The sequence below is a fragment of the Inconstantimicrobium porci genome, assembly GCF_009696465.1.
Lineage (GTDB): Bacteria > Bacillota > Clostridia > Clostridiales > Clostridiaceae > Inconstantimicrobium > Inconstantimicrobium porci.
Window position 1 is genome coordinate 1 of the sequence record NZ_VULX01000024.1, and the last position, 41,469, is coordinate 41,469.

Annotated in this window: 35 protein-coding genes, 2 pseudogenes and 1 other annotated feature; of the genes and pseudogenes, 8 read left to right on the forward strand and 29 right to left on the reverse strand. The window is 31.5% G+C overall.

The window, feature by feature from the left end; genetic code table 11:
- Positions 1-421 (reverse strand): helix-turn-helix domain-containing protein (locus FYJ33_RS12490; RefSeq protein WP_154532055.1); only part of this gene is annotated, 421 nt, incomplete at its 3' end.
- Between the two features lie 85 nt (positions 422-506).
- Positions 507-740 carry a hypothetical protein gene (locus tag FYJ33_RS12495; RefSeq protein ID WP_154532056.1) on the reverse strand — a complete coding sequence of 78 codons (234 nt, stop codon included), beginning with the start codon at positions 738-740 and terminating at the stop codon, positions 507-509.
- Positions 741-977: 237 nt separating this feature from the next.
- Here FYJ33_RS12495 and FYJ33_RS12500 point away from each other — a divergent pair, with 237 nt between their 5' ends.
- Both FYJ33_RS12500 and alr read left to right on the forward strand, forming a co-directional pair.
- Positions 978-1,355 carry a desulfoferrodoxin gene (locus FYJ33_RS12500; protein ID WP_154532057.1) on the forward strand — a complete coding sequence of 126 codons (378 nt, stop codon included), beginning with the start codon at positions 978-980 and terminating at the stop codon, positions 1,353-1,355.
- A gap of 101 nt (positions 1,356-1,456) precedes the next feature.
- Positions 1,457-2,626 carry an alanine racemase gene (gene alr, locus FYJ33_RS12505; protein WP_154532058.1) on the forward strand — a complete coding sequence of 390 codons (1,170 nt, stop codon included), beginning with the start codon at positions 1,457-1,459 and terminating at the stop codon, positions 2,624-2,626.
- A gap of 87 nt (positions 2,627-2,713) precedes the next feature.
- Here alr and FYJ33_RS12510 read toward each other — a convergent pair whose 3' ends face one another.
- The 4 genes from FYJ33_RS12510 to FYJ33_RS12525 are packed head-to-tail and all read right to left on the reverse strand — an operon-like array spanning position 2,714 to position 6,329.
- Positions 2,714-3,649: a siderophore ABC transporter substrate-binding protein gene (locus FYJ33_RS12510; RefSeq protein ID WP_154532059.1), complete on the reverse strand. Its 936-nt coding sequence runs from the start codon at positions 3,647-3,649 to the stop codon at positions 2,714-2,716.
- Between the two features lie 23 nt (positions 3,650-3,672).
- Positions 3,673-4,428, reverse strand: a complete 756-nt coding sequence (locus tag FYJ33_RS12515; protein ID WP_154532060.1) for an iron ABC transporter ATP-binding protein — start codon at positions 4,426-4,428, stop codon at positions 3,673-3,675.
- Positions 4,412-5,374 carry an iron chelate uptake ABC transporter family permease subunit gene (locus FYJ33_RS12520; RefSeq protein ID WP_154532061.1) on the reverse strand — a complete coding sequence of 321 codons (963 nt, stop codon included), beginning with the start codon at positions 5,372-5,374 and terminating at the stop codon, positions 4,412-4,414. Before FYJ33_RS12520 ends, FYJ33_RS12515 begins: the two co-directional genes overlap by 17 nt.
- Positions 5,364-6,329, reverse strand: coding sequence for an ABC transporter permease (locus FYJ33_RS12525; protein ID WP_154532062.1), 966 nt, complete (start codon positions 6,327-6,329; stop codon positions 5,364-5,366). The genes FYJ33_RS12520 and FYJ33_RS12525 overlap by 11 nt, the downstream gene beginning before the upstream one ends.
- Before the next feature lie 145 nt (positions 6,330-6,474).
- Here FYJ33_RS12525 and FYJ33_RS12530 point away from each other — a divergent pair, with 145 nt between their 5' ends.
- A complete protein-coding gene (locus FYJ33_RS12530; RefSeq protein WP_154532063.1) occupies positions 6,475-6,819 on the forward strand; it encodes a helix-turn-helix domain-containing protein in 345 nt (114 codons plus the stop codon).
- A gap of 75 nt (positions 6,820-6,894) precedes the next feature.
- On the opposite strand, the gene FYJ33_RS12535 is transcribed toward FYJ33_RS12530, so the two are convergent.
- The 5 genes from FYJ33_RS12535 to FYJ33_RS12555 form a co-directional block, all read right to left on the reverse strand.
- Entirely contained in the window at positions 6,895-8,679 is a 1,785-nt protein-coding gene (locus FYJ33_RS12535) for an alpha-amylase family glycosyl hydrolase (RefSeq protein ID WP_154532064.1), read from the reverse strand.
- Between the two features lie 428 nt (positions 8,680-9,107).
- Positions 9,108-11,087, reverse strand: coding sequence for a type I pullulanase (gene pulA / locus FYJ33_RS12540; RefSeq protein ID WP_154532065.1), 1,980 nt, complete (start codon positions 11,085-11,087; stop codon positions 9,108-9,110).
- A gap of 27 nt (positions 11,088-11,114) precedes the next feature.
- Complete coding sequence (locus FYJ33_RS12545) at positions 11,115-13,136, reverse strand: amylo-alpha-1,6-glucosidase (RefSeq protein ID WP_154532066.1); 2,022 nt, start codon at positions 13,134-13,136, stop codon at positions 11,115-11,117.
- Positions 13,137-13,287: 151 nt separating this feature from the next.
- Positions 13,288-14,775, reverse strand: a complete 1,488-nt coding sequence (gene malQ, locus FYJ33_RS12550; protein ID WP_154532067.1) for a 4-alpha-glucanotransferase — start codon at positions 14,773-14,775, stop codon at positions 13,288-13,290.
- A gap of 36 nt (positions 14,776-14,811) precedes the next feature.
- Entirely contained in the window at positions 14,812-15,825 is a 1,014-nt protein-coding gene (locus tag FYJ33_RS12555) for a LacI family DNA-binding transcriptional regulator (RefSeq protein ID WP_154532068.1), read from the reverse strand.
- Between the two features lie 1,015 nt (positions 15,826-16,840).
- Here FYJ33_RS12555 and FYJ33_RS12560 point away from each other — a divergent pair.
- Positions 16,841-17,560, forward strand: coding sequence for an HAD family hydrolase (locus FYJ33_RS12560; protein WP_154532069.1), 720 nt, complete (start codon positions 16,841-16,843; stop codon positions 17,558-17,560).
- 56 nt (positions 17,561-17,616) lie between these two features.
- On the opposite strand, the gene FYJ33_RS16885 is transcribed toward FYJ33_RS12560, so the two are convergent.
- The 14 genes from FYJ33_RS16885 to FYJ33_RS12630 form a co-directional block, all read right to left on the reverse strand.
- A complete protein-coding gene (locus FYJ33_RS16885) occupies positions 17,617-22,284 on the reverse strand; it encodes a S8 family serine peptidase (protein ID WP_154532070.1) in 4,668 nt (1,555 codons plus the stop codon).
- Positions 22,285-22,645: 361 nt separating this feature from the next.
- Complete coding sequence (locus FYJ33_RS12570; RefSeq protein WP_328598700.1) at positions 22,646-22,786, reverse strand: LPXTG cell wall anchor domain-containing protein; 141 nt, start codon at positions 22,784-22,786, stop codon at positions 22,646-22,648.
- Between the two features lie 20 nt (positions 22,787-22,806).
- On the reverse strand, positions 22,807-24,168 hold the full coding sequence (locus FYJ33_RS12575; RefSeq protein ID WP_154532072.1) for a hypothetical protein: 1,362 nt from the start codon (positions 24,166-24,168) through the stop codon (positions 22,807-22,809).
- Positions 24,114-25,175 carry an Fn3-like domain-containing protein gene (locus tag FYJ33_RS12580; RefSeq protein WP_154532073.1) on the reverse strand — a complete coding sequence of 354 codons (1,062 nt, stop codon included), beginning with the start codon at positions 25,173-25,175 and terminating at the stop codon, positions 24,114-24,116. Before FYJ33_RS12580 ends, FYJ33_RS12575 begins: the two co-directional genes overlap by 55 nt.
- Positions 25,172-25,393 carry a hypothetical protein gene (locus tag FYJ33_RS12585; protein WP_154532074.1) on the reverse strand — a complete coding sequence of 74 codons (222 nt, stop codon included), beginning with the start codon at positions 25,391-25,393 and terminating at the stop codon, positions 25,172-25,174. Before FYJ33_RS12585 ends, FYJ33_RS12580 begins: the two co-directional genes overlap by 4 nt.
- On the reverse strand, positions 25,380-25,535 hold the full coding sequence (locus FYJ33_RS12590) for a hypothetical protein (protein WP_154532075.1): 156 nt from the start codon (positions 25,533-25,535) through the stop codon (positions 25,380-25,382). The genes FYJ33_RS12585 and FYJ33_RS12590 overlap by 14 nt, the downstream gene beginning before the upstream one ends.
- A 241-nt stretch (positions 25,536-25,776) precedes the next feature.
- Entirely contained in the window at positions 25,777-26,943 is a 1,167-nt protein-coding gene (locus FYJ33_RS12595; protein ID WP_154532076.1) for an aminotransferase class I/II-fold pyridoxal phosphate-dependent enzyme, read from the reverse strand.
- On the reverse strand, positions 26,943-27,422 hold the full coding sequence (locus tag FYJ33_RS12600; protein WP_154532077.1) for an Lrp/AsnC family transcriptional regulator: 480 nt from the start codon (positions 27,420-27,422) through the stop codon (positions 26,943-26,945). Before FYJ33_RS12600 ends, FYJ33_RS12595 begins: the two co-directional genes overlap by 1 nt.
- Before the next feature lie 57 nt (positions 27,423-27,479).
- Positions 27,480-27,741 (reverse strand) — a binding site (T-box leader).
- 183 nt (positions 27,742-27,924) lie between these two features.
- Entirely contained in the window at positions 27,925-28,080 is a 156-nt protein-coding gene (locus tag FYJ33_RS12605) for a zinc-ribbon domain-containing protein (protein WP_154532078.1), read from the reverse strand.
- 115 nt (positions 28,081-28,195) lie between these two features.
- A complete protein-coding gene (locus tag FYJ33_RS12610; protein WP_154532079.1) occupies positions 28,196-29,860 on the reverse strand; it encodes a ribonuclease J in 1,665 nt (554 codons plus the stop codon).
- 153 nt (positions 29,861-30,013) lie between these two features.
- A complete protein-coding gene (locus FYJ33_RS12615) occupies positions 30,014-30,631 on the reverse strand; it encodes a YczE/YyaS/YitT family protein (RefSeq protein ID WP_154532080.1) in 618 nt (205 codons plus the stop codon).
- A gap of 222 nt (positions 30,632-30,853) precedes the next feature.
- Complete coding sequence (locus tag FYJ33_RS12620; RefSeq protein ID WP_328598701.1) at positions 30,854-31,177, reverse strand: aldose epimerase family protein; 324 nt, start codon at positions 31,175-31,177, stop codon at positions 30,854-30,856.
- A complete protein-coding gene (locus tag FYJ33_RS12625) occupies positions 31,168-31,422 on the reverse strand; it encodes an aldose epimerase family protein (RefSeq protein WP_154532082.1) in 255 nt (84 codons plus the stop codon). The genes FYJ33_RS12620 and FYJ33_RS12625 overlap by 10 nt, the downstream gene beginning before the upstream one ends.
- The gene (locus tag FYJ33_RS12630) at positions 31,407-31,628 is read right to left on the reverse strand and encodes a hypothetical protein (protein WP_154532083.1); all 222 of its coding nucleotides are present in this window, start codon (positions 31,626-31,628) and stop codon (positions 31,407-31,409) included. Before FYJ33_RS12630 ends, FYJ33_RS12625 begins: the two co-directional genes overlap by 16 nt.
- Before the next feature lie 186 nt (positions 31,629-31,814).
- Here FYJ33_RS12630 and FYJ33_RS12635 point away from each other — a divergent pair, with 186 nt between their 5' ends.
- Together FYJ33_RS12635 and FYJ33_RS12640 are read left to right on the forward strand one after the other, a co-directional pair.
- A complete protein-coding gene (locus FYJ33_RS12635) occupies positions 31,815-32,486 on the forward strand; it encodes a helix-turn-helix domain-containing protein (protein ID WP_154532084.1) in 672 nt (223 codons plus the stop codon).
- 109 nt (positions 32,487-32,595) lie between these two features.
- Positions 32,596-33,453 carry a DegV family protein gene (locus FYJ33_RS12640; protein WP_154532085.1) on the forward strand — a complete coding sequence of 286 codons (858 nt, stop codon included), beginning with the start codon at positions 32,596-32,598 and terminating at the stop codon, positions 33,451-33,453.
- Between the two features lie 82 nt (positions 33,454-33,535).
- Here the strand turns inward: FYJ33_RS12640 and FYJ33_RS12645 are convergent, their stop codons facing one another.
- Positions 33,536-34,972: a catalase gene (locus tag FYJ33_RS12645; protein ID WP_154532086.1), complete on the reverse strand. Its 1,437-nt coding sequence runs from the start codon at positions 34,970-34,972 to the stop codon at positions 33,536-33,538.
- 74 nt (positions 34,973-35,046) lie between these two features.
- Positions 35,047-37,200 carry a YhgE/Pip domain-containing protein gene (locus FYJ33_RS12650; RefSeq protein ID WP_154532087.1) on the reverse strand — a complete coding sequence of 718 codons (2,154 nt, stop codon included), beginning with the start codon at positions 37,198-37,200 and terminating at the stop codon, positions 35,047-35,049.
- A 137-nt stretch (positions 37,201-37,337) separates the two neighbouring features.
- Between FYJ33_RS12650 and FYJ33_RS12655 the strand changes: the two genes are divergently transcribed.
- A complete protein-coding gene (locus FYJ33_RS12655; protein WP_154532088.1) occupies positions 37,338-37,925 on the forward strand; it encodes a DNA-3-methyladenine glycosylase in 588 nt (195 codons plus the stop codon).
- Positions 37,926-37,943: 18 nt separating this feature from the next.
- Here FYJ33_RS12655 and FYJ33_RS12660 read toward each other — a convergent pair whose 3' ends face one another.
- Both FYJ33_RS12660 and FYJ33_RS12665 read right to left on the reverse strand, forming a co-directional pair.
- Positions 37,944-38,705 (reverse strand): serpin family protein, encoded by a 762-nt coding sequence (locus FYJ33_RS12660; protein WP_328598702.1) that lies wholly within the window; start codon positions 38,703-38,705, stop codon positions 37,944-37,946.
- A gap of 116 nt (positions 38,706-38,821) precedes the next feature.
- A pseudogene (locus FYJ33_RS12665) lies at positions 38,822-40,586 on the reverse strand (GH36-type glycosyl hydrolase domain-containing protein); the annotation flags it as partial.
- Between the two features lie 220 nt (positions 40,587-40,806).
- On the opposite strand from FYJ33_RS12665, the pseudogene FYJ33_RS12670 reads away from it, so the two are divergent.
- Positions 40,807-41,343, forward strand: a pseudogene (locus FYJ33_RS12670) (patatin-like phospholipase family protein); the annotation flags it as partial.
- Positions 41,344-41,469: the final 126 nt, after the last annotated feature.

Below are 41,469 nucleotides of genomic sequence, written 5' to 3' on the forward strand. Positions count from 1 at the left end.
CGATATAGTTATATAACGTCTTAGTACATACTATCTCTGAACGCTTGAATTTACCTGTTGATAGAGCACTTCCGACACATGCGTCTGGAGACCATGAGTTAGTCTTAATTTGATTTACAGTATACTTAATAAACTCATCACATTGTAGGTGTTTGAATGTGCGACAAGAGTTACGACGATTCTTTGTATAGACTGCTTCACCAGTATCTGCAAGGTACATTTCAACATGTTTTCCTTGCTTGATTTGAGTAGTAGTTCCACGACGGATTTCATTGATAATAGTATTGATTGGTCTTTGCAATTCTTTGGCAATTTTATATGCAGAGCAACCGTCTGCAAGGCGTATTTCTATAGTCATGCGCTCTTTGAAATTCAAGTGTTTATTTTTACGTGATTCTGTGTTATGATTTGGGTAATTCATAGTGATTATCCTCCTTGTTATTTTGGTTTCGCAACTTAATTATAACACGGGTAATCACTATGGATTTTTTATTGGTTCAATTTCATTATACAATTAGTCTTTTATTTTTTCTTTCAAAATTATTAATAATTTTTTCTAGTGCCTGTGCCTTTGTATCATTTCCACACCAGCTTGTTGCTATTGAAATTTCAACTACATCATTATTTTGTGATACAATTTTCTGACTTTCTCTTTTTCTACTCATATTATTTGTTAATATAATAGCTACAATGCATAAATTTATAATTATCCAATATAAATAATACTTTTTTTTAGACAAAATACTTTCCCCCTAATCATTTTGCTAAAACGTTTTCCGAAACTGATATAACTATTACCCCACAATTTATATTATACATTTTTAATATTTTTTACAATATATGTAAAACCAACGTATCAAAACGTCAATTAGAATTTTATGAAATTTAAATAGCTATAGAATAATATAATGTTTTTCATAAATAATAATATATGACAGTTAATTACTGTTAATTCATAATAATGGAGTGAAACACAAATGAAAAGTAATGAAATTTATTTCTGTCCTAAAACTGGTATTACTGTTGAAATAATATCTGGTGGAAACGGTACATTATCTTGTAACGGAGAACCAATGCAACTCATGACAGAAAATACTGTTGATGCTGCAAAAGAAAAACATATTCCTGTTGTACAGAAAACATCTGACGGCATAAAAGTAAATGTGGGAGCAGTAACTCATCCAATGGAAGATAAGCATTATATTGGCTGGATTGAAGTTGTAACAAAGAATGGCGAAACATTAAGAAAAGATTTAAAACCTTCTGATTCACCTGAAGCTGAATTTAAATTTGATGGTGAAGCAGATAAAATAAGAGGATACTGTAATCTACACGGCTTATGGAAGACACTATAATCCACTAATGCAGTAATTTTATACTATAGTGGTCCTTTATTCTATATCACCGATTTTATATACTTGTATTAGTAATTAATACAAATAGAGGACTGATTCTAATGCAAAATGAAATAAATCTTTTACACCCTTTATGGGCTGAAATTAATTTAGATAATCTTGACCACAACATGAAGCAAATAAAAAAAAGAATTGGCAGCAGCAATATTATAGGAATTGTTAAATGTAATTCTTATGGCCATGGTTCTATAGAAGTTTCAAAGGAATTTATAAACCTTGGCATTAAGAACCTAGCTGTAGCAAACGTAGTAGAAGCTGTTGAGCTTAGAAGAGGCGGCATAGACTGCGACATAATGGTATTGGGAGTTTCCCTTGACTATACAATAAATACAATCATAAAATATAATATTCAACCTGCAGTGTCATCTCTTGATTTTGCACAAAAGCTAAATAAAGAAGCAGAAAAAAATAATACAGTCTGTGAGATACACATTGCTATTGATACCGGTATGGGGAGAATTGGCTTTAGAAAGAATCAAAAAAGCCTTGATGATATCAGAAAAATATGCAGCATGAGCAATCTTAAAATAGTAAGCATGTTTTCACATTTTTCTACTGCTGACTGTAAAGATAAATCATATACTAAATTTCAACTTGATATTTATAACTGGTTTTACGATAACCTTAAAGACTGTAAGCATCTGCTAGGCGCAAAGAATATTTCAAATAGTGCTGCAATAATGGATCTGCCAGATACACATTATGATTTTGTACGTCCTGGAATAATCCAATATGGATACTATCCATCAGATGAAGTTAATAAAGATGTACTTGATTTAAAGCCAGTACTTACATGGAAATCAAAAATAGTTCACATAAAGACTATGGAAGCAAATAACTTCATTGGTTATGGAAAGAACTTTGAAACTAAAATGGTGAGCAGGATAGCTACAATACCAGTAGGTTACGGTGACGGATATCCTAAAGCTTTGTCAAATAAAGGTTATGTAATTATAAATGGAAAGCTAGCTCCAATAACAGGCAATGTATGCATGGATCAGATTATGGTTGATATCACTGATATTGATGACGTTAATGTAAATGATGAAGTCATCCTTTTAGGACGTGATAAAGATGTGAAGTTTGATGCAGATGATTTTGCATCACTTATAGGAACAATCAATTATGAGCCATTATGCCTTATTGGAAGAAGAGTAACAAGAGTCTATATAAAGAATAATGAAGTGTCAAATATTCAATACATGGACTAAAAAAATACACCTCCAAATGATAGATAATTAGTCTAACATTTGGGGTGCACTTTATAAGTCTTCTGATTCCTTATTTAATATTTAAAATTATAAACAGTTATTAATTTCTGTAATCATTGATTTTAGTGAAGTTACTCCACCCATTACTGTATACCAGTTTTCTGCATTTAAATATACAATATTGTTGTTCTGATATGCTTTAGTTTTCTTCATTAGTTCATTTTCAAATAATTTATCTGCTGAAACATCTCCACCTGCAACTGCCGCTCTGTCTATCACAAAAAGATAATCCGGATCTTTTTCTACTATATATTCAAATGATGCTTTCTGACCATGAGTTGAATCTTCTATATTGCTGTCAACAGCAGGAATACCAAAACTCTGATGTATGATTCCAAATCTTGAGCCTTTGCCATATACACTGAATGAATTACTGTTAGCTAATGCTATAAGTCCATTTTTCTCTGTAGCAATAGCTTTTAACTTTAATTCCTCTATTGATTTTTCTATATCTTCAATTTCTTTTTCAGCCACATCCTTCTTATCAAAAATATCAGCATACATTCTTAAATTCTTAATAATTGAAGTAATCTGATCATTATTATCTATTTCCACATATAAAGTCGGAGCAATTTTTGAAAATTCATCATATAAATTTGCCTGTCTTCCTGATATTATTATAAGATCAGGCTTAAGAGCGCTTAATTTCTCAAAATCAGGTTCTTTAAGGCCTCCTAGATCCTTGTATTTATCGTCTTTGTACTTGCTTAAAGATGATGGTATTGACTGTTTTGGAAGGCCAGATGCTTCAATTCCAAGTACTTCAAGTGAATCCAGCGCACCATAATCAAAAACCGCAATATTGGAAGGATTTTTATTTACCTTTGTCTCTCCATATTTGTGCGCTATAGTAATAACATTGTCAGATGATTTATCTGTATCCTTATTTAAATATTTCACACCAAATACACCAGCTGCTATAATCAGCAGTATTGCTATTGTTATTGTCATTTTCTTTTTCATTGTAATTTACCTCTTTTCTTTCGTTAAAAATATATGCAGATTTTTCTTCCATCTACATTTTTCACATCAATATTCATATCATATATTTCTTCAAGTGATTCTTTATTGACTATTTCATCAGTATTGCCATACTTTACAACTTTGCCGTCCTTAAGTGCTGCTATATAATCTGAGTAGCATGATGCAAAGTTTATATCATGTATTACAATTACAACAGTCTTAGAAAGATCATTACAAAGTTTTCTTAAAATTTTCATGATTTCCACTGAATGCTTCATATCAAGATTATTTAGTGGTTCATCCAGAAATACATAATCTGTATTCTGTGCTATTACCATGGCTATATATGCTCTCTGCCTCTGTCCTCCGCTTAATTCATCAATGTATTTATCTTCTATATCCTTAAGCTGCATATAATTTATAGCTTCGTCAATATACTTATCATCCTCCTCTGTAAGATTCCCCTTTGAATATGGAAATCTTCCAAAACTCACCAGCTCCCTGATTGTAAGCTTAAGAGAAATATTATTAGACTGCTTCAAAATTGAAATCTTCTTTGCAAGATCATCTTTTTTCCACTCTTCTATTGCTCTTCCTTCAATAAGAACACTGCCACTGTCCATTTTCATAAGCCTGGACATTATTGATAAAACTGTACTCTTACCAGCTCCATTAGGTCCTATAAATGAAGTTATTTTTCCTTCTGGTATTTCTATGGAAACATTATCAACTACTTTTTTCTGTCCATATTTTTTTGAAATATTATTTAACTGTATCATTGCTTCTGCTCTCCTTTAGTAAAAGATAAATAAAATAAATTCCGCCAATAAAATTGATAATAACGTCTATAGTTACTTTGAAGTTCATTACTCTTTCCACTATAAACTGTCCGCCTACAAGAGCTATTACAGCTATAAATGCAGATGATGTTATAAGATAGCTGTGTTTATAAGACTTAATAAATTCTCTTGAAATGCTTACAACCATCAACCCTAAAAATGTAATCGGACCTACAAGTGCTGTTGATACAGATAATAATATAGCAATAACTACAAGCACCTTCTTAACTACAAGCTCATAATCCACACCTAAATTTATAGCTTCTTCTCTGCCTAAAGCCATAACATCAAATATGTTAATATATTCTGATGCATATACAATTGAAATAGCAACAAGTATTAATGAAATCAAAAGTATATCAGCATTTATATTATTAAAACTCGCAAACATCTTATCCTGTACCATCTGGAACTCATTTGGATCTATCACAGTCTGCATAAACGATGACAAACTTCCAAAGAAAGTTTTAAACACCATACCTATTAGAAGAAGATATAGTATATTTAGATTTTTCTTTCCAATCATCAGCTTGTACAATAGCTGCATCACTAAAATCATAAATATAAGTGAAATAATGAAATTAAGGTTATTATTTCTTGATAATGAACTGCTTGAACCAAGGAAAAATATAATAAGAGTCTGCAGGAAAATATATATTGAGTCCATTCCCATTACCCCTGGAGTCAGAATTCTATTATTAGTTATAGTCTGAAATACCATAGATGAAAAGCTTATTGACACTCCAGTTAAAATAATAGCTATAAGTTTAGGTATTCTTTTACTAAGAACATATTTATAATTGCTGTCAAGCCCTACCGTTAGAAATAAAATACATATTATTAACGATACTGCTCCCAATAGCACAATTTTTTTCTTATTTTTCATTTTTCCTCCTCCTTAATATGAGATAAAGAAATACTGCACTCCCTATAGTCCCTGCTGTTGTACCTATTGGAATCTCATACGGATAAATTATCAGTCTTCCTGCAATATCACAGATTAACAAAAATATCGGCCCAGCAATTATTGTGTACCATAAATTTGCTCTCAGATTATCACCATTATAAATACTTACTATATTAGGAACAATAAGTCCTAAGAATGGTATAGAGCCAATTGTTATTACAACAACTGATATCATAAGTGATACTATCACAAGTCCTATATTCATAACCTGCCGATGATTAAGTCCAAGATTTGTTGCAAAATCTTCCCCCATACCAACTATAGTAAACTTATTAGCATAAATAAATGCAATAACAAACACAGGTATTCCTATATAAAGAAGTTCATATCTTCCTTTCATGATCAAAGAGAAATCACCCTGCATCCATGAAGATACATTCTGTATAAGGTCATTTCTATATGTCAGAAATGTAGTTATTGAATCAATAATTCCACCAATCATCATTCCTACAAGTGGAATAAAAACTGCATCCTTAAACTTAATTCGCCCTATGACTTTTATAAAAACGAAAGTCCCAAAAAGCGAGAATAGAAAAGCAATACTCATTTTTGTGAAAAGTCCTGCTCCTGAAAACATGATTATAGCTACTGCTATCCCAAGCTTGGTAAATTCAACTGTTCCTGCTGTTGTTGGAGAAACAAATTTATTTCTCGATATCTGCTGCATTATTATTCCACTAACAGACATTCCAGCACCAGTTATTATAATGCTTAATAGCCTAGGCAGTCTGCTTATCATTATTATTGTGCTTTCATTATTATGTAAACTGAAAACATCTTTTATCGATATTCCCTTCACACCAATAAACAATGAACTTATTGACAACATAATAAATATTATTATTAAAAGTAAGTTTATCTTTTTCTTCTTCATAAGCTCCCCCGAATTTATAATTTGACATCCTTATATAAAATTGTATATAATAACCTCACACTAATTGATAATGATTTTCAATAACATTATATATTGAATTATTATTAATATCTTTAAAAATATTTAGGTTTTATAGGAGGTCTTTATGAACGAAATTAATTCACACATAAATGAAGCAATATCATACATAACACAAAATTATTATGAAAATATAACTTTAGAATCAATGGCAAACAAGCTTTATTTAAATAAATGCTATTTCTGTACTCTATTTAAAGAACAGACAGCAAAAAGTTTCTCAAATTACTTAAACGAAGTAAGAATAAATAAAAGTAAAGAGCTTCTTATTTATAAGAAGCTCTCAATATTAGAGATTGCCCATGCTGTTGGCTACAACAACCAGACCTACTTTAATTCGCTTTTTAAAAAATATACAAATATTACACCACTGCAATATAGAAAAGAGAAACTCATGAGCATTGGCTCATGAGTTTAATCCTGAATTCTAAATTTTAAACTTTAAATTCTAAATTGTTTCCTATAATACATGATTTCAAGTATTATCTTATTTTGCCTCTTCTAATAGAATAACTCCATTTTCATTGGCTTTAAATTTAACTTTGCCGCTTCTAACCTTCGCTGTCTCTCCAGTATAGGCATCTCTTACTTCAGTACCATCTGCAAACACTGATGATACATTTACTTCAGTCTTATTTTTTGCTCCAATTACGCAGATTACCTTATCTTTGATTCCATCTTTATCATATGTCCTACTAAATGTGTATGGTGAATCTGATATCTTTTTGTGTTCACCAGCACCAACTGAAATATGAGCTCTTCTAAATCTACCAAGTATCTGCCAGTGCTTTAATACTTTTTGATTAATTGAATTCCAGTTCATGTCTCCTCTTAACGCTTGATCTTTATATGGACATTCTTCAAAAGCAAGTGGTCTTGCAGTTTCATCACCATAGTAAATCTGTGCAGCTCCTGGAACAAGCATTAGTTCAGTTCCGCCTTCTATAAGATTATCTCTGTCAAACAAAACAGTATCATGTGAAGATATATAACTTAATGCATTAAATTTATCACTATGCATCTTCTCTGCATAACTGCTGTAAATCGAATCAAGGTTATCTAAGTTACCTGCCATGCCCTGAAAATCGAAATTAATAAGTGAATCAAAGCCATTATCGTATTCATCTGTTCTGCCGACTTTATGATCCCATATCTCTCCAGTCATCCAGAAATCTTTGTCATCAATCTTCTTAGTAGGATTCTTTTCCTTCCATTCCTTAAGTGCTGCTGTACACTGTACTTTTAGTTCCTTCCACACACTTAAATCAACATGTTTTGCTGTATCGCATCTAAATGCATCTATTCCATATTCTCTTACCCAATCGCTGATTTCTTTTATAATGTAGTTAGATACTGTTCTCTTTTCTCCAGTCTTCTTAAAGTAATCATCAAGTGATTTTTCTTCCTTTTCAAGTCGTCCTTCCTTCTGCCACTTTGTTTTCCATAAAGGCGGAATACCTGGGTCATTAGTAGTTTCTGTCTTAAAATCAGGAAGACCTGACAGACATATAGTCTTATCGTCTCCACTTTCTTCACCTTCATATCCGGCAAATCTCTGTGAAGCTCTCACCCATGCTGGTGACCACCATTTTCCCCATGATGCTGCATCGCTTTTGTCCATATAACTAAAGTAAGTATCATTTGTAACATTAGATGGATCTCCATAGTAAAAATCTTTCCAGCCATCTTTAAGCTTACCAAATCCGTATTCATCCATATCCTTTAAAGTTGGATAACCAGCATGATTAACTACTATATCCATAACAACTCTTATACCATGCTTGTGAGCTGTATCTACAAATTCCTTAAACTCTTCTTTTGTTCCTACATTACCATCAATATTGCTGTAGTCAAGAACATAGTAGCCATGATATGAGTAAAATCTAAATCCCTGTCCTGCATAATATCCATGAATCTGTTCAAATGGCGAAGTAATCCATATAGCATTAACACCTAACTCGTTAAAATAACCTTCATTTATTTTTTTAGTTATACCTTTAATATCACCACCATGATAAGTTGATGGCTGTTTCTTGTAATCTGCATTTTCCTTGCCAGATGCATCAAGCTCTCTGCCGTATGAATGGTTATTTTCTTTATTTCCATCAAAGAATCGGTCTGTAAGTGCAAAGTACACAGTTGCATTGTCCCATGAAAATGGTACTTTAGTATTTGTATCATTTTTATAGTCTTTTGGTGCACAGCCAAACATAAGTGTGCAGACCATTACAACTGCAATACAAAATGATAGAACTTTATTTCTTTTTTTCACAATAATCCCCCCAAATTTATTTGAGCACTCACGGAAACTCCATAAATCCCATGCTTACTCTTTTTACAATTTTATTTTAATAAAATTATCGCTATCTATCTTGTAAAAATGCGACATCATTTAATGCTGTTCTTTTTGCCTGTGGACTTGTCACTATAGAGAATATTCTAACTTATACCCAATAAAATATAGAACTTCATTTCATCTGCTCATCAAATAAGAATTCTTTACCAATGTAAAAGGTATGGAGTATAATGTATAATTTCGGATTAAACAATACAGAGGTTTGGCGATATCCTCCATTAATATAGAAATTTATGATGCTACGCTCATGAATTTCAACCTGAATTATACATTATACATTAATTCATTGAATATCATTTTACTTAATAGTTCATTTAATATACTTGAAATAATGTGAATAAAGTTTATTTACTAAGTACATAGCAGCAGTGTGCAGGTACTTTTATTTCGTTGCTGTCTATGTGGACAAGTTCTTCACATCCGCTCTTGTCTCCATTAACAATTAATGACCAGTCTGCTTCTTCAACATTAACTTTTATTTCAAACTCGTTTGCATTATATATTATAAGTACCTTATTGTATATGTCATCAATATTGAAATTATTGATTATATAAGCAACAACATTGTTGTTTTGAAAGTTTATACCTTTCTTTAAAAATACAAGATTCTTTCTTATATCGTCAGCGCTATTCATATGGAATAGTTTATGAGTTTTTCTTAATTTGATTAATCCCTTATAATAATCAACCATATCTTTGTTTTCATTCATTCTTTCCCAGTCCAGGCTGTTCACATAATCTGATGAATTGTAGCTGTTCTCGACAATATTACCACTTTCATCTTTTTTAGTTCTCATGAATTCCTCTCCAGACTGAAAGAATGGTATTCCCTGGCACGTAAATATAATTGCAGCAGAAAGCTTATTTAATTTTGCAATTTCTTCTAAGGACTTCCCCTCATTTGTTAGTAATAGCTTATCAAATAAAGTATTATTATCATGTGCTGATGTATAATTTATTACCTGGTAAGGTTCATTAGCCCATGGACCGTCGCTGTAAATTACATTCGAATAATTTATGTCTTCATGCTGTACTGATGCAGTAACAGCAAACTTTATAGTATCCTCAAGATTTTCTTTTCCACTAATAAAACCTTTTTCATACTTATTAAATACATGTCCTTTAATTCCATCCCTGATGTCATCACTAAAGGAACCTATCTGCATATTTCCAAACTTAGTTGTATTACTCTTGAAGCATCCATAATCATATGCTAAAGTACTGCTGCCACCATTCCATCCTTCACCATACAGTATTATTGACTTGTCAATTTTATCAAGTTCACATCTAACTTCTTTTAATGTATCTATATCTAATACCCCCATTAAATCAAATCTAAAGCCATCTATGTGGTATTCTTTTGCCCAGTAAACTAGCGAATCAACAATAAACTTTCTAACCATTTTTCTCTCAGAAGCAATTTCATTACCACATGCTGAACCATTAGAAAAACTTCCATCCTGATTCTGTCTATAGTAATAATTAGGTACAGCTAAATTCAAATTTGAGTCTTTTGACTTATAGGTATGGTTGTATACAACATCCATCACAACTCTTATTCCTGATTCATGTAATTTAAGCACCATCTCTTTAACTTCTTTTATTCTTTTTTCTGCCCTAAAAGGATCTGAAGAATATGAACCTTCTGGTACATTAAAATTCTGTGGATCATATCCCCAATTGTATTGTTTCTTTTCTGGTTCAGACTCATCTACTGTTATATAATCTTCAATTGGCAGAAGATGCACATGTGTAATTCCTAGACTTATAACATAATCAAGTCCTGTTTTTATATCAGTACCTGGTATTCTTGTATTTCTTTCAGCAACTCCGCTGTACTTTCCTTTATACTTATCCTTTACCCCTGAATTCTCATTGATTGAAAAATCCCTTACATGTATTTCATATATTACTGAATCAGTAGCATCCTTTAGTACTGGTTTAACGTCATCCTTCCAGCCTTCAGGATTTGTTGCTTCCAAATCAACTACCATAGCCCTTTTACCATTTACTCCTACAGCTTTCGCATAAGGATCAACTACTTCACTTTCAACATCATCGTTTGTAACAAGGTAGTTATAATAAATTCCGCTGAGGTCACCTTTAATTGTAACATGCCATATACCATCATCTTCTTCAAACCTCATAGAAACTGTCTTTTGAATATTGCTTTCAAAATCAAGACCGTCCCTGTTATATAACGCTAGTTTTACATCCTGCGCTAATGGAGCCCATAAAATAAATCTTGTTTCTTCCTTTGAATATAAAGCTCCAAGTTTACCATCATAATTGTCTAGTTTTCCATAAATCTCATTTAAATTCATCTAAATTCCCCTTTCATATTATTCTCCTTAGTTTTTACTGCTGTAATTATAAACATCATTTACGTAACATCTTAGTACTTCAGCAACACTCCATGCCTGTGAATAACATCCCCTGCTAGTACATGAATAATCGCCATCAAATATTTCAGCAATTCCATTTATACAACCATCATTAAGATGATCTTCAAATACTTCGCACATCTCTCTTGCCTTTTCTACTGCTACTTTACTATGATTATTAACTTTACAATATGCAGTAATAAATGGTCCTATTAAAAATCCCCATGTTGTTCCCATGTGATATGCTCTGTCTCTGTCAAAAAGCTTACCTATATATGACTTTTTAAATCTGCTATCCATAAATGATAGCGATCTAAGTCCATATGTTGAATACAAATGCTTAGATACCACATCTACTACACTTTTTTCTTTTTCTTTATCAAGAATTGAGAATGGCAGTGATACAGCCCATATCTGATTAGGTCTAATAGAATCATCATTTTCATCAACTACGTCGAATAAACATTGTTTTTTTTCGTTCCAATATTTCTTATTAAAAGATTCTTTTACCTTCTTGCTTAATTTTACATATTTATTACCATTTTGTCCAAATTTCTCACTTAATTCAGCCATTATTTTTAGTGCATTATACCAAAGAGCATTTATCTCAACAGGCTTGCCATGTCTTGGTGTTACTACGTAATCTCCAACCCTTACATCCATCCATGTTACCTGGTCAAGACCATCACCTGCATGTATAAGTCCATCCTCATCCATTCCAATTGAAAAATCAGTTCCATTCGAATATGCCTCAAATATTTCAATCAGCTTTGGATAAATATTTTCTTTTATGAATTTGTAATCTTCTTCTTTGCCTGTATACTGAAGATATTTATATGCAGCTTGGAAGTACCACAATGACGCATCAACTGTATTGTATCCTGGTTCTGTATTCTTATCTGGAAATACATTTGGTACAAGACCATTTTTTATATACTTGGCAAATGACATAAGTATTTCTCTGGCATCCTGAAATCTCTTTGTCACAAGAACCAGTCCTTCAAATGAAATCATTGTATCTCTGCCCCAGTCAGTAAACCATGGAAAACCTGCAAGCACTGTCTTAAGTCCTGTACTTTTCCTAGCTACTACAAAATGATCTGCTGCTTTTACAAGATTATCAGCAAAACTGTCATTGTATCCTGCATTCTTTACTATTCTTTCTGCTCTGTCTTTATATTCCTGCAATATTTCAAATCCACTCTTATCATCAAGTCCATCAACTGTGCATTTTACATAGAATCTTTTATGCTCATTTGGTTTTAAGTCAACACGTACTTCATATGGTGTAAAATGATTATCTACTCCAAGGAATCCAGTTCTGTTATCTATCATATAATAATTATTTTCTTCTATAATATAGTTCGGTGTTGCCATGTTTACAGGAAAAAGTGATCTATCAATAAATTCGCCATCTGACATCATAAAATCAATGTTTACGTCTTGATTTTTTTCAGGTACAAGTCTAAGTGTCTTCTCACTCTTTGAGACATTGAATCTCAAATCAGCCTTTTCTGTAACATCCCCTGCTGGACGATAATTAAATAAAGGAACTATAGTAAGTTCTGCTTCATCAGACCCATTTGTAATGTCATAACATATAGCTACAGTGTTTTTACCATACTCTACAGCTATACTTTTCTTTAATTTTATGTTTTCAACTTCATATATATATTGTGGAACAGAATCAAATATAAATCTTTGCAAATACCTCTGTCCATTTTTTTCATAATTTATGTACTGCTGTGATGTAAGATCATACTCTCTGTTACCAACCCTTATTTGCTCCTGAGTTCTGGCTAATACAAAATACCTGTTTACTGGCGGATTTAAAGATGCAATTAAATATCCATGAAAAGACATGGCTGCTCCACCAGGCACTGTATTATTCGCATATCCTCCAATACCATTTCCAATCATCCATGATAATTCATTACCCTGCTCTATTGTTTTCCATTGTCCTCTTCCAAACTTATATATACCCTCCATAATTAATTCACCCCTTATTAACATTAAAAATCAAAGTAATAAATGCCCAACACTCTATAATCTGCACTATAGGACATTAAATATTTGTCTAATTAACAAAAGCATTCCTAATCTAGCATATTCCTTGAGCATTGAGCATTTTAGTTATATTTTATTTGCATCTTCCATAAGTTTTTGTAAGATGATAAATTCTGTTTGCTAGTCTATCAGTAAGAACGTCATCTTTCATTCTCCACTGCCAGTTTCCTCCTAATGTAGAAGGTGTATTCATTCTAGCTTCATTGTTAAGATTTAAAAAGTCTTGCATTAATGCTATAGAAGTTTTCCCTATGCTTGACCAAACAGTTCTAATAAATCCCCAGTTATAACCTTCTTTTTTTGTTAAACTGCAGTATTTTTTTGCATACTTTGCTGCTTCACGATTTACTGGATTTTCAAGCCATCCTCTTACAGTTTCATTATCATGAGTTCCTGTATAAACTATGCAGTTACTTTCTTCATAGTTATGAGGAAGATCAGGTGAATCTGATGAACCAAATCCAAACTGAAGTACTTTCATACCTGGAAACCCTGTACATTTTCTAAACTCTCTGACCTCATCTGTCATAAAGCCAAGGTCTTCAGCTATAACATTAATTTCGCCAAGTTCTTTCTTTATGGTATCAAATAGTTTATTTGCAGGGCCTTTAACCCATTTTCCATTTTTAGCAGTATCATCACCTGCTGGAATTGACCAATAAGATTCAAAGCCTCTGAAATGATCAATTCTTAATACATCATATAATTTAAGACTTTCTCTTACTCTTGAAACCCACCATTCATAATTAGTATCCTCTAGATACTCCCAATCATAAATTGGATTTCCCCATAACTGCCCATCATCTGAAAATGCATCAGGAGGACATCCTGCAACCCTTATTGTATCTAATGTCTTCTTATCAAAAAGAAATGCATCAGGATTCGCCCAACAATCTGCACTATCTTCGGCAACATAAATTGGGATATCACCAATAATCTCAATTCCCTGATCATTTACATATTTTTTAAGCTTATTCCATTGTTTAAAGAAGTGATACTGAAGGAAGCACCAATATTCTATTTCATCACTAAGCTGATCCTTGTAACGTTTAACTGCTTCCGGTTCTCTTCTCTTAATGTCATCGTCCCATTCCTTCCAGCTCTTAAGTTCAAAAGTCCCCTTTATGGCCATATACAATGCGTAATCATCAAGCCAGAATGACTGTTCCTGTTTAAAAGCTTTAAGCTCGTCTACATTTTTTTCTTTACCATTTTCGTAAGCTTTTCTTAAAACTTTCATCTTTTCAGTGAAAATAAGGCTATAATCTATTTTTTCCTTATTATCACCCCAGAAAATTTCTTCATAATCTTTCTTACTTAACAATCCTTCTTCGGCAAGTATATCAAAGTCTATGAAATATGGATTTCCTGCAAATGCTGAAAATGATTGATATGGTGAATCACCATAACTAGTCTGACCAAGTGGAAGTATCTGCCAATACTTCTGACCAGCCTTCTTTAAAAAATCTGCAAATTCATATGCTTCTTTTCCGAATGTACCTATTCCATAATTCCCCGGTAATGAAGCTATATGCATTAAAATACCACTACCCCTATTCATAATATACACCTCTACTTTTATTGTTTTGAAAAATACTTAAAGTATTTTATTACAAGATTCTCTTTTAATTAATTTAGTATCTAATAATATATGTTCATTTTCTGTTTCATTTTTTATGAGGCTTAATAATAATTTTGCACTTGTTTCTGCCATAAGCTTTCTTGGCTGCTTAACTGTTGTAATCGCTGGAGTATAAAACTTACTGTAATCAAGGCCATCAAAACCTACTAATGATATATCTTTTCCCAGTTTAAGATTACTATCAACTACAGCTCTTGCACATCCAACAGCCATAATGTCTGATAATGCAAATATAGCAGTAACATCATTATCTTCCTGTAATAACTTTTTTGTAACCTCGTAAGACTTTTCACTTTCATATTCTCCTACGAGAATATACTCTTCTTTTAAGTTAATGTTATGTTCAGCAAGAGCCTTTTTATATCCATTAAATCTCCACCATGTAGCTCCCATATCATCATCCTTTCCTAGAATGATAGCTATATTTTTATGACCTAATTCTATAAGATAACTAGTAGCTTCATATGCTGCTTTCACATTATCAATACCTACAGAAGAATAAGTTTTCTTACCAAGCTTTGAAACTGTATTAACAGATGTTAAAACTACAGGTATATTTAATGATGAGAAACTTTCATCTGTTAAATCTATAAAATTTCCACCTAAGCATATTACTCCTCGAAGCTTCTTTTCATTTGAAAATGATATTATATTATCAACATCTTGATATATTTTATAATCGCCTTGTTCATATAACATTGAATATCCTGCCGAAGCAATAATACTACCAATAATATTAATCATTTCATAGAAAAATGGATTATAAATACCTTTTACTAATAGTCCAATATAGTTTGTATTCGCTTTTTTCAATACTCTTGCACTATTATTCGGTATGTAATTATATTCTTCTATAATTTTTAGCACCTTTTCTCTAGTACTGACTTTAACATCGGGATGATTATTTATCACCCTTGATACTGTACTAACGCCAACACCAGCTATATCAGCTATATCTCTAATATTCATCCTATTCACCATCGATTTTTTGGAATTTTACCGGTATCGTTACCATTATAATTCATATAGCAATTATTTTAATATTTATATATTATATTGTATTACTATCTTAATTATTATATATAATCTTCCTTAAACTACATAAAATTCGAAAAGACACTTTGTTAATTAATCCTTTTATTCTAAAAATTGCAATAGATATAAGAGCTAGAGCTATATATCCATATGTCAGAAGATTTTTCTGCTGTATGTTTAACAGCACATTTCCACGTTTTAGCCTTAATATCTTGACTTTCCCCCTCATATAACTCAACTATTCTTTAAACTTACAGAATGGAAACTCTCCCCTGAATTCTAAATTACTCTTGAGCAATTCCAGTCTTGACTTGGCTAAATATGTTCTTCAGACAATTATCTAGTGTAAATTTTATTGAGTTAATAGCTTTAATTTTTTTCTTGCTAGAGTCAACATAACTTGTACTCGTTTTACCTTAACTTAATTGTAATATAGTTCAATTGTATCAAGTGCTAATTTAGTGTATACTTCTTGCATCAACTAATCCGTTTAACACTTCACTAAATAGTCCTACACCCTAGAATACTCTTAAACTATCATATGAATAATTTTGTTCTGTTCAACATACTTAAAATCCCCCTCGTTAATTTTAATTAACTATTTTAATAATGGTACAAAAAGCTAATGTATTTTTCGGAACCGTTCCCAAAAAAGTCACAAACATTTTTGTTAACCTTTACAAACTTTATTATATTACTTAAATTTTTTAAGTTCAATAGTTTAGAAGAAAAATTTCATTTTTACGAGATTATTTGTATTATATTACAAAACTAATATTACGTTATATTTATATACATGTCTTGTATTGCAAAATATTATTTTTTATTTTAGAATAATTCTGTTAAACTCACGACTGCTCTTTTAAAATAACTATAGCAAAATAGATACACAGATACTTTTTTAGTTATTATCATATAAACTTTATTTTAATTTGAGAGGGATTATACAATGTATAAAAATTATATTTTTGATCTTTATGGAACATTAGTAGATATACATACTGATGAATCAACAGACTTTCTTTGGACAAATCTGGCTTTATTTTTCAACTTCAAAGGTGCTGATTATACTGCTACTACCTTAGAGAAGATGTATATTAAAAAAACTACTGCAGCTAAGAACAAAATAACAAATACTAAATATCCAGACTTTCCTATTGAAAATATTTTTGAAGAACTTTATACCGATAAGAATGTTATCGTTTCCAAAGACACCATAAAAGATACAGCACAATTTTTTAGAACTCTTTCTATAAAATACGTAAAATTATACCCTAAAACTATTGAACTGTTAAAAGAATTAAAATCCAAGGGCAAAAATGTCTATCTTTTATCTAATGCGCAAAGGATTTTTACATTTTACGAAATGATGATGCTTGATATCACAAAATATTTTGATGATATTTTTATATCAAGTGATTATAATGTATGTAAACCGGACAAGCAGTTTTTTAATGTTCTCATAAATAAATTACATGTTAATACTGAGGAATCAGTTATGATTGGTAATGATTATATCTGTGATATTGAAGGTGCATGCAGTGTGAACATGGATTCAATTTATATAGATTCAAATCTATCTCCATATATAGATGGTGAATTAAAAAGCACTTATTCTATAATGTCAGGTAATCTATATGACGGAATGAAGAAATTAAATCTTCTTTAACAAAAAAACAGGCACAGAACTCTTTCTGTACCTGTTTTTTATATTAATCTATTTAATTATAGTCTTCTCTTTCTTTTTGTAAATACAACAGCAACACCTGCTACAATCATAATTAATGCTACGATTGTAATGCTTAAAGCATTTACAATTGAACCTGTCTTTGGCATTTTAGAAGTAGAAACTGTTGTAGGTGCACTTACATTCTTTGTATCATTTGTTTTGCCTGCAATAGTTACCTTGCCATTTCCTGTATTATCATCGTTTGTTGTTACTATACCTGAGCCAGCTTTACCTTGATTATTTCCTGGTTTTTTACTTGGATCTGGTTTCTGATTTGCTGGCTTTGGCATCTCAACTGTAAATACTACTGTTTTCTCAGTCTTATTTCCTGCTAAATCTACTGCTGTTACTTTTAATTCATGTTTTCCATCTGTATTAATAACACTTCCATCATAAGCTTTTCCATCCAATGTAACTGTAAGTTCACTAGTTTTTTCATTAGCCTTAACTACAGCTTTTACTTCATTTTCATACTTGAATCCATCCTGAACACCTTCAACTGTTATTTCTGGTGCTGTTTTATCTAAAGTAAATTCTGCTTCATATTTAGTTTCATTTCCTGCTTTATCTACTGCTTTTACTACTAGTTTATGAACTCCGTCAGTAGAAACTACAGCCTTATCATATTCTTTTCCATCTAATGTCATTTCTGTAACTGTAGCGCCTTGTTCAACAGTAATAACTGGTGTTACATCTTTGTTATAAAGCTTACCATTTTCAACACCTTCAACCTTAATTATTGGTGCAGTCTTATCTATTGTAAACTTGAATGTCTGACTTCCAACTGGAGATTTCTCACCTTTTAAAGCTGAATTAACAACAAGGGTATAATCTCCCTGCTCTGTTATTGCCTGTCCTTTAGTATAAGGAGCTCCATTTAATGTCATAGTAACATCATATTCCTTTTCATTATACTCTACAACAGGTGTAACATCTTTGTTATATAATCCGCCATCAGCAACTGCACTGATTTTTACACCTAGACCCGGATTAATTTTAACTGTATATTTCTGTTCAACTTTATTGTCTAACTCATCAATAGCCTTTAATGATACTATATCACCGTCATTAACTGTAAGTTCTTTTGTAAATTCCTTTTCATTATATTGTGGTCCAAACTTACCTTCATTAAATGATGACAAAATTTGTTGTTCATTAATATAGAATTTATATCCAAAAACATTATCTGATACTTTTCCTTTTAATGTTACCTTATGAGAAGCTGCATTTATTACCCCATTACTTACTAAAGCACTATCTAAAGTTATTACTGGAGCTGTAGTATCACAAAATACTTTAAGTCCATAATTCATTAATTCTTTTCCATTCTTATCAGCTGCATATACTGGAATAGTATTTACGCCTTCATTTAAAGTTACATTTACTGAGAATGTCTTATTATCATTAATTTTAACATCTTTATTTGCTATTCTTAAAACTTGAACATTATTAGTTACTCTTCCTTCAAATGTAACATTTTTTTCAGTATATTCTTGTGAAGGCTGAACATTGCTGAATAATACTGGAGTTTTATCAACCTTTGTTGATACTGTAAATGATTCATCTGATATATTTTCCGCATTATCTAGTGCTGCTATTTCTATTTCATTATCATTATCTTCATCTAAAGTCACATCGGCAGTATAATGTACATTATCAGTTGTTTTAGTCTTAACAGTTTTTCCATTTACTGAAGCAAGATAAGCTTGTAACCCTGAAGTTGCTTCATCTATTGTAAATGTAAGCTTATAAGATGTTGAATTAGTCTGCTGAGCAGATGTTAAAGTTATTTTTGGTGCTGTAGCATCAACTTTAACTGGTACAACTGTATCCTGCTCTTTTCCATCAGTCATAACCTTTGATTTAATCTTCATATAATACTGTCCATCTTTAACTGGTTCTTTCTTTCCGTTTTCAGCATTGTATGCTGTACCATCCCAAGATAAGTTATTTTTTATTGCTGGTGATGTAGACTTAGAAAGTAATTGCTTTCTTACATTATCTACTTTAGCAACATTTTCAGCGATTACCTTATTATCTTTATCTAAAATGTCTACGCTCATATTCTTTGCGTTTCTCCACATATATAATTCAGGCACTAATTTATCATTTTTACCATCATTATTTGGTGATATAGCTATTTTATTAGGATTTATTTTTACTCCATTTTCGTCTCTTCCATCAAAACCAGCATAATTATATGATCCGTTATATGGAACTACTGCAATTGATGGTATAAGATAATCATTGCTTTCTTTTTCCCATGTCATAGGGCTTATAATTTTTTCAGCTGACCAGTCACCATAGAATCCCATATAAGGCACAACTAATGACGGAGCGCTTGTTTCATTCTTAAATTGAATATAACCTTCTGCATAGTTGCCCTTCTTAGTTTTGCTATCAATCTTTAATGTAGCCTTAACAGTAACATTACTCTTAGCTGGAACTGTTACCTTGTCTTTATCAAATGTCACTTTTGCTCCATTCAATACAGTATCGCAATTCATTACACTTACAGACATACCGTCTTCTGGTACCTTTGAAGTAAGAACTCCACCTGGAGTCTTCATAGAATAAGTTTGATCTTTATCTCCATAATTTTTAAGAGTTATATTAAATTCTGTTTTTTCTCCAACTTCTTTTAATGAAACTGTTGCCTGTCCATCATCAGCAGTTGCAAGTACTGTATTATTTATTGCATCTTCTGCTTGAACAAGACCAGCTCCTTGTCTTCTTGGAGAATATGGAACAGTTCCATCTGAACCTTCTTTATCATAAAGAATCTTAGCTGTATTAATAAGTGAATTCTTTACATAACTAACAAGATCTTTTCCTGTAAGTCCAAGATTTTTTTCTTTGACAGCTTGTACAGCTAATGCTGTTACACCTGTTGTATGAGGTGCAGCCATTGATGTACCACTCATGCTTGCATATCTATTATCATTTACTGTTGAAAATATATTTCCACCAGGAGCTGTTACTTCAGGTGCAAACTGAAGATCTGGAGCAGGTCCCCATGATGTAAAATCAGACATTTGCTGAGAAGCAACATTTGCTGTAACAACAGTCTTGCCATTAAATTCAATAGTAGCTTTTTTATCAGATAAAAGCGCTTCACCATCACTCTGTGCTATGAATAAAGCAGGTATTTCCAATGATGCGTTTGATGCCATATTTATATAGCTATTACCTTGATTATTATAAACAATAACAGCTGCAGCCCCTGCTGCTTGTGCATTATCCTGTTTTACTGTAAAATTTAACTTACCTCTCTGTATTAGAGCAACCTTTCCTTTTAAATCTTTACCAGCAAAATCAGAAACATCTCCATAACCACAGTTAACTATCTCAAGTTTCTGACCAGCAGAGAATTTATCCCTAGGATCCACAGAACTCTGTGTATACCCAAAGTTCTTTATTTTACCATTTACAGTTGCTGTAAGTGCATTAAGATGTACATTAGTATTTTCAGAACTTGCAACCTCAATAGCCTCTGTTGCAAGTCCAGGAGAACCTACTGTAGCAGTATCTTTCTGATTATCAAGAACATATGGGTTTGTTGAGTATGATTCATTACCTGCTGAAACTACGCAAATAACTCCTGCATCCGCAGCTTCTTTAATTGCTTTTTGCTCTGGATCGTCACTATCAACAAAACCTGCTGTAGAACCAAGACTCATATTGATGACATCTGCCTTAAGTTCAACTGACTTTTCTATTGCAGCCACAATATCATCAGAAAAAGCACCCGAATTATTCGGATCATTAGAGAAAACCTTCATAGCTAAAAGCTGTGCTTCTGGTGCTACCCCTTGTATTGCTTCTCCATTATTAACCTCTTCCTGACTACCATCAGCAGCAACAATACCTGCAACATGCATACCATGCATACTTCCTGATTTATCAATAACTTGATTATTTTTATCAGCAAAATTGTATCCATATGGTACTTTATTAGTGAAATACTTACCACCATCATTATAAGTATTCTCTTTTATCTTTAACTTTGAACTATCAGCTGGTGCTTTCATATCTTTATGTGTATAATCGATACCAGTATCAATTATTGCTGCAACAAGACCTTCACCTTTATACTTTTTATTCTTCCAAACATCCTTAACTTGTGTTAAATCTTTTGCTGTTGTCATAGTTGGATAGAATACTCTTGCTTCAGTAACATTTTCAACACCTTTTAATTTCTTTATCTTTTCTATATCTTTTCTCTTAACATTGATAGAGAAACCATTAATCAGGTTTCCATAAGTATTCTTAACCTTATTATTAGCAATTTTCTCTACCTGTTGTTTAATACTAGCTTGTCCAGCTATTGTGCTGTTAATCATTGACTTTGTAGCCTTTGATGCATCTCCAGCTTTTTCTGATGCTGAATCTGCATTTAATTCGACAATTACTCTTACAGTTTCCTCTGGGTTATTGCTGGTACGTTTATTTTCCTCATCAATTTTAACCTTCTTATGTCCTGCAAGAGTATCCCCTACTTTCATTTCAGCATTTTTCTTCTGTAAAAGCTTTGATTTTAAATCAGATACTAATTTTTGCTCATTTGCACTTGCCTGATATGGTTTAGTAACTGATGCAGTTAAAGAAGATGCAAAAACAACACTAACCAATGCAGACGTAGCCTTACATAATTTTGACTTCATAATAGTCCCCCTTATTTTGTTATATATTATAGACACTAAAAGTGTTCTATTCCCCCAAATAAAAACAAACAAAAATAATTGAATAAAATGTAATTTTTGTTAATCTATTCAATAATATCATATAAATACTATATTATTATTTTTTAAAATAGTCAATGTATTTTATGGATTTTTACGAATAAATTTATCTTTATTTTAACTTATTAAAATAATGAAGATTGTTTTAATGCCATTTTATTATTCTATCAGCCTTAAATGTTCAACATAAAAATATGCGCATAAAAAAGACTGTATATAGCAAAATATGCTACATACAGTCTTATATGAACTATATAGAGGAATAATAATATTAATTAAAGTACTACTTACTCGCCTTTTTCTTTTTATCATTAATTATAGCTACTCCTGCTACAATTAACATAATTGATGCTAATAGTATACTTGTAGCATTAACCATAGATCCTGTCTTAGGAATATTAGCATTTGCTACTTTATTATTAATTCCATTAGTATTATTAACATTTACAGGTTTTTTGAATTATCACTGATTGATGATGAAGTATTACCTGTACCAGGTTTACTCTGGTTATTTCCAGGGTTAGGTTTATCCTGACTGTTTCCAGGATTCTTATTAGGATCTTCTGGCTTAGGTGCACTTATATTGAATACTACTATCTTCTCACTAATATTACCAGCTAAATCAACAGCTGTAACCTCTAATACATGCTTACCTACTATAATAATAGCGCTTCCATCATAAGCTTTTCCATCAAGAGTAATTGAAGTTACTACTGCTCCTTCTTCTACCTCAATCTTTGGAAGTACATCCTTATTATATGCTTTTCCATTTTCCATACCATTAATTTTAACTACAGGCGCAGTTTTATCAATTGTAAATTTATATTCCTGAATACCTTGAGGTTTATCTTCTCCCTTTAGTACTGATTTTACTGCTAAAGTATAACTTCCTTCTGCTGTTATAGTTTGTCCATTCTCATATGGCTGTCCATTAACTGTTATAGTCACATCATATAAGTCAGCATTATATTTTACGTTTGGTGTAACATCTTTATTATAATATCCACCATCTGTTACATTGTCTACACTTACACCAAGGCTTGGATTAATCTTTACAGTATATTTATTAACAGTTTCATTTCCGAATAAATCTACAGCTTTAAGTGTTATTATATCACCATCATTTACATTTAATTCTTTCGTGAACTCTTTAGTATTAACTTTAGGTCCAAACTTAGCATCATTTTCATATTTTATAACTTCTTCTCCATTAATTCTGAATTCATATCCTTGGAAGTTATCACTTACAGTTCCCTTAAGCTCTAGTTTATGTGAAGAAGCATTTATAACTCCACCATTGACTAAAGGAGATGTTAATGTTATTACTGGCGCTGTTACATCACAGAATATCTTAACTCCATAATTAGCAAGCTCATTACCATCTTTATCTGCTGCATATACAGTGACTATATTTACACCTTCATTTAATTTTACATCTGCTTCAAATGATCTATCATCTTTAATTTCAACATCATTTCCTGTAATTTTAAGAGTCTTAGTTTTAGCAGATACTCTTCCTGTTACCTTAATATCCTTCTTTGAATAATTTGTATTTGTTGCGAAGTTATCAAAATCAAGTATATCTACAGACATACTCTTTGCACTTCTGAATAAATATAATGATGGTATTAATTCATCATAATACCCATCTCCATTAGGGGATATTGCTATTTTATCCTTATTAATTTTTGCATATCCATATTTATCTATTCCATCAACTCCAGCTAAAGCAGAATTTTGACCTTCAATCTTTACTGAGGCATATGATGGGATAACATAATTGTCACTTTCCTTTTCCCAAACCATTGGACTACAATCTTTTCTTTAGACCAGCTTCCATAGTAGCTCATAAATGGTACAACTAGAGATGGATCTTCACCTTTATTTTTAAATTTAATATATCCTTCTGCATAATTTTCTTTTTCTGCATTATCGTCTATATTTAATGTGACTGTTACCTTCTTGGAACCCTTAGCTGGTACTGTAACTTCCTTTTCATTAAACTTAAGATTAGCACCTTTTAAGATTTTATCATAACTCATACCTATATCAATAATACTCTTTGGAACATATGAAGTAAGGACTTCTCCCGGATTTTGAAGTTCATATGTTTCAGCCTTATCGCCATAATTATTAAGAGTAATATCAAATGTTGTATTTTGTCCAATTTCTTTTAATGACACTGTAGCTTGTCCATCGTTTGCTAATGCAAGTACATTATTTTTTATTGCATCTTCAACCTGAATAAGTCCAGAACCTTGTCTTCTAGGTGAATATGGAAGTTTTCCATTTGTTTTTTCCTTATCATACATAATTTTAGTAGTATTTATAAGAGAATTTTTAGCGTATCTCACAAGATCCTTTCCTGAAAGACCTAGCTTTTTATCTTTTGAAGCTTGTACAACAAGTGCAGCAGCGCCTGTTGTATGAGGTGCAGCCATTGAAGTACCACTCATATTCTGATAGCCATTATTGTTAGCTGTTGAATATATATTTCCACCTGGTGCAGTTACTTCTGGTGCAAAATCAAGACTAGGAGTTGGTCCCCATGAAGTATAGTCTGACATCTTCTCTGCATTAGGGTTCGGAGTTGCAGCTACCCTATGTCCAAATTCTATAGTTGGATTTTTAGCATGTAAAAGAGCTTCTCCATCAGTTTTTCCTATAAATAAAGCTGGAATCTTAAGAGTACTATCTGATGCCATATGCATATATGAATCCTGATATGGATGATATACTACAGCGGCAACAGCACCTGCTTTTTGAGCGTTATTCTGCATATCTCTAAATGGAAGCTTTAATGGATTAATCAATGCAACTTTTCCTTTAACATCTTTACCTTTAAAGTCTTCTTTCCTACATCATAATCCTTTTTCTTAATTTTAAGCTTTGACTTATCACTAGGCGCTTTAAAATCTTTATGTGTATAATCTACACCTGTATCTATAACTGCAGCAACAAGCCCTTCCCCTTTATACTTAAGATTTTTCCATACATTTGTAATTTGGGTAAGTTCTTTAGCTGTTGTCATTTGAAAGTAACTCTTCTTTAAGATTCAATTGAGTCTTTTTCTCTTTTGCTTTCCCCTCATAAGGCTTTACTGATGATATTAATGTTGAAGCAAGTGCTACACTAACAGCTACAGATAAAGCTCTGCACATTTTGTTTTTCATATATAACCCCCTAAAAAATTTATTTATATAGACACATAAAGTGTTCTATCCCCCAATACAATCATTCCCAATACAATTAACTGTAGTAAAGTTTTTTACTCTTACATATAAATATAGTATTTGTTATCTATAATATCAATTATTGTAAAAATTTCATTTCATTTTTTATTTATTTTTTTATTTTTGTATATATACGACAAAAAAGTGTGTATTCATATAGAAATACACACTTCTTTAAGAATTAAATATCCGTATTAACAAACCTCTCTATTCTTTTTAATGCTTCAAGTATATTCTCCATAGACGAAGCGTAACAAGCTCTAATATATCCTTCTCCGCATTTTCCAAATGCATTACCAGGTATTGCAAGAACTCTTTCTTGTTTTAAGAGTTTTTCACAGAATTCATCCGAACTTAATCCAGTCTTTTTTATACAAGGAAAAACGTAAAATGCACCCAAAGGTTCAAAACAGTCAAAACCTATTTTTCTAAATCCATCAACAAGTACTCTTCTTCTACGATTATACTCTTTAACCATTTCTTCCACATCACTGTCTGAATTTCTCATGGCTTCTATAGCTGCATACTGAGCAGTTGTAGGTGAACACATTATCGTATACTGATGTATCTTTTTCATCTGACTTATAAGCTTTTCATTACCACAGGCATATCCCAATCTCCAGCCAGTCATTGCATATGCTTTTGAAAATCCATTAATTACAATAGTCTTGTCCTTTATTTCAGGAAAACTTGCTATTGATACATGTCTTTCTCCATATGATAGTTCTGCATAAATCTCATCCGATATAACAATAATATTTTTGTCCTTCAACACATCTACTATAGGTCTCAGTTCATCTCTAGTCATAATTGCTCCTGTTGGATTATTAGGAAATGGAATTATCACCACTTTAGTCTTATCAGTTATTACTTCTTCAAGAGCTTTTGCTGTAAGCTTGAAATTATCTTCTTCTTTTAAATTTATGACCTTTGCAGTAGCTCCTGCAAATGCAGCACATCCCTGATATGCAACGAAACTTGGTTCTGGAACTATAACCTCATCACCAGGACCAGCAACTGCTCTTATTGCTAAATCAATTCCTTCACTACCACCAACTGTTACAAGAATTTGATTATCTGGATTGTACTGAAGGTTTAATCTTCTATTCAGATACTTTGCAATCTCGTGACGCAGTTCTAAAAACCCTGCATTTGACGAATAGTGTGTATGTCCCTGTTCAAGAGAATATATACCAGCCTCTCTTACATTCCAAGGTGTAACAAAATCAGGCTCTCCAACACCAAGTGAGATGACATCATCCATCTCATTTACAAGATCAAAATACTTTCTAATTCCAGATGGTTTTATTTTCTTTACTTTATCTAAAATTAAATCTTCCACATTCATTATATAAATACAGCCTCCCTGTCATCAATCTGTGGAGCTTTAAATATTGTTCCATGATCTTTATATTTCTTCAAAACAAAATGAGTTGCTGTACTTAAAACATACTGCTGAACTGCAAGCTTTTCTGATACAAAAAGAGCTACTTCCTTCATTGTTTTACCTTCAACTATTACTGAAAGATCAAATCCTCCAGACATAAGATAGCATGCCTTAACCTGAGAAAATTTATATATTCTTTCTGCAACCTTGTCAAACCCTTCACCTCTCTGCGGAGTTACTTTTACTTCAATAAGTGCTGTTACAGTTTCTTTACCTGTATTTTCCCAGTTAATTAGCGTTGTATATCCTGCAATTATACTTCTTTCTTCATAATCTCTTATAGCATCCCTTACTTCCTCAACTGTTTTTCCTGACATTGAAGCTATTTCAACGTCTGTATATCTGCTGTTCTTTTCAAGAATTTCAAGAATCTCATCCATAACAATACCTCCAAATTATTAATCAAAATAAATAATATAAAAAAAGAAAACCTCATCCGAAGGGACGAAGGCTTTCCGTGGTACCACCCTAATAAGCAGTAATCTGCTTACTCTGTTCTGTTTAAATCCATAAGAAAAAACAGTTCCTCTGTAACGTGAGGACAACGTCATTATCTACATTAAGAATCATAAAAAATTCTCAGTTCTCAACATGCGATTCAGGGACTGCTTCCAAGAAACTTCATTTACTGAATTCACACCAACCTTCAGCTCTCTAAAAAAATTCATATCCTGTACTATTTCCCATCATTATCATTTATAATATATATTTTTTATATTCTTTAATAACATTATACTAATATAGCAACTTGTTTACAATATATTTATTAATTTTCATTCGATTTCACATAGATTTTGTTTATTATCAAGGTAAAATATTTTATCTTTAGTACTTATATAGTAAAAAACAGCCGTATCATCAAAATACAACTGTCTTTCACACTTATTGTCTATTTCTTTCCTGCTTTCTAGCCTTTCTACACTTTGCGCATCTAACAGGATCATTTTCGAATCCTTTTTCCTTATAGAATTCCTGTTCGCCTTCTGTAAAAACAAACTCTTCTCCACAGTCTTTACATACTATAGTTTTATCTGGCATTTTATATTCCTCCTATTGTTAAAACAATAACTAACATTAAGTATTATTACACATTAACAAAAATATATTCATAATACCATTATTTTTCTTAATACTATTATCATATTCTTATATGTTATATTTCCATAATAACAGGGAAAATGCTAGGTCTTCTTTTCGTCTTTTCATATATAAGTCTTTCAACAGACTGCTTGATATTAGCTTTTATCACATACCACTCGTATATATTCTTATTTAGACATGATTCTACCTGCTCAGAGCTTATATCCTTAATTTCCTGTATAAGTTCTTCTGATTCTTTTGCATATACAAATCCTCTTGTTATTATATCTGGACCTGCCATTATTTCATGTGAATCTGTTTCAATGGCAACAACTATTGTTATCATTCCATCTTGAGCAAGGTTTCTTCTGTCACGAAGCACAATATTTCCAACATCCCCCACTCCAATACCATCAACATAAACATTACCAGTACGTATTCTCTGTTCCTTTTTTGCACCATCCTCGGTAATTTTAAATACATCCCCTGTCTGAAGAATAAAGATGTTGTTTCCATCAATCCCCAAAGATTTAGCCAAATCTTTATGGTGTTTCAAATGCCTATATTCACCATGTACTGGTACAAAATACTTTTCACGAGCAAGAGTATGTATAAGCTTTAATTCTTCCCTATATGCATGACCTGAAACATGAACATCTTCCAAATCTTCATATATTACATTAGCACCTTGTTTAAATAGTTCATTTATTACCTTAGAAACCATCTTGCCATTACCAGGTATAGGTGAAGCCGAAATTATATACATATCATTCTTTTCAACTTTAATCTTTCTATGAGTTGAAAAGGCTATCCTTGCAAGTGCGGCCATAGGCTCACCCTGACTTCCTGTTGTAATTATAGTAATCTTATTATTTTCATATTTATCAATATCATCAAGTGATACAGTAAAACCATCAGGAATATGCAGATATCCAAGATCTTTTGCCACTTCTGATATTCTCTCCATGCTCCTGCCACTGAAAACTATTTTTCTGCCATAATTAACAGATGCATCAATTATCTGCTGCATCCTGTGAATATTAGATGCAAATGTTGCAACTATAATTCTCCCTTTAACATTATTAAAAATCCGCATAAAAGTCTCACCAATAGATTTCTCAGAAATTGTGTGTCCTTTCCTTTCAACATTAGTACTGTCAGCCATTAAAAGAAGGATTCCTTCTTTGCCTAATTCTCCAATTCTCTGTAGATCCATAATACGTCCATCTATAGGTGTATAATCAATTTTAAAATCGCCAGTATGAAGAATTATACCAAGTGGTGTATGTATTGCAAGTGAACATGCCCCTGCTATACTATGTGTGGCTCGTATAAATTCAACTTTTATTTTACCTATATCCACAATTTCTCCGTCCTCAACTATATTCAGTGTACAATCATTTAACATATCATGTTCAATAAGTTTTGCCTTAACAAGCCCAATAGTTAGTGATGTTCCATATATAGGTACATTCAGCTGTTTTAAAATATACGGAAGAGCTCCAATATGATCTTCATGTCCATGGGTCAGAAAGATACCTTTAACTTTTTTAGAATTGGTAAGAAGATATGATATATCAGGTATAATTAGATCTACTCCATACATATCTGTATCTGGAAATGCTGCACCACAATCAACAACTATTATTTCATTATTATATTCAAATGCTGTTATATTTTTTCCTATTTCATCAAGTCCACCTAAAGGTATTACTTTAATGCTATTAACTTTTGACAAGAAATTTCACTCCTCTTTTATGCATGTTATTTATTTTATTTTGCGTAATATATAAAGTTTTAATTCAAAAAAATAATGCTGCCAACACATTTTAAAACGTCTTGACAGCATTATTATTAATAAACACTTACTTTATGTATGAAGTAAAATTCACTAATCTTGCTTTATTAAATTGTCGTATAATCTTGTTGTATACTTTAACATTACCTGAATTATAGGCCCTATACAGAAAATAACAATCACTGTTCCAATCCCTATTTTCTGTCCCAAAAGAAGGGCAAGTACAACTCCCAATCCTTCCATAAGCATCTTTGCAGCTCCAACTGGTATATGGAAAAATTCCTGTATCGACAACATAAAATGATCCAGTGATCCTACTGGAAATTTTGCTAATATGTATATAGACACCCCTATTGAAATTACTATTATACCAACCATAAATACTAAAAATTTATTTAAAAAAACATCCCCATGCATTTTCGGAAGTACAGCCATCCACATATCAATAAAAATACCTTGAACAAAACATGTAATTATACAAGTATACTGTGGGAATCTTTTATTCATAATACCTGATACAGTTATAAGAATAACGGCCACTATATTAAGCCATGTCCCAATGGTTAATCCAAAATGACTACTCAGACCTACATTAACAAGATCCCATCCCCCTGCGCCGAAATTAGAAATAAGAGTTAGTGATATTCCTAGTGTCTGAATAACTAATCCCACTAAAAAAAATAATGACCTGACTGTTTTTTCTCTTTTCATAAAATCCACCTTTACTTATTTTTAATCACCATGTTATTCTAACACATATTTATATATGTTAAAATAGACAATATCTAGTTGAATCCGTTTCTATGATTTCTTTATCCTTAATTTATATTAGTATTCTTCAAAATAAAATTAGCCTTATTACTAAGAATAAAGTCTTAATATAAACAGCTTACAACCGTTTATACCAAGACTTTTTAAACACTCCAAATATTATTACTTAACTATATCAAATTTATATTCTGTTACGTGATAATACTTTTCACCAGGTCTTAAAATGGATTCTTCTAAGAATACCTGATTCCTTCCAATCGGAGGCTTTTGAGTTTCAAAACATATGCCATATCTTACTCTCTCCGGTTGTCCATCATATAAAATAGGTCCATTAGCATAATTCATAGAATAGATTACGACATGTTTTTGTGTAGTAGCTATCTTCATACTTCTTCCTGACTCCTCATCTTTTATATACACATAATAGTCTTTCTTCTTATTTAAATTCCATAAATGATCATATCCGTTACCAATCTTTAAGTAAATATAACTTCTACTTTCAAATTTCCTGGGTAATTCTCATCGCCATCTGGACTAACTGCCGTACATACCAGCGAAATGCTTTTCTCATCTTCAACTACATTTACATCCCATATCTTTCTGTTAAAACCCTTCTCTCCACCTTGTCCACTATGAAGTTCATAGTTTAATGCCAAATCATAATCTACACCTTCAATGGTTATTTTCCCTTCACAAATTCTGCCAGCTGTTCTTCCTAGAAGAGCACCCATATATGATGGATTTTTACATATGTCTTCATATCTTTACATGCAAGAAGAATATTTTCAATATTACCCTCTCTATCTGGTGCCATAATTTTGGTCATTGTACAGCCAAGGTTTAATATTTCAATGGAATATCCATTGTTATTTTCACAAGCATATGCAACTACTTTTTTACCCCCCAGCTCAAATAACTCCCTTTTACTAAATCTCAAATTTATCACCCACAGCATAATTAACGTTTACACATACAGTTTATCATACCTTTAGCTGTCTCACCATAAATATAGTATACAAAAACATATAATTAATGTTTGAAAGCATATAAATTAATACTTAATAACCCGTTATATATTTTTCAAGTATTCTTTGATATACTTTAATAAAGGAAGTGTAATAATATGTATGATGTTTTTAAATCAGACGAAAATTTATTTAATAATAGCATGACTTTCTTTATTGAAACTAACGATCTTAAACATATACTTGAAGCCTTAGAAAAAAAGCATTTTTATGAGGCTCAAGATAAAATAGATATTTCTACAAAAAAGAATGATCTCCTTATATGGAATGCCATCTACTGTAGAGAAGTAATTAATAAAGGAATTTCAAAAAGCTATCTTCACACAATTTATAATAAGTTCTATAATATGATTCTTAACTGTTCAAAACTTGAACAATTGCAAAATACTGAAATACAGCTCGTAAGTTCTTATCTAAATGTTCTTATAAATGATATGGAGGTAACAGAGAATTTTATGATAAATAAAATGCTTCAATATCTTCATCTTCATATAGAAGAACATGTATCAGTGGAAAGAATAGCTCATGATCTAAATATTTCTGAAGGATATGCTTGCAGTTGTTTTAAAAAAAACATGGGCATTTCCCTTATGAAGTATGCTAAAAAGATAAAAATAGACAGAGCGAAGAAGCTACTGATTACTACAAATAAAAGTATGCTCGAATTATCAGTGATCTTAGGTTTCTATGATCAGAGCCATTTTACAAAAACTTTTAAATCATTTGTTGGACTTTCTCCTACCGAATATAGGAACAAAAATTATTTCTAATAACAACACATAGTTTTCATAACTACGTATTGCATTTTAGTTAACTCCATGATATTATGTATATATTAAAATTGTTAATTTATTGCTTTGTAGCATAAGGGGTGTTTTTATGGAAAAAATAGCTTTAATTACAGATAGTACAGGCGGAATACCTAAAGAATATATAAATAAATTTAACATCAACTTAGTAAACCTTAAAGTAATCTATCAAGATAAAGAATACATTGAAGGCGTTACTATAACAGCCAAAGAAGTATATGACAGACTTGACAAGGAGGTACCAACAACTTCTATGCCTTCTGTATCAGATGTATGTAATCTTTATGAAAAATTGATAGCTGAAGGATATACTCACGCGATTGTTGTTACAATATCTTCTGGTCTTTCTGGAACAATAAATAGTTTCAGACTTGCAGCTTCACAGTATGAAGATAAAATAAACTCCTTCGTTTTTGATAGTAAGAGTATCTCAATGGGTTCTGGTGCTTTAATAGTTGAAGCTGGTAGAATGCTTCAAGCTGGCAAAGATTTTGACTATATCTGCAATAAGATTGTTGAAATAAGAGAAAATACAGATTTATATTTCTCTGTTGAAACATTATCATATCTAATAAAAGGAGGAAGGATAGGCAAAGTCGCTGGTGGAATTGGTGAAATGCTTAACTTAAAGCCTATAATTACGATGGATAATGTTGATGGTAAATATACAACTGTTACTAAAGTAAGAGGATCTAAACAGTCATTTCACAAACTTGTAAAACTTGCTGAGGAATCACTTTCAAGATTTAAATGCAGAGTTGTTATTGCTACTGGCAACATGTACGATGAAGTTCAAAAGCTTCAGGATGCTATAAAAGACAATGAAAACCTAGTTTCTCTTCATAATGTAATACTTTCACCAGTAGCAGGAATACATTCAGGTCCTAAACTATTAGGAATAATAATATTCCCTTATTATGAATATTAAAAATTCTTTATTACTAAATTACAAAAGAGCATATCTGAAGACATGATATGCTCTTTTCAAGTTAATGTATATATTTTATAATCTATATTTTTAATCTTTCTTTCAGTTTATCTGCAAATTCCTTGTCAGCCTTACAGAAATTATCAATAACTTTTAATTGAATCTTTTTATCCACACACCACATATCGTTAGCCATATTATCAATAAGATTACAATAATCTTTTCTGTTTAATTTTCGTATACGCTGACCTGCCTGTTTAAAATCATCAGCTTTATCTATAGACTCTTTCTCTATAATTGCATTTAATCTAATGTTATATTCATTACCCTTATAATGTACCTTAGGTTTATTGCAGTTTAAACTGTTATTCTTGTAATTTGTGTAGCCACCTTTATAATGATATCTCATAGGTCCATCTTGAGTATTATTATTAACGTCTGCTAAGGGCCTGTTAACTGGAAGCTGCTCAAAATTAGGACCTATTCTATGTCTTTGAGTATCTTTATATGAAAATCCTCTTCCCTGAAGCAGTTTATCATTTGAAAACTCTGTCCCTGGAATAAGATTAGCAGGGCTGAATGCCAACTGTTCTATTTCACCAAAGAAATTTTTAGGATTTTCATTTAATGTCATTTTACCAATTCTTACGAAGGGTATAAGTTCCTTTGGCCAATCTTTAGTTGCATCAAGAGGATTAAAATCGAATTTATTTATATCACATTCATCAATTATCTGAACCTCAAGATAATAAATTACTTTACCGCCTTTTTTAATGCAGTTATACAAATCTTTTACTGCCACATCAGGGTCTATTCCTGCCAACATCTCTGCTTCATGCCGATCAATAGTCTTTACACCAAGCTCAGGCATCCAGTGATATTTAATAAACACTCTCTTTCCCTCTTCATTAACCCATACAAATGTATTAACGCTAAATCCTTCGATAGTTCTAAAGCTTTTTATAGTTCCCAAATCTGTAAATACAAATGTAATCATATTTGTTGTTTCGGGATTATTAGCAACAAAGTCCCAAAATCTATTCTTATCTGGAACATTATTGCATGGTGATGGCTTAAATGCATGGATAAGATCTGGGAACTTTTTTGAATCCCTTATAAAAAATATAGGAATATGATTTCCCACTATATCCAGATTCCCCTCTTTAGTATAAAACTTTGTGGCAAATCCTCTTGGATCTCTTGCGGTATCAGCTGACCCTCTAAATCCTATAACTGTTGAAAATCTTACGATTACAGGAGTCTTTTCCCCTACTTCTGTAAAAAGTTTAGCCTTTGTATATTTTTTCATACACTTTGTTAATTCAAAATACCCCTTAGCACCACTGCCTTTAGCATGCACTACTCTTTCGGGTATTCTTTCTCTATCAAAACTTGCCAGCTTATCTAAAAGATAAGAATCATTTAATAACGCGGGGCCATTATTACCCACTGTTAATGTATTTTCATCGTCATCAATAGGATTGCCTACATTATTTGTTAGCTTTTCATCATCACTCATAGTTCCTCCATAATATAATCATATTACCTACAACAATTATATGATAATTATGAAATTATAATGCACAAAGATTACTATTCAAGCCCGCTTCTTTCAAAATCCTCACTGAAATCTTTCATTATCTCATTAATTTTCTTCTTTAATAGCAAAGATAATACAACGAATATTACTATGTATACTAATAAGATTATAATATCTCGCATTAGTACACTCATTACTACTCCTCCTATTGCTTCCCTGGCAAAAGAAATTGCATATGTGAATGGAAGGTAAGCATATATGACCTGAAAAAAATGTGGAGTAAGCTGGATAGGGAATGTTCCACCAGAGCCAGCTACCTGCAACACAAGCAGAATGATTCCTATAACCTTTCCTACATTACCTAATACAGATACAAGCGAATACACTATAAAAACAAAAACTATTGATGCAAATATACTTACTACAACAAAAAGTACAGGATTAAATGCTGTAATCCTTAAAATTAACAAGTCCCCAACTGAAACTATTATAGCCTGAATAACAGCTATAAGCATAAACAGCATCATTTTCCCAAAGTATTTTTCATATGCTCTATAATCATTTTCTCTTTTTATATCAGTTGAAAATATTGATGTCAGAAGTAGAAGACCAACCCATAATGATAACACTGTATAAAAAGGTGTCATTGCTGTACCATAATTAGCCATTGGAAATATTCTTGTTTCCTCAATCTCCACCGGATCTGCTAAAAAGCTGCTTCTTTCATCAGCATTACTCTTTAGTATATTTATTATATCTAAGATATCTGATTTATCTTTAATTTCCTGTATCCTGCCTATTATCTCATTTATCTTATTTTCAGCTTGTGGAAGAACAGATTTCACTTCTGCAATCTTCCCTTTTCCACTTGATGTAACCTTAAGCGCAGTCTCTAAAAGTCCACTTACCTCAGGAATTTTTGCTTTTGTATCCTTTAGAATATCCTCTGTATTTTGTGCTATATCGGTACCTTTTGAAATAATGCCCTTGATTACAGGATTTATATCACTTTCATATTTACTATTAGCACTTGTAATAATACTACTAATATCATCTGCTATAGTTTTTATCTTAGCTAACAGCTCAACTGTTGGTATATTTCCACTTGTAATTTGTGTTTTTGCTTCATCTAGTAATGCAGTAAGTGCATTTAGTTTTTCTGAAACAGTATTAAGTTTATTAATCTGATTTTGTAATTTATCAGATGATGCAGAATTATTAATTTTCTGTAGTACATTTATTAATGAATTATTTACAGCTTTAAGATTTTCAGCTTTAGTTTTTAATGAATCAATCATAGCAGATGCATTGTCAAGATTTGAATCTAAGCCATTTATTATTTTGTCACTAACACTAGATATCTGTGAAGCAATATCATTTGCCAGATTCAAATCCTTTTTTACTGTAGAAGCTATGTTGTTAACTGAATCTTTTGAATTATTAATAAGATTCTTGCCTTCCTCTCCAATGGAAATACTAGTGTCAATTATATTTTCTATTTTAGGAATTGCATCTTTAGCATCTGTAAGCAGCGAATATAGCTTATCTGCACTTGTATCTGCTGTTGCAGCCAAATTATTTATATCTCCAAAATGACTTTGTAAATCAAGAAGCTTATTATAAATTATCTCTAACTGCGGTAAAGAATTTTCAATAGTTATTCCTGCTTCATTAGTAACAGTAAAGATAACATCACCAATAGTGCTTGTTATAGTTTCACTGATACTCTGCTGCAATGTTGTAGCACCTTTATCAGTAAGTTTGGGTGCAATTGCATTAATTTTTTCGTTTACTTTATAAATCAACTTACCTTTTTTAATCTTTCCATTAACTATTGATGTAATATTCTGCGAAAAATCTTCAGGTATTTCTATAGACGCGTAATATCTTCCTTCTTTTAAGTTTTTATCAGCAGTCTCTTTATCGACAAACTGCCATCCCAATGACTTATTAGCTTTAAGCTTATCAATTACCTTTTCTCCTATATTTATGTTTTTATCCTTAAGCGTTGTACCTTTATCATCATTAGTCACAGCAACCTTAATGCCGCTTGTAGCCTCTGATGAATATGGATTCCATGAAGCCTTAATATTGAACCAGGCATAAAGCGAAGGCAGTATACATAGTGCAATCGCTACAACCAGCGCTGATTTATGATTTTTAATTGAAACTAAATCGTCTTTAAATATTCTAAGTATATTTCTCATTTGTAACTCCTTATTATCTTTTCCTTCTTAAATTGTTATTAACGTTAGTATATGCATTTTAAAAAATTTATACCGCTATAAATTACCCGTATTATCTTTTGTACATTATGATAAAATATTTATCAGAGGTGATTACATTGAGATTACTCAAAGATTTTTATGATACTGATGCACTTACTCTATCTAAGAAGCTTTTAGGAAAAGTATTAGTTAGAAATGACAGTGGTGTTATCACAAAAGGAATAATATGTGAAACTGAAGCTTACATCGGTGCTATTGATAAAGCAAGCCATGCTTATGGCAACAGAAGAACAGAACGTACAGAGCCTCTATATGGTCCTAGTGGTATAATTTATGTATATTTTATATATGGAATGTATAACTGTTTTAATATAATATCAGGAAAAGAAAATGAGGCAGAAGGAGTTCTCATAAGAGCAGTAACTCCTCTTGAAGGACAGGATGTAATGTGTAGAAGAAGATATAAAAAAAATCTTCATGAAATAACAAAGACTCAGTTAAAAAACTTATGCAACGGTCCAGGAAAGCTCTGCATTGCCATGAACATAACAAGGGAAAATAACAAAGAGGACTTGATAACAAGTCCTAATATTTATCTTGAGAATGGCGAAGACATCCCAGAAGATAAAATAGTAAAATCTAAAAGAATTGGCATAGATTATGCTGAAGAGGCAGCAGATTTTCTATGGAGATTTACATATTAGCATATTTTAAATTTTACTTTATATATGAACAACTGATCCCATAAAAAGTGGAATATTTGTATCATTATCAACTATTGCAAAAACAAAGGGTCTGTCAAGAGTAATAGTTTTATGTTCTTTCTGGATAGCTGGGGCTGTTTCTTTCATTGTTACTGCAGTAGCAGCTGCAGCTTCAGTACCATTTTGTCCTATATTAATATATGTCTTCTGTAATACTTCAGAAATACATAGTTTATTATCCGACATCTTTGTAAATTCCGCTTTACCAGAATCAAATGCATCTATAAGCCCTATTTTATTTAATGGATCATTCAGACTAATAGAATATTCATATTTTATTTGTGGCATAGATGCTACTACATCAATGTTTTCTCTGCTTTTCATGAACTTTAAAAAACTATTGCCTGTAAGTGATGATAAATACTTCTCTATGCTTACATCTTTTTTAGGGAGCATACAAACAAAGCTTATCTTACCACCTTCATAACTCTTTATAAAACCTTCAGCCATTGAATCATTAACATACGCACTTTCACTAGAATGCATAAATTCAGCTTTTGATGTTGTTCCATCATTATTACTAAATCTACCACTTGTGATTTCACTCTTTTCATAAGGTTCCTGCCACTTCTTATTAAAATACAATGTATTTATAAGCAGCATTATATCACTCTTATCAGTATTCTTTACAATTTCCTTTATCTTATTATTAGTATTTTTACTTACCCATTTATTTATATCTTTTGCTGCATCTTTTTCTTCAAAATTAGTTTCATATATGTTACTATCATAATAATTTTTATTTTTCTGAGTTTAACTCCTCTGCTTACGCCGTTAGGATTCTTGACTGTCACATCATATTCGCAGCCTTTATAATTTCTCTTAACGTTGTATTCTTCTTCAATATAAGCTGGAGCAATCTTCTTGTAAATTTCAAATGCTCTGTCTCCACGTCCAATAACTGTTTCAGCACATGCTATCCAAGGATTGTTGTGACAGAATATACCGGTATTTTCCTTGTATCCTGCTGGATAAGTTGAGATTCCCCCCATTTCAACATGATAAGTTGTAAATGCTGGCCAGTTTAATCTGATACCATATTTAGTATCAAGTTTTTCTTTTACTGAATCAATATCCTTTTCAGCATTGCCGCCTTCTTTATTTTCAGTTGTCTGAAAAGGTTCTCCTGGAGTAGTTGAGAAACAGTTTAAGTTCAAACAGTCATTCCAGTCTGCATGTCCTATTAATGGTAATCCATGAGGCCCTCTGTTGTTAATTACATGATCAAATGAAACTTTTAAATGATGCATTAAAGTTGCAGTGTTATTTACATCACTATCAAATGGAACCTGTTCCTTTAATATATCTTCATCTCCGGATTCTTTGATGTATGCTGTAACTCCCAAGATGAGCCATAATGGATCATCATTAAAGCCGCTTCCTATGTCATTGTTACCCTTATTAGTCAATGTCTGGTACTGATGATAACATCCACCATCTTCAAACTGAGTTGATGCAATATCAATTATTCTCTGTCTTGCTCTTTCAGGTATCTGATGAACAAATCCAAGTAAATCCTGGTTAGAATCTCTAAAGCCCATACCTCTGCCAATTCCTGATTCAAAGTATGAAGCACTTCTTGACATGTTAAATGTAATCATACATTGATATGGATTCCATATGTTGACCATTCTATTAAGTTTTTCATCATCGCTCTTTAATGTGTAATTGTTAAGAAGCTTATCCCAGTATGATTTTAATTCTTCAAAAGCTTTTGATACATCTGCTTCTGTCTTAAACTTATTAATCATATCTTTAGCTTTAGTCTTATTAATTACACCCTTGCTTTCCCATTTTTCTTCCTGCTTATTTTCAACATATCCAAGTATAAAAATAAGAGTTTTTTCTTCTCCTGGCTTTAAATCAATGTTAATTTGATGCGAAGCTATTGGAACCCATCCACTTGCAACAGAGTTTGTAGCTTGTCCATTAAGAACAGCCTGTGGTTCACTAAATCCATTATATAATCCTACAAACAAATCTCTGTCAGTATCAAATCCATCAATCTTAGAGTTTACAGAATAGAAAGCATAGTGATTTCTTCTTTCCTTATACTCTGTCTTATGATAGATTACTGATCCTTCAACTTCGACTTCACCAGTACTAAAGTTTCTCTGGAAGTTCTCACTATCATCACTTGCATTCCATAAGCAGAACTCAACAAAAGAGAACAACTTTATCATTATCTCCTGTATTTTTAATAGTTATCTGATGTACTTCACCATTAAATTCTAGTGGTACAAAAGACAACTGATCTACTCTTATATTATTTCTTTCACCAGCGAACTTAGAATATCCCAATCCATGTCTACATTCGTAAAATGATAATTCTTTTTTTACTGGTTTCCAAGTGTGAGACCATACATCACCATTATCGTAAATGTAGAAGTATCTTCCTCCATCATCTACTAGAACATTATTGTACCTATATCTTGTTATTCTTCTAAGCTTTGCATCTTTGTAGAAACAATATCCTCCACTTGTATTAGATATCAGACCAAAAAAGTCTTCATTTCCAAGGTAATTAATCCAAGTGTAAGGTGTTTTAGGTGTGTTGATTACATATTCACGATTTACATCATCAAAATAACCAAATTTCATATTTGACTCTCTTCTATCTTATATTTTGAATCCAAAAATCCCCCCATATTTGAAATCAATACACTCACAACTTTATTATGATATGTTTTTGGAATAAATTTCAATTAAATGTTTGCATAAAAATTATTTTAAATATTTGTCATTATATATAAATAGTATTATAATTTAAATATTAGTTCGATATACAAAATACTTTTTATCAAAATCTGGAGGATTAGCAATGAGTAGTTTAGTTTTAGAAGGTGGAACATTCAGACCAATATTCAGTGCAGGTATTATGGATGCACTACTTGATAATGACATAATATTTCCATACTGCATAGGCGTATCTGCAGGAATAACAAATGGGATATCATATATTTCGAGACAGAAAGGACGTAATCTAGAAATACTTCAGAAATACAGAAATGATAAAAGGTATCTAAGCTTTAGAAATTATTTCAAATGTAGGAGTATGTTTGGTCTAGACTTTGTTTTTGAAGAACTTCCAAACTCTTTATGTGTATTTGACCATAATACTTATAACAGCTATAAGGGAAAAGTAATCGTTGGTGTAACAAATGCAGAGACTGGTAAACCTGAATATCTCGACGGCAACAAGCTTGATGACAAATGCACAATACTTAGAGCAACATGTGCAATACCGCTTGTATTTCCTCCAATAAAAATAAATAACAAATTCTATTTTGATGGCGGAATATCAGATCCTATTCCTATAAAAAAAGCAATTATAGACGGCAATAAAAAGCATCTGATATGGAGCTAGAATATAAATAGTACAAGTTAAAAGTGGATATTTCTCAAAAAGAGTTATAATGAAGATATGATGAATTGGAGGAATTGAAATGAGTAAACAGTATGATAAGGAATTTAAAGAAAATGC

What these genes read in the sequence shown, in the direction of transcription:
- FYJ33_RS12500 (WP_154532057.1), top strand. Translation starts at nt 978, where the DNA reads ATGAAAAGTAATGAAATTTATTTCTGTCCTAAAACTGGTATTACTGTT.
- alr (WP_154532058.1), top strand. Translation starts at nt 1,457, where the DNA reads ATGCAAAATGAAATAAATCTTTTACACCCTTTATGGGCTGAAATTAAT.
- FYJ33_RS12510 (WP_154532059.1), bottom strand. Translation starts at nt 3,649, where the DNA reads ATGAAAAAGAAAATGACAATAACAATAGCAATACTGCTGATTATAGCA.
- FYJ33_RS12515 (WP_154532060.1), bottom strand. Translation starts at nt 4,428, where the DNA reads ATGATACAGTTAAATAATATTTCAAAAAAATATGGACAGAAAAAAGTA.
- FYJ33_RS12520 (WP_154532061.1), bottom strand. Translation starts at nt 5,374, where the DNA reads ATGAAAAATAAGAAAAAAATTGTGCTATTGGGAGCAGTATCGTTAATA.
- FYJ33_RS12525 (WP_154532062.1), bottom strand. Translation starts at nt 6,329, where the DNA reads ATGAAGAAGAAAAAGATAAACTTACTTTTAATAATAATATTTATTATG.
- FYJ33_RS12530 (WP_154532063.1), top strand. Translation starts at nt 6,475, where the DNA reads ATGAACGAAATTAATTCACACATAAATGAAGCAATATCATACATAACA.
- pulA (WP_154532065.1), bottom strand. Translation starts at nt 11,087, where the DNA reads ATGAATTTAAATGAGATTTATGGAAAACTAGACAATTATGATGGTAAA.
- FYJ33_RS12545 (WP_154532066.1), bottom strand. Translation starts at nt 13,136, where the DNA reads ATGGAGGGTATATATAAGTTTGGAAGAGGACAATGGAAAACAATAGAG.
- malQ (WP_154532067.1), bottom strand. Translation starts at nt 14,775, where the DNA reads ATGAATAGGGGTAGTGGTATTTTAATGCATATAGCTTCATTACCGGGG.
- FYJ33_RS12555 (WP_154532068.1), bottom strand. Translation starts at nt 15,825, where the DNA reads ATGAATATTAGAGATATAGCTGATATAGCTGGTGTTGGCGTTAGTACA.
- FYJ33_RS12560 (WP_154532069.1), top strand. Translation starts at nt 16,841, where the DNA reads ATGTATAAAAATTATATTTTTGATCTTTATGGAACATTAGTAGATATA.
- FYJ33_RS16885 (WP_154532070.1), bottom strand. Translation starts at nt 22,284, where the DNA reads ATGAAGTCAAAATTATGTAAGGCTACGTCTGCATTGGTTAGTGTTGTT.
- FYJ33_RS12575 (WP_154532072.1), bottom strand. Translation starts at nt 24,168, where the DNA reads ATGGTTTGGGAAAAGGAAAGTGACAATTATGTTATCCCATCATATGCC.
- FYJ33_RS12585 (WP_154532074.1), bottom strand. Translation starts at nt 25,393, where the DNA reads ATGACAACAGCTAAAGAACTTACCCAAATTACAAATGTATGGAAAAAT.
- FYJ33_RS12590 (WP_154532075.1), bottom strand. Translation starts at nt 25,535, where the DNA reads ATGAAAAACAAAATGTGCAGAGCTTTATCTGTAGCTGTTAGTGTAGCA.
- FYJ33_RS12595 (WP_154532076.1), bottom strand. Translation starts at nt 26,943, where the DNA reads ATGAATGTGGAAGATTTAATTTTAGATAAAGTAAAGAAAATAAAACCA.
- FYJ33_RS12600 (WP_154532077.1), bottom strand. Translation starts at nt 27,422, where the DNA reads ATGGATGAGATTCTTGAAATTCTTGAAAAGAACAGCAGATATACAGAC.
- FYJ33_RS12605 (WP_154532078.1), bottom strand. Translation starts at nt 28,080, where the DNA reads ATGCCAGATAAAACTATAGTATGTAAAGACTGTGGAGAAGAGTTTGTT.
- FYJ33_RS12615 (WP_154532080.1), bottom strand. Translation starts at nt 30,631, where the DNA reads ATGAAAAGAGAAAAAACAGTCAGGTCATTATTTTTTTTAGTGGGATTA.
- FYJ33_RS12625 (WP_154532082.1), bottom strand. Translation starts at nt 31,422, where the DNA reads ATGGGTGCTCTTCTAGGAAGAACAGCTGGCAGAATTTGTGAAGGGAAA.
- FYJ33_RS12635 (WP_154532084.1), top strand. Translation starts at nt 31,815, where the DNA reads ATGTATGATGTTTTTAAATCAGACGAAAATTTATTTAATAATAGCATG.
- FYJ33_RS12640 (WP_154532085.1), top strand. Translation starts at nt 32,596, where the DNA reads ATGGAAAAAATAGCTTTAATTACAGATAGTACAGGCGGAATACCTAAA.
- FYJ33_RS12645 (WP_154532086.1), bottom strand. Translation starts at nt 34,972, where the DNA reads ATGAGTGATGATGAAAAGCTAACAAATAATGTAGGCAATCCTATTGAT.
- FYJ33_RS12650 (WP_154532087.1), bottom strand. Translation starts at nt 37,200, where the DNA reads ATGAGAAATATACTTAGAATATTTAAAGACGATTTAGTTTCAATTAAA.